The 48844-nt window shown below is 71.9% G+C and carries 40 protein-coding genes, 3 pseudogenes and 1 CRISPR repeat array; of the genes and pseudogenes, 21 read left to right on the top strand and 22 right to left on the bottom strand.

Annotated features, from left to right (window positions below):
• Positions 1-221: 221 nt before the first annotated feature.
• Positions 222-2309, bottom strand: coding sequence for a DUF4153 domain-containing protein (locus D455_RS35175; RefSeq protein ID WP_449289300.1), 2088 nt, complete (start codon positions 2307-2309; stop codon positions 222-224).
• A 731-nt stretch (positions 2310-3040) separates the two neighbouring features.
• On the opposite strand from D455_RS35175, the gene D455_RS0107220 reads away from it, so the two are divergent.
• Positions 3041-3235, top strand: coding sequence for a ferredoxin (locus D455_RS0107220; protein ID WP_017570077.1), 195 nt, complete (start codon positions 3041-3043; stop codon positions 3233-3235).
• Here D455_RS0107220 and D455_RS0107215 read toward each other — a convergent pair.
• Together D455_RS0107215 and D455_RS0107210 are read right to left on the bottom strand one after the other, a co-directional pair.
• Positions 3216-4508 carry an NAD(P)/FAD-dependent oxidoreductase gene (locus D455_RS0107215; RefSeq protein WP_026122404.1) on the bottom strand — a complete coding sequence of 431 codons (1293 nt, stop codon included), beginning with the start codon at positions 4506-4508 and terminating at the stop codon, positions 3216-3218. The genes D455_RS0107220 and D455_RS0107215 overlap by 20 nt on opposite strands.
• A 58-nt stretch (positions 4509-4566) precedes the next feature.
• Entirely contained in the window at positions 4567-5529 is a 963-nt protein-coding gene (locus D455_RS0107210) for an asparaginase (RefSeq protein WP_026122403.1), read from the bottom strand.
• Positions 5530-5811: 282 nt separating this feature from the next.
• On the opposite strand from D455_RS0107210, the gene D455_RS0107205 reads away from it, so the two are divergent.
• On the top strand, positions 5812-6858 hold the full coding sequence (locus D455_RS0107205) for a 3'-5' exonuclease (RefSeq protein WP_017570074.1): 1047 nt from the start codon (positions 5812-5814) through the stop codon (positions 6856-6858).
• A gap of 5 nt (positions 6859-6863) precedes the next feature.
• On the opposite strand, the gene D455_RS0107200 is transcribed toward D455_RS0107205, so the two are convergent.
• The 4 genes and pseudogenes from D455_RS0107200 to D455_RS0107190 all read right to left on the bottom strand — a co-directional run bounded on the left by D455_RS0107200 (position 6864) and on the right by D455_RS0107190 (position 8977).
• Entirely contained in the window at positions 6864-7142 is a 279-nt protein-coding gene (locus D455_RS0107200; RefSeq protein ID WP_026122402.1) for a hypothetical protein, read from the bottom strand.
• A gap of 200 nt (positions 7143-7342) precedes the next feature.
• Positions 7343-7966 carry a TetR/AcrR family transcriptional regulator gene (locus tag D455_RS0107195; protein ID WP_017570072.1) on the bottom strand — a complete coding sequence of 208 codons (624 nt, stop codon included), beginning with the start codon at positions 7964-7966 and terminating at the stop codon, positions 7343-7345.
• Between the two features lie 138 nt (positions 7967-8104).
• A pseudogene (locus tag D455_RS32575) lies at positions 8105-8242 on the bottom strand (DUF1048 domain-containing protein); the annotation flags it as partial.
• Between the two features lie 45 nt (positions 8243-8287).
• Positions 8288-8977 carry a biliverdin-producing heme oxygenase gene (locus tag D455_RS0107190; RefSeq protein WP_017570071.1) on the bottom strand — a complete coding sequence of 230 codons (690 nt, stop codon included), beginning with the start codon at positions 8975-8977 and terminating at the stop codon, positions 8288-8290.
• 618 nt (positions 8978-9595) lie between these two features.
• On the opposite strand from D455_RS0107190, the pseudogene D455_RS29580 reads away from it, so the two are divergent.
• The 5 genes and pseudogenes from D455_RS29580 to D455_RS0107155 all read left to right on the top strand — a co-directional run bounded on the left by D455_RS29580 (position 9596) and on the right by D455_RS0107155 (position 15103).
• Positions 9596-10860: pseudogene (locus D455_RS29580) on the top strand (PP2C family protein-serine/threonine phosphatase).
• A 23-nt stretch (positions 10861-10883) separates the two neighbouring features.
• Positions 10884-12869 (top strand): sensor histidine kinase, encoded by a 1986-nt coding sequence (locus D455_RS29575; protein ID WP_017570067.1) that lies wholly within the window; start codon positions 10884-10886, stop codon positions 12867-12869.
• Between the two features lie 27 nt (positions 12870-12896).
• Positions 12897-13331, top strand: a complete 435-nt coding sequence (locus tag D455_RS0107165) for a response regulator (RefSeq protein WP_026122399.1) — start codon at positions 12897-12899, stop codon at positions 13329-13331.
• 291 nt (positions 13332-13622) lie between these two features.
• Entirely contained in the window at positions 13623-14150 is a 528-nt protein-coding gene (locus tag D455_RS0107160; protein ID WP_017570065.1) for a low molecular weight protein-tyrosine-phosphatase, read from the top strand.
• Positions 14151-14155: 5 nt separating this feature from the next.
• Positions 14156-15103 (top strand): fructosamine kinase family protein, encoded by a 948-nt coding sequence (locus D455_RS0107155; RefSeq protein WP_017570064.1) that lies wholly within the window; start codon positions 14156-14158, stop codon positions 15101-15103.
• Positions 15104-15244: 141 nt separating this feature from the next.
• Here the strand turns inward: D455_RS0107155 and D455_RS0107150 are convergent, their stop codons facing one another.
• The 4 genes from D455_RS0107150 to D455_RS29570 all read right to left on the bottom strand — a co-directional run bounded on the left by D455_RS0107150 (position 15245) and on the right by D455_RS29570 (position 19508).
• Positions 15245-16198: a carbohydrate ABC transporter permease gene (locus tag D455_RS0107150; protein WP_017570063.1), complete on the bottom strand. Its 954-nt coding sequence runs from the start codon at positions 16196-16198 to the stop codon at positions 15245-15247.
• Complete coding sequence (locus D455_RS0107145) at positions 16195-17172, bottom strand: carbohydrate ABC transporter permease (protein ID WP_017570062.1); 978 nt, start codon at positions 17170-17172, stop codon at positions 16195-16197. Before D455_RS0107145 ends, D455_RS0107150 begins: the two co-directional genes overlap by 4 nt.
• A gap of 164 nt (positions 17173-17336) precedes the next feature.
• Positions 17337-18695 carry an ABC transporter substrate-binding protein gene (locus D455_RS0107140; protein ID WP_017570061.1) on the bottom strand — a complete coding sequence of 453 codons (1359 nt, stop codon included), beginning with the start codon at positions 18693-18695 and terminating at the stop codon, positions 17337-17339.
• Positions 18696-18956: 261 nt separating this feature from the next.
• On the bottom strand, positions 18957-19508 hold the full coding sequence (locus tag D455_RS29570) for a zinc-binding dehydrogenase (protein ID WP_017570060.1): 552 nt from the start codon (positions 19506-19508) through the stop codon (positions 18957-18959).
• Between the two features lie 254 nt (positions 19509-19762).
• Here D455_RS29570 and D455_RS35170 point away from each other — a divergent pair, with 254 nt between their 5' ends.
• The 3 genes from D455_RS35170 to D455_RS0107120 all read left to right on the top strand — a co-directional run bounded on the left by D455_RS35170 (position 19763) and on the right by D455_RS0107120 (position 22529).
• Positions 19763-19978 carry a hypothetical protein gene (locus D455_RS35170; RefSeq protein ID WP_241480189.1) on the top strand — a complete coding sequence of 72 codons (216 nt, stop codon included), beginning with the start codon at positions 19763-19765 and terminating at the stop codon, positions 19976-19978.
• Positions 19979-19988: 10 nt separating this feature from the next.
• Positions 19989-21080 carry a Gfo/Idh/MocA family protein gene (locus tag D455_RS0107125; protein WP_017570058.1) on the top strand — a complete coding sequence of 364 codons (1092 nt, stop codon included), beginning with the start codon at positions 19989-19991 and terminating at the stop codon, positions 21078-21080.
• 84 nt (positions 21081-21164) lie between these two features.
• Positions 21165-22529, top strand: a complete 1365-nt coding sequence (locus D455_RS0107120) for a four-carbon acid sugar kinase family protein (protein ID WP_017570057.1) — start codon at positions 21165-21167, stop codon at positions 22527-22529.
• Positions 22530-22776: 247 nt separating this feature from the next.
• Here the strand turns inward: D455_RS0107120 and D455_RS0107115 are convergent, their stop codons facing one another.
• Both D455_RS0107115 and D455_RS29560 read right to left on the bottom strand, forming a co-directional pair.
• Positions 22777-23019, bottom strand: a complete 243-nt coding sequence (locus D455_RS0107115) for a DUF397 domain-containing protein (RefSeq protein ID WP_017570056.1) — start codon at positions 23017-23019, stop codon at positions 22777-22779.
• Positions 23016-23693, bottom strand: a complete 678-nt coding sequence (locus tag D455_RS29560; protein ID WP_241480192.1) for a DUF5753 domain-containing protein — start codon at positions 23691-23693, stop codon at positions 23016-23018. The genes D455_RS0107115 and D455_RS29560 overlap by 4 nt, the downstream gene beginning before the upstream one ends.
• Positions 23694-23798: 105 nt before the next feature.
• Here D455_RS29560 and D455_RS0107105 point away from each other — a divergent pair, with 105 nt between their 5' ends.
• From D455_RS0107105 to D455_RS0107095, 4 genes are all read left to right on the top strand, one after another.
• Positions 23799-24362, top strand: a complete 564-nt coding sequence (locus tag D455_RS0107105; RefSeq protein ID WP_026122398.1) for an ATP-binding protein — start codon at positions 23799-23801, stop codon at positions 24360-24362.
• A gap of 115 nt (positions 24363-24477) precedes the next feature.
• Positions 24478-24828, top strand: a complete 351-nt coding sequence (locus D455_RS32570; protein WP_083922158.1) for a hypothetical protein — start codon at positions 24478-24480, stop codon at positions 24826-24828.
• Positions 24829-24977: 149 nt separating this feature from the next.
• Positions 24978-25800: a CRISPR direct-repeat array (repeat unit 29 nt; unit sequence GTGCTCCCCGCGCACGCGGGGATGGTCCC).
• A 160-nt stretch (positions 25801-25960) separates the two neighbouring features.
• Entirely contained in the window at positions 25961-26929 is a 969-nt protein-coding gene (locus D455_RS0107100) for an MBL fold metallo-hydrolase (RefSeq protein ID WP_017570053.1), read from the top strand.
• A gap of 223 nt (positions 26930-27152) precedes the next feature.
• On the top strand, positions 27153-27584 hold the full coding sequence (locus D455_RS0107095) for a PPOX class F420-dependent oxidoreductase (RefSeq protein ID WP_017570052.1): 432 nt from the start codon (positions 27153-27155) through the stop codon (positions 27582-27584).
• 62 nt (positions 27585-27646) lie between these two features.
• Here the strand turns inward: D455_RS0107095 and D455_RS0107090 are convergent, their stop codons facing one another.
• The 5 genes from D455_RS0107090 to D455_RS0107070 form a co-directional block, all read right to left on the bottom strand.
• Complete coding sequence (locus tag D455_RS0107090) at positions 27647-28546, bottom strand: alpha/beta fold hydrolase (protein ID WP_026122397.1); 900 nt, start codon at positions 28544-28546, stop codon at positions 27647-27649.
• A gap of 63 nt (positions 28547-28609) precedes the next feature.
• Complete coding sequence (locus D455_RS0107085; protein ID WP_017570050.1) at positions 28610-28972, bottom strand: DUF4873 domain-containing protein; 363 nt, start codon at positions 28970-28972, stop codon at positions 28610-28612.
• A 19-nt stretch (positions 28973-28991) separates the two neighbouring features.
• Positions 28992-30527, bottom strand: coding sequence for a flavin-containing monooxygenase (locus D455_RS0107080; protein ID WP_017570049.1), 1536 nt, complete (start codon positions 30525-30527; stop codon positions 28992-28994).
• A gap of 361 nt (positions 30528-30888) precedes the next feature.
• Positions 30889-31800 (bottom strand): AurF N-oxygenase family protein, encoded by a 912-nt coding sequence (locus D455_RS0107075; protein WP_017570048.1) that lies wholly within the window; start codon positions 31798-31800, stop codon positions 30889-30891.
• Between the two features lie 12 nt (positions 31801-31812).
• Positions 31813-32661: an SDR family NAD(P)-dependent oxidoreductase gene (locus D455_RS0107070; RefSeq protein ID WP_017570047.1), complete on the bottom strand. Its 849-nt coding sequence runs from the start codon at positions 32659-32661 to the stop codon at positions 31813-31815.
• 116 nt (positions 32662-32777) lie between these two features.
• On the opposite strand from D455_RS0107070, the gene D455_RS0107065 reads away from it, so the two are divergent.
• Entirely contained in the window at positions 32778-33578 is an 801-nt protein-coding gene (locus D455_RS0107065) for a MerR family transcriptional regulator (protein WP_017570046.1), read from the top strand.
• 574 nt (positions 33579-34152) lie between these two features.
• Here D455_RS0107065 and D455_RS0107060 read toward each other — a convergent pair.
• Positions 34153-36132, bottom strand: coding sequence for a GMC oxidoreductase (locus D455_RS0107060; protein ID WP_017570045.1), 1980 nt, complete (start codon positions 36130-36132; stop codon positions 34153-34155).
• Positions 36133-36346: 214 nt separating this feature from the next.
• Between D455_RS0107060 and D455_RS0107055 the strand changes: the two genes are divergently transcribed.
• Both D455_RS0107055 and D455_RS0107050 read left to right on the top strand, forming a co-directional pair.
• Positions 36347-36994, top strand: coding sequence for a DUF6230 family protein (locus tag D455_RS0107055; protein ID WP_017570044.1), 648 nt, complete (start codon positions 36347-36349; stop codon positions 36992-36994).
• Positions 36995-36998: 4 nt separating this feature from the next.
• Positions 36999-38525 carry a DUF6114 domain-containing protein gene (locus D455_RS0107050; protein ID WP_017570043.1) on the top strand — a complete coding sequence of 509 codons (1527 nt, stop codon included), beginning with the start codon at positions 36999-37001 and terminating at the stop codon, positions 38523-38525.
• A 231-nt stretch (positions 38526-38756) separates the two neighbouring features.
• Here the strand turns inward: D455_RS0107050 and D455_RS0107045 are convergent, their stop codons facing one another.
• On the bottom strand, positions 38757-40583 hold the full coding sequence (locus tag D455_RS0107045; RefSeq protein ID WP_017570042.1) for a UvrD-helicase domain-containing protein: 1827 nt from the start codon (positions 40581-40583) through the stop codon (positions 38757-38759).
• Between the two features lie 856 nt (positions 40584-41439).
• Here D455_RS0107045 and D455_RS0107040 point away from each other — a divergent pair.
• From D455_RS0107040 to D455_RS35850, 3 genes and pseudogenes are all read left to right on the top strand, one after another.
• Positions 41440-42078 (top strand): DUF1707 SHOCT-like domain-containing protein, encoded by a 639-nt coding sequence (locus D455_RS0107040; RefSeq protein WP_017570041.1) that lies wholly within the window; start codon positions 41440-41442, stop codon positions 42076-42078.
• A 105-nt stretch (positions 42079-42183) separates the two neighbouring features.
• Positions 42184-42789, top strand: coding sequence for a SanA/YdcF family protein (locus tag D455_RS0107035; protein ID WP_017570040.1), 606 nt, complete (start codon positions 42184-42186; stop codon positions 42787-42789).
• A 229-nt stretch (positions 42790-43018) separates the two neighbouring features.
• Positions 43019-44441 (top strand): annotated as a pseudogene (locus D455_RS35850) (hypothetical protein).
• 313 nt (positions 44442-44754) lie between these two features.
• Here the strand turns inward: D455_RS35850 and D455_RS29550 are convergent.
• Positions 44755-45627, bottom strand: a complete 873-nt coding sequence (locus tag D455_RS29550) for a SanA/YdcF family protein (RefSeq protein ID WP_083922159.1) — start codon at positions 45625-45627, stop codon at positions 44755-44757.
• 130 nt (positions 45628-45757) lie between these two features.
• Between D455_RS29550 and D455_RS0107020 the strand changes: the two genes are divergently transcribed.
• Positions 45758-47326: a DUF885 family protein gene (locus D455_RS0107020; RefSeq protein WP_017570038.1), complete on the top strand. Its 1569-nt coding sequence runs from the start codon at positions 45758-45760 to the stop codon at positions 47324-47326.
• A 336-nt stretch (positions 47327-47662) separates the two neighbouring features.
• Here the strand turns inward: D455_RS0107020 and D455_RS29545 are convergent, their stop codons facing one another.
• Positions 47663-48661, bottom strand: coding sequence for an N-acetylmuramic acid 6-phosphate etherase (locus D455_RS29545; protein ID WP_040684623.1), 999 nt, complete (start codon positions 48659-48661; stop codon positions 47663-47665).
• Positions 48662-48844 lie beyond the last annotated feature (183 nt).

The following is a 48844-nucleotide window of genomic DNA, read 5'->3' as shown; positions in this document are numbered from 1 at the left end:
CTGGATGCTCTCGTGCCTGTCGGCGGAGCCGACACCCCGCGCGCGGCCCTCGCCCCCGCTGTGCAGTGCCTCGCGGGCTCGGCGGCACCGCGCAGCGGGGGTCCGACCGTCCCTCGCGGGACGTGGCGCGCGGCGCGGCCCGGTTTGGCCGTGCGGGCGTCACCGGCGCGGCGGGAGGCGGCCCGTGGGCCGCGGGCACGGAACGGTCCAAAGAACACGACCTAGTGGTGGAAGGCGTCGCGGTAGGAGCAGTCCAGCCCGGCCTGACCGCCGACCTCGAACAGGCTCAGCTCCGTCAGGCGCTGGCGCGCCTGGTGGCGGGACAGGTTCCACGAGGCGAAATCGTCGGAGGTCTCGACCAGGTCCTGGAACCCGACCAGCACGCAGTCGCGTTTCTCCTCCTCCAGCTCCATCAGCGCGGGGACCGCGTCGGCGGACAGACCCCGCAGGTACAGGGTGTCGATCGCGTTCACCTCCAGGTTCCGCTGGCTCTCGGCGATGCGCAGGTCCGGGTTGCCGTAGGCGAACACGGCCAGGGCCACCCCCGCGAAGGCGGCGGTGACGCGGGGCAGCCAGGCCGCGGACCGGCCCAGGGTGTTGCAGGCGCCCGCCACGAGCACCAGACCGAACAGCCCCGCGCTCCACACGATCCACGCCTCGGCGGTGGCCCGCAGACGGGACAGGCCGAAGGCGTCGATGTACAGCTGGAGGCGCATCATCGCCGAGGCGAGGATGACCAGGGTGAGGACGCACAGCGCTCCGAGCAGGGCGTTGCGCAGGACGCGGGTGGTGCGGGACGGCAGGACGCGGACGACCAGCCCGATGACGCACAGCACGAGCACGCTGACCACGAGCAGCTGGAAGAAGCCCTGGCGGGCGTACTGGGCGTAGGTGACTCCCGCGACGCGCTGGACGTAGTCGTCACCGCCGAACATGGCGACGGCCTGTACCGCGAGGAACGCGCTGAACAGGGCGATCAGGGCGACGAGCGGGATCGTCAGCACCCACACCGGCAGGGAGTTCGGGCGGGAGGAGGCCGGCGCGGGGCGGGGGACGCGCCTCGGCGCGTGGCGCCGGCGGGCGGTCAGCACCGCGGCGCCCGTGAGGAGGACGGCCGCCGCCATGGCGAAGAGGTTGCCGAAGAGGGTGAGTCCGATGTCGTCCGGGAACAGGTGGGAGAGCGTGTCGTCCAGGTAGCTGAGGAACACCGCGTCGGCCGTGGCGAACAGCAGGCCGAAGACGAGCAGCAGCGCGCCGGTGACCACCACGGTGAGCACGACCGGCCCGACCAGGTGCCGGGACCGTGCGCCGCGTAGCGGGGCGGTCAGGAACCGGGGCGTGGAGGGCAGGTTGCGGAACAGGGCGAGGGAACCGGTGAGGACGCCCACGGCGCCCCTCCGGGAGGCGGGGTTGCGCGCGGCGAAGGCCATCGAGGCGAAGAAGAAGGACGCGCCCAGGGTCCAGAAGAGCACCCAGCCCGCGTCGCGGAACAGTGCCGTGAACAGGAGGACGGCGGAGAGCACGCCGTAGGTCGCCGACCAGGTGTGGGAGTAGCGGTCGGGCCGGGGCTCGGGACCGGGGTCGGTGCTCCCGGTCGGCGGGGCCGCGGCGAAGCCCGCGTGGTGGGGGGCGGGGTGGGCGTGGGCGCCCCGGTGGCCGTCTGCGGGGTGTGCGCCGGTGGCCGGTCCGGCTGGCGCGGTGCCGGGCGTCTCCGGAGTCCCGGCGGCCGGGGGAGCCGTGGTGGCGCCGGAGGGCTCCACCGTCTTTGCGGCCTCACTGGTCGCGGGGGTTGCGTCGCCTTCACCAGTCTCGGAGGGCTTTGCGGTATCCGTGGGCTCACCGCTCGCGGGGACCTCCTCGACCTCACCGGTTTCGGAAGACTCCGTGGCCTCGGCAGCCTCGGTGATGCCGTTCCCAGGTGCCTCTGCCGTTTCGGAGGCCTCAGCGTCCTCGGGAGGCGCAGTCGTGTCCGGGGCACCAGCGCCCCTCGGTGTGGCGTTTCCGGCTTCCGTGTGTGCCGGTGCGGCTTCGGACTGAGCGGTGTCTCCCGTCGCGGAGGGCGCAGCGGTGTCCGTGGCCTCGTCAGTCGCGGTGACCTCGTCAGTCTCACCGGAAGGCTCCGTCGCACCCGTGGACCCGCTGCCCTCGCCACCACCGTCCTCGGCGGTGTTCCCGGGCGGCGACGACCGGTTCCCGGCCTCCGTACCGGCCGCGGGACCGCCTCCCGTCGTCGGCGCGGGCGTGACTCCCGGCTCACGGCCTTCGACGGTGCCGGAGGCCCGGGCGCTTCCGTCCCCCGGTCTCCCCATGGAGGGGGAGTCCTCCTCCACCCCGCTCTCGGGGATGGCGGGACGCACCACCAGGGCGGAGAGCGCGGTCAGTCCCGCGACCACACCGGTGATGACCAGGCCGAGTCCCGGCCGGTTCAGCGTGGCCAGCAGCGCGGCCACNNGCCACACGGGTGCCTGGGGCAGGGGCCCCCGTGGCCGGTACCGGTAGGCCGGGTCCTGGTACATCCGCTGGTACTGCTGCGCGTATGTCAGGTGCGTCTGGGGAGGGCCGTAGTACTGGTGGGCCGGGGGAGCACCGGGCATCCCCGGAGCACCAGGCGGACCGGTGGGACCAGCGGTGTCGGGGTGGCCATGCGGGCCTGGAGAGCCCACCTGGCCGGGCGGACCCGGCGGATCCGTCACGGATTCCGTCCCCCGGCCCACAGAACCCTGGGCGGTCTCGTTCTCGCTCACCGCATGCCCCTTTCCACGACGGCGTCAGACTTCCTGATGCTGTCGTGAGGTGGGACAGTCCACGAGCGCGGACGGTTCACACAGCGCCTGGATTATCGGTGGATACCGGGTGTTGGGGCGCATGACGGAAGCCGTCGCTCCGCGGGCGTTTCCGGCCGGTGCGGTGGCCGCGGAGGGCCGCGGAGGGCCGCGGGGGCCTGCCGTGCCGCCATGGCCGCCGCTCCCCGTGAACGGTCCCGGCCACCGCACTAGTGTCGGGAAGGACACACAGCCGTCCGCGCGAGGAGTCAACGACGATGCGAGTCAGGATCGACTACGACCAGTGCGAGAGCAACGCCCTGTGCATGGCCGCCGCCCCGGAGGTGTTCGAGGTCCGCGACGACGACTTCCTCCACCTGCTCACCGAGGAACCCGACACGGCCTCCCACGAGCACGTCCGCCAGGCCGAGCGCATGTGCCCCAAGAGGGCCATCACCGTGCTGGAGTCGTAGCCCCCGCGGCCTCCAGGGCCTGGTCCCACGTCGTCGGCTTCTCCAGCAGTCCCCGGTAGCGCATCGTCCTCGGCGTGGAACGCAGCCCCAGCACACCGGTGAGCATTCCGTCCCGGCCCAGGAAGGCCACGAACTTTCGGTTCTCCGGGGAGCCGTGCACGAAAGCGACCTGATCGGCGGGGGCGCCCTGCCCCAAGAGCTGGACCTTCATCTTGTATTGGTCGGACCAGAAGTAGGGCACCGGAGTGAAGGGCGTCCGCCCCTCCGCCCCCGCCAACAGGTTGTGCGCGGCGGCCTCGCCCTGCTCTCCCGCGTTGGTCCAGTGCTCCAGCCGGATCCGTCCGCCGTAGCGCGGGTGCGGCCAGTTCGCCAGGTCGCCGACCGCGTACACGTCCGGCACCGAGGTCGCGGAGTACTCGTCGCACGCCACCGATCCGTCGGCCAGCAGCTCCACCCCCGACCCGCGCAGCCACTCGGTGTTCAGGTGCACGCCGATCCCGGCGACCACCAGCGTGGCCTCCACGGCGGAGCCGTCGGCCAGGCGTACGCGTTCCACCCGCCCCCGGCCCTCGAACCCGGCCACGCCCACACCCAGGCGCACGTCCACGCCGTTCTCCCGGTGCAGCTCCGTCAGGACCTCGCCGATCCGGGGGTCGACGACCCGGGTCAGCGGCGTGGGAGCCGCCTCCACCAGGGTCACGTCCATGCCCACCGCGCGGGCGCTGGCCGCCACCTCGGCCCCGACGAAACCGGCACCGACCACCACCAGGCGGCCACCGGAGTCGAACTCGGCCCGCACCGCCTCGGCGTCGTCCAGGGTGCGCAGGACGTGCACGCCCGCCAGGTCGGTGTCGGGGCGGCGCGCCCGCGCGCCCGTGGCGATCACCAGACCGTCGTAGCGCACCCTTCCGCCTGCTCCGTCGACTCCGTCGGCACCGCCCGGGCCGGACACGCTCACCTCGCGGGCGGTGGTGTCCAGACCCACGGCCCGGGTGCCGGGACGGAAGTCCAGGTCGAGCGCGTCCACGGCCTCGTCCTCGCGCAACCGCAGCGCCCGGTGGCCCACCAGCCAGCCGGGGCCGCCGCCCGAGGGGTCCATGCCCACACCGGTCAGGACCTCCTTGGACAGCGGCGGACGCGAGTAGGGCCGGTGCGCCTCCTCGCCGAGGAGCGTCAGCCGCCCCTCGTACCCGCGTTCGCGCAGCGCCTCGGCCGTGTGCAGTCCGGCCATCCCGGCGCCGACGATGACGATGTCGTTGAGGGTGTCCCGCACGGTGGTGTCCCTTCCGGTGGTGGTCCCCGGGGTGCGGTGGTCCCCCGGGGAGAGTGCGTCAGAGCGGGCGGACCTCGCCGACGGGGGCGCCACCTCCGTGGACGTCGACGCGCAACCGGTCCTGGACGGGGGAGACGTCCACGCCGATGGTCCGCAGCGCGTCGAGTGCGACCAGGGTACGCGCGCGCTGCTCGGCGTCTCCGTCGCTGATCTTGACGGCGACGGTCTCGCCGGTGGCGGCGCTGAGCACCAGGACGCCGTCCGCGCCGATCTTGGAGACCAGACCGGGCATCCGCGTCATGAGGTCGGTGTCGATCCGGTCCGTGCCCGCCACGTACAGGGGGTGGGCGCTCATCGCGTCGACGACGGCCCGCTCCGGTCCGCCCTCGGGCGCGGTGCGCATCCGCCACAGACCGCGGGCCAGTCCGGCCAGGGAGACCGCCATCTGGGGCGCCCCGCAGCCGTCCACGGCGGTGTGCGCGACCGGCTCCTCGCACAGTTCCTCGATGGTCTCGCGGACGAGCACCTGGAAGGGGTGCTCCGGGTCGAGGTAGTCCTTGGTGCTCCACCCCTGGACGACGCAGGCGGCGAGCATGCCCGCGTGCTTGCCGGAGCAGTTCATCAGCACCCGCTCGGGCTCGCGTCCGGCGCGGACGAACTCCTTGTACGCCTCCTTGCCGCCGGGCGCGCTCGGCGGACAGCCCAGGTCGTCGGCGGTGAGCCCGGAGGCGGCGAGGACGCGCTCGGTCTCGGCGGTGTGGACGTCCTCACCGGAGTGGCTGCCCGCGGCGATGGCCAGGGCGGAACCCTCCAGGGACGCGCCCGCGCGCAGCATCGCCAGCGCCTGGAAGGGCTTGGCGGAGGAACGCGGGAACATGGGCTGGTGCACGGGACCGCGCGCGTAGGAGATCCGACCGTCCGCGGCCAGCCCGACGACGGCTCCGTAGTGGACGCTCTCCAGCATCCCGGACCGGGTGACCTCCGCCAGGGGGACGTACTCGGGCAGCGGGCTCTGGGGCATGCGGTTCTCCTCGCCGTTGAGGTCGGGGCGGACGTACGTGGGCGTGTCCATGACGGACACGCGTAAGAACGTTACATAATCCACCTTTCTTCCGGTCGTCGCACGCCCGTGGACCACCGGCAACGCCTCCGGGCACCGGATCCCGCCAGAGGCCCGGGGGCCGGGAACGACGTCGGGCAGCGTGCGAGGGGTCCGCTGTCGGACGCGGGGAGTAAGGTCGGTGCCGGTATGCGGCAGGCGAGAAGGCCGGTTGACGCGGTGGACGAAGGAGTGGGGCACACGATGGGAACGCTGCGGATGGGCGCGCTGACCCGGCGCAGGGTCGGTATGCGGGCGGCGGACCTGGAGTACGCGGTGCTCGACATGGAGACCACCGGCCTCGAACCGCGTGAGGGCGCGCGCATCGTGGAGATCGCGGTGGTGCGCGTACGCGGTGACGGCAAGCTGGTCGAGGAGTTCAGCACCCTGGTCGACCCGCGCGCGCCGGTGGGCGGGCAGGAGTTCCACGGGATCGGCGAGGGCGACACCGTGGGCGCCCCGACCGCCGCCCAGGTGACGCCCAGGCTGACCGAACTGCTCTCCGGAGCGGTCGTGGTGGGCCACAACCTCGACTTCGAACAGCGCTTCCTCGCCGCGGAACTGGTGCCCGCCGGACTGCCCACGGGCCAGTCCGGCCTGTGCACGCTGCGTGCGCTGCGCTCCCAGGTGGAGCTGGACCGGTACTCGCTACCGAAGGCGTCCTACCGGCTCAGCGGCGACTGGCCGACCGGGCAGCACACGGCGCTGGGCGACGCCCGCGCCTGCGCCAAACTGCTCGCGGAGATGCTGGCCAACGCTCCCGGTGATCTGCGTTACGGCGGTCCCGCTCCCAGGAGTTTCACGGTCCCGGCGGACGGGACGCGGGAACCGGTCCGGTGGAAGCCGCGCACGTCCGCGCCGCCCGGCGGTCTCGCCCCGTTGAGCTCCTGGCGGGCACGGTGGCGACCCCAGGAGCTGGATCCGCTGCTGTGCGGCGGTGTCTTCGGGGACACGGACCGGGCGATCGCGGAGATGGCCGCGCACCGTGACACCCGTTTCCGCGAGCGGTTGGCCGCGGTCGCCGCCGTGACGGGCGGGATCGCGGCCACGGCCGCGGGCGGGCTGCTGGTGCGCATGGCGGGCGAACGCGGCGGTGAGGGCCTGCGCGACCTGGTCGACCGCGGGCTCCGGTCCGGCCGGGGACTTCCGGCCGGGCGGAACGGCGGGGACGGTTCCCCGCGCCGGAGGCTGGGCCGGATGGGCCGGACCGGCGGAGCCGTGTTCGGGCACCGGGCCGGGTTCGGAGACTGAGCAGGTCAAAGACCGGACAGGTTGAGGAAGAACGCCACGATCAGGGCGCTGCCGCCGAGCGTGGTGAGTAGCGCCTGCCCCTGTTCGGTGAGCTTGGCCGACACCAGTCGCACACGTGGGCGGACCCCGGAGTGCTGGGCGGTGGCCACGGAACCACCGCGGCCGGCACGGGCGCCGTGGCCGGTGCGGGCCGTCGGAAACCGTCCGGGGACGTAGCTGGGCACCTTGTTGAACAGGGCGACCGCGACCAGGACGGCGCCGAGGAGGATCAGCACGAGGGACACGTCGGAGAGGGCCTCACAGTCGGTCGAAGGGGTGGCCGCCCGGAGGGGCGGACGGAGCACCGATTCTGACCGATGTCGCCGTACCGTTGCGACTTGGTATCGCCTGGCCAACGTTGGGGCGCGGGTTACGGCCCAGCCCTTATGACCGTGTGCTTCCGTGTACCCACTCCGGGTTTTCGGCCTGGAGTTCGCGGACGTGTTTACGGAAGCACGGTGTCCACGGTTTCGGCCTCCACGCCCAGGGCCCGGAGCGCGAACCGGGTGACCAGGGCGTGGGTCTGGTCCAGGTCGATATCGCCGTTGACCAGGGGCAGGCGCTGGGAACCGACCATCGCCAGGGTGAGCCGGGCGACGTGTTCGGCGGGCAGGGGATCGAACTCGCCCGCGGTGGTGCCCTCCTCCAGGATCTCGGTCAGCAGGCGCTGCATGGGCGCCACGTGGGCGGCGAGCGCCTGGTAGGCGTCCGGGCCGAGGCTGGCCCCGAGCTCGGCGGCGGGCGGGTGCGGATGCGCCATGATGCCCTCCAGCTGGAGGCGGACGAACGCCGAGAGCCGCCGTGCCGCCGAGACCCCCGAGGGCAGTTCGCGCCTGTACCGCTCGACGAACGAGCTGTTGACCTGCTCGGTGAACGCCAGGAGCAGTGCGGGCTTGTCCGGGAAGTAGTTGTACAGGGCGGTGCGGGTGATCCCCGCGGAGTTGGCCACGTCGGTCATGGAGACGCGGTCGATCCCCTGGGTCCGGATCAGCTCGTCGACGGCCTCCATGATGCGCTCCCGTGTGCGGGCGCGGTGGGCGGCGATGGTCGGAGCCGTGATCTTGGGCATCTCCCTATGGTGTCACGCCGGGGAGCCGTGCGGGCCGGGTCCGGTGGCGCCCGGAGGCGTGGGCGGGCGCGCCCGTCGAACCGGTGGCGGTGCCCGTCGGGACGGTCCCGGCCCGCGTCCACCGGTTCGACCACGGGGTCACTTCCCGGCCGTGCCGGGTTCCCCGCTGACGGACTCCTGACGGATGTCCGCGTAGGTGGGCGAGTCCTTGATCAGGCCGTCGCAGAAGGCGGCGACATCGTCGCCGACGACTTCCAGGACTCCCCTGCCGGCCGCGGCGCCCTCCTCGGACGGGTCAGCCGTCCGGGTTCCGCGGTCGCCTCAGGCGGCGTCGGGCACGTACGCCCGGCCCAGGTCGGCGAACACCTCGGTGTTGAACTGGTAGGCCAGCCGGGTCTCGGCCACCAGGCGGGCCGCCGCGGTCTCGTCCAGGTCCAGCGAGTCGAGCCGTTCCCGGTACCCGGCGCGGAACCGGGGCAGGCTGCCCAGTCCGTCGAAGACGTAGAAGGAGACACCGGCCCCGTCGGTCAGGCCGTAGGTCCTCGCGGCCACGCGGCGGATGAACTGGCCGCCGGACACGTCACCCATGTAGCGGGTGTAGTGGTGGGCGACGAACCCCTCGGGGTGGTCGGCCATCTGCTCGATGCGCGCCGCGTAGGTGCGGGTGGCCGGGGTGGGGGAGACCCTCTCCCGCCAGTCGTCGCCGAGTAGGTGCTCCAGGTCGCGGACCAGGGCGGGGACCCGCTCCAGTTCCGGGTGGTGGAACCTTCCGACGACGGGGTTGTCCGCAAGGCGCCTGCCGACCTCCTCCAGCGCGACGTAGGCGAAGTAGTGCTGGGCGACCATCCCGGTGTACCCGGCGAGGGAGAGCGTGCCGTCCATGAGGGCCCGGGTGAACCCGTGGTCCTCGGCGGCCCGGTGGTCGCTCCAGGTCGCCGCGCGCAACCGCTCGGAGAACGTCTCGGGCGAATCGGGGGTGGCTGTCGCGGAGGCCTCGGCCGTTGCGCTCATCCGTGCTGTCCGCCTTCCGTGTCGCACGCTTGATGACATGATGTCATTTAGACGCGCGGCGCTGTCAAGGGGGATACGACACCCTGTCGCGAAAGCCTGGCCCGCAGGCCGCCCCCTCCCGTCCTCGCTCGCCTTCGGCTTCGGCCCCGGCCTTCCCGTTCCCGGTCCCATCCCGTACTCGGTCCCCTCCCGCCCCCGGTCTCACTCCGTCCCCGGTTCCGGTCCGTCCCCGATTCCGCGCCGAACCCTCTCCGGGGCTTCTCGGGTACGCTCGAAGGGACCCGGAGTGCCCCCCGTCACACCTTGCATGTGCCTGTGCATGCGCATATGCCCGTTCTCCCCCGAATACCGGGGCCCGTGCCGTACGGTCTCCACGGACGGGCGTCACGCCCTCACTCAGGGGGAACGCGGCGGCGTTTCCGTTTCCGGGGGTTGGATGTGTCTCGTCACGGCCGCTGGTCAACAGGTCGCTCGGGCGATTATCGTTTGGGTGGCGTGCGGTCCGAACCGCCAGGAAGACCCGAGGTGTCCCCCAGGGGTCACGCGGCGCGACAGAGCACCGACGGACCGGCAGACCAAGGGCGATGAGTGGATACCAGGAGAACAAGGCACGATCCCGTGACGGTGATCGGAGAGGAGGCGGCACAGGCCGCCTCCGCCAACGGCGCTGCCTCACACGGCAGGGCCTCCCTGGGCGACGACACGGTCCTGAGCGAGCAGGTGGAGGCTACCGTCGAATCGGTTGACGTCCTGCTGATCGAAGACGATCCAGGCGACGCCTTCCTCGCCGAGGAACTCCTCGACGAGACGGTCCTGACCACCCGGATCACCTGGGTCCCGACCCTCGCCGAGGCGCGCGAGCACCTCAGGGAGTTCCGCGGCTGCGTGCTGCTCGACCTCAACCTTCCCGACGCCCAGGGGCTGGACCTGCTCCGTGAGGTGCTGGAGAGCGCTCCCGCCGCGGCCGTCGTCGTCCTCACCGGACTCGACGACGAGCACGAGGGCGTCGCCGCCGTGGCCGCGGGAGCCCAGGACTACCTCGTCAAGGGACAGGTCGACGGCTCGCTGCTCGGCCGCAGCCTGCGCTACTCCCTCGAACGCCGCCGCGCCGACGAGAACGCCCGCCAGTTGCGCGAGGCCCGCATGAGCGCCCGCGAGAACATGCGCCTCGAACGCGGCCTGCTGCCCCAGGTCCTCCTCCAGCGCTCCCCCTCGAACACCGCGCCTACTACCGCCCGGGCCGCAAGCGCGCCCTGGTCGGCGGTGACTTCTACGACGCGGTCGAGAAGGACGGCACCACCCACGTCATCATCGGCGACGTCAGCGGGCACGGCCCCGACGAGGCCGCCCTCGGCGTCAGCCTGCGCATCGCCTGGCGCGCCCTCATCATGGGCGGCGTCGACGAGGAGAAGGTGCTGCCCAACCTGGAGGGCATCCTGGTCAGCGAGCGCGCCCAGGAGGAGATGTACGCGACGCTGTGCATGGCCAGCCTGGACACCGGCGACGACCGCGTCCGGCTCCGCGTCCTCGGCCACCCGCCGCCGATGGTCCTGCGTGACGGCGAGGTCGAGGAGACCCGGGTCACCCCGCAGCCGCCCCTGGGGGTCTTCCCGGTCGAGCAGACCGACACCGACACGGTCGTGCTGCCCGTCGGGGCGACCATGCTCTTCTACACCGACGGCCTCGTCGACGCCTACGACGGCGCCCCGCCCGCCCGACTGGAGGTCGCGGGCCTGCGCCGGATGGTCAGCGGCGTGCTGGAACAGGGAACCTCCCTGATCCACCTGCCCGAACGAGTGGTGGACGAGGCCGAGCGCAGCAACGGGGGACCACTCCAGGACGACGTGGCGATGCTGCTCATCACCCACGGAGAGGTGGAGTGAGACCGACCGGAAAGGGACCGGCCATGGAGACCAACGCATCCGGGCCGGACCCGGACACCGGTGTGGGCGGAGGAACGTCGACCGGTGACGCGTCCACCGGGGAAACGCCGGCCAGCGGCATGTCCATCGGCGACACGTCGACCGGGGGCACGCACTTCGTCAACGGCGCCGACCGCGAGCAGAAGCGCCCGTCCCGCGAGTCGTGGAGCCTGCGGCGGCGCGTCACGAGCCTGCTGACCGTGGTCGCCGTCGTCCTGGTCATCGCGGTGTCCGTCATCACCCTGGCGGCGTTCCGGGCCCGCGAGTCGCTGGTGCTCCAGGTCGACTCCCTGACCCCCGCCGTGAGCGCGGTCGAGCAGACCCACTCGGCCTACCTCACCCAGGACCACGCCCTGCGCGGCTACATCCTCACCCAGGACCGCGAGTTCCTCCAGCCCTACGTCGAGAGCCAGCTGACCCTGGCGGAGCACCATGCGGTCCTGGAGCAGCTGGCCGAGGACAACCCCGAGGTGGCCACCAACGTCGACGACCTGCTCGCCGCGGGCCGGGTGTGGACCGAGGAGTTCGCCGAGCCCGCCCTGGAACAGGTCAGCAGCGGACAGGAGGTCTCCCAGGAGGAGTTGCGGCGCGGCCGAATGCTGTTCCTGGACCTCAGCCGCATCAGCGACGCCACCACCCAGCAGCTGGAGTCGGAGATGCGGCAGGCCCGCGAGGGGCTGACCCTGGCCACCCAGCAGGTCGTGGCCCTGCTGGTCCTGGTCGGCCTGGTCGTGGTGTTCCTGTCGGTGTTCCTGTGGGTGATGCTGCAACAGTGGGTGCTGCGCCCCCTGGAGGAACTCGCCGGACACATGCGCCAGGTGTCGGAGGGCTACTTCGCGCACCGGATCTCCCTGCACGGCCCTCCGGAGATCGTCCGGCTCGGACACGACGTGGACGCCATGCGCGAGCGCATCGTGCGGGACCTGGAGGAGGTCGCCTCCGCGCGGCGCAAGCTCCAGGAACAGTCCGTCCTCATGGAGAACCAGACCGAGGAACTGCGCCGCTCCAACCTGGAGCTGGAGCAGTTCGCCTACGTCGCCTCCCACGACCTCCAGGAACCCCTGCGCAAGGTGGCCAGCTTCTGCCAGCTGCTCCAACGCCGCTACCAGGGCCAGCTGGACGAGCGCGCCGACTCCTACATCGACTTCGCGGTCGAGGGAGCCAAGCGCATGCAGACCCTCATCAACGACCTGCTGGCCTTCTCCCGGGTCGGCCGGACGAGGAACTTCGCGCCGGTCGCCCTGGACGACGCCCTGGACGACGCCCTGAACAACCTGTCCACCCGCCTGGAGGAGGCGGGCGCCGAGGTCACCTGGGATCCGATGCCGACCGTCCAGGGCGACCGCACCCTGCTCACCCAGGTGTTCTTCAACCTCGTGGGCAACGCCGTGAAGTTCCGCGGCGAGGAGGAACCCCGTGTCCACCTCAGCGTCGAACGGCGCGAGGACGAGTGGGTGTTCTGCTGCGCCGACAACGGGATCGGAATCGAACCGCAGTACGCGGAGCGCATCTTCGTGATCTTCCAGCGGTTGCATACCAGGGACAAGTACACGGGGACCGGTATCGGTCTGGCGATGTGCAAGAAGATCGTGGAGTTCCACGGGGGACGGATCTGGCTGGGCACCGACGCGGACGCGGCCGAGGAGACCGGAACCTCGGCGGACGGCGACTCCGACCGGACCGGAACCCGCATATGCTGGTCCTTGCCCGCCGACACCGCGGAGGACGAGGATTCGGCTCCTGACAGGGAAACCGCCGGAACCCCTCTCGTCGATAACGGAGTCGAGGGCACCGAGGACGCCGAGACCGACCCCGCGGAATCGGCTCCGACGGCCGCACGACAGTCCACGGGTACGGATGTCCCGGAGGAGGACGGCGCCGGACCGGATGACGGTTCCGGCGACACCCGTCCCGCTCCGCCCGACACCGGTGGCGGTACGGTTCCCCCCGGTCACGGGGCGGGACCCTGAGCAGGGGTCTGAAGCTTGAGCGAGGTCATGTTGGTGCATCCCATCGAGGTGCTGCTGGTCGAGGACGATCCCGGTGACGTCCTGATGACCAAGGAGGCGTTCGAGGAACACAAGCTGGGCAACCGCCTGCACGTGGTCTCCGACGGCGTCGAGGCGCTGCGCTTCCTGCGTCGCGAGGGTGAGTTCGCCGACGCGCCCCGCCCCCACCTGATCCTGCTCGACCTCAACCTGCCCCGCAAGGACGGCCGGGAGGTGCTGGAGGAGGTCAAGAACGACGAGGACCTCGCGCACATCCCCGTCGTGGTGCTCACCACCTCGGAGGCGGAGGAGGACGTGCTGCGCAGTTACCGTCTGCACGCCAACGCCTACGTGCCCAAGCCGGTGGACTTCGAGCAGTTCATCCGGGTGGTCCGGCAGATCGACGACTTCTTCGTCAGCGTGGTGCGCCTGCCCAAGGGCTGACCGGCCACGCCCCCCGGGGCCAGGCGCGGTTCTCCACGGTTCCTCACAGGGGCTACCTCGCCGCTCCTGACCGCGGTTTCATGGAAACAGGAGGGCCACACCCACCCTCCCGCCTCGTGCTGCCCCGGCCCCGGACCCGGGGTTCGCGCGGGCTCCGCACCGTGCCCCGGGGCCGCCACCCCCGTCCCGGCACGGTCGTCCCCGCCAACCCGCCCGCCATCCCCGTCCGCCAGCGCGAACGCGCGGGGCGGGAGCACGTGGGCACGTCGGTTTTTCGTTACGGTAAGAGGCATGAGCTTGCCGGAACCCCGTGATCCCGCCGGTCCCTACCGCATCAGTGTGGTGTGCCTGGGCAACATCTGCCGCTCGCCCATGGCCGAGAAGATCCTCACCGCCGACCTCGAACGCGCCGGGATGAGCGACCTGGTGGAGGTGGACAGCTACGGTACGGGCGACTGGCACGTCGGCGGCGGCATGGACCCGCGCGCGGCCTCCACCCTGCGCGTGCACGGCTACCTCACCCACCACACCGCACGCCAGTTCGCCCACGACGTCCTGGCCACCCGCGACCTCGTCCTCGCCATGGACCTGGACAACGTCGACGAGCTGCGGCGCGTCATCGACGAGTACGGCGAACGGTACGGGTTCGACATGTCCCGCCTGCGCCTCTTCCGCTCCTTCGCGCCCGACGTCAGCGCCAACCCGGAGGTCCCCGACCCCTACTACGGCGGCGACGACGGGTTCACCGCCGTCCTGAACATGGTGGAGGCCGCCGCCAAGGGCCTCACCGGCGAACTCGTCACCCGGTTGCGGCGGTAACGCCGGTGGAGGGGGAACCGATCGTGCGGGCCTTCGGAGGCGGGGACGACGGCGACGGACCCCGTGAGGGCCGCCGCAGGGATCCGGTCAGAGGAACCATGGCCGAGCGCCTCACCGTCCTGCTCGACCGCGACGTCAGGCGCGCCGCCCGCGCCGGAAGCAGCCACGACTGGGACATCCACTACGCCGAACTCACCGACGGCACCCGCCTGTTCGTCAAGGCCCTGCCGCGCACCGCCCCGCCCAGCGGGGTGCTCACCGCCGAGGCGCGCGGTCTGGACTGGCTGGGCCGGGCCTTCGGCTCGCCCGTCGTCGACGTCGTGGCCTGGGACGACCGTATCCTCGTCCTGCCGTGGGTGGAGCAGCACGAACCCACCGTCCGCGCCGCCGAACGCCTCGGCCGCCAGCTCGCCGGGATGCACCTCACCGGCGCCGACCACTTCGGCGCCGACTGGCCCGGGTACGTCGGCCCCCTGCCCATGGACAACACCCCCTCCCGCGACTGGCCGCGCTTCTACGCCGAGCAGCGGCTGCGCCCCTACCTGCGCCAGGCCCTGGACCAGGGGTCCCTCACCCCCGCCGACGGCCGCGTGGTGGAGAAGGTCGTCGACGCGGTCGCCGACCTGGCCGGGGACCCCGAGCCCCCCGCGCGCATCCACGGGGACCTGTGGAGCGGCAACGTGCTCTGGCGCGAACAGGACGCCGTGCTCATCGACCCGGCCGCCCAGGGCGGGCACCGGGAGGCCGACCTGGCCATGCTGGCGCTGTTCGGCCTGCCCCACCTGGAACGGGTCCGCGACGCCTACAACGAGGTGGCGCCGCTGGCCTCCGGATGGCGGTCGCGGGTAGCCCTGCACCAGCTGCACCCGCTGCTGGTCCACGTGTGCCTGTTCGGCGCCGCCTACCGGACCACGACCCTGGAGGCCGCACGCACCGCCCTGCGCGGCGGCTGACCGGGCGGAACCGGACCCCGGCCGTCCCCGGACTCCCACCGCCCGACGAACCGCACCCGTTCCGCCCTCCCCACCGACCCCGCTCTCCCCACCGACCCCGCCGCCCGTGTCCCGGCCTTCCGAAGGCCCTCCAGGGGCTCCTCAGCCCTTGACGCTGCCCGCGAGCAGACCGCGCACGAAGTAGCGCTGGAGCAGGAAGAACACGGCCAGCGGCACGATCATCGACACGAACGCCCCCGCGGTGAGCCGGTGCCAGTCCTCACCGCGCGTCCCGGCCATCTCGGCGAGCCGGACGGTCAGCGGCGCGGTCGCGCTGTCGCCGCCGGTGAAGATCAGCGCCACCAGCAGGTCGTTCCACACCCACAGGAACTGGAAGATCCCCAGGGACACCAGCGCCGGGGCGCTCAGCGGCAGCACGATCCGCGTGAAGATCTTTCCGTGCCCGGCGCCGTCCACCCTGGCCGCCTCGAACAGCGACGGCGGCAGCTGCGAGACGAAGTTGTGCAGCAGGAAGATGCCCAGCGGCAGCCCGAAGACCGTGTGCGCCACCCACACGTTGGTGAACGCCATGGCCCCCGTCAGCTCCCACGCGGGCAGGACCTGGACCCCGCCGAGCGACACCCCCTGCGAGAAGAAGCGCAGCAGCGGCACCAGCGACATCTGCAACGGCACGATCTGGAGCGCGAAGATCCCCAGGAAGAGCCAGTCCCGGCCGCGGAAGTCGATCCAGGCCAGCGCGTACGCCGCGAGCGCCGCCACCCCCAGCACGAACACCGTGGAGGGCAGCGTGATCACCAGCGAGTTGACGAAGTAGCTGACCAGCTGCTCGTCGCTGCCGAACAGCACGTCCTGGTAGTTGGCCAGGGTCACCTCGGGCGCGGAGAAGAACGTCCACCACCCGGTGGTGCGGATCTGCTCCGCGGGCCGGAACGAGGAGATGAACAGCCCGGCGGTGGGCACCGTCCACAGCATCGCGATCACGAGCGCCGCGATGCTGGCCGCCGAACCGCCCAGTCGGCGGCGGACACGACCGGGCGCGCCCGTGCCCGTGCTCGGGGCGTCGGTGTCGGCGACGTTCGGGGTCGTCGTGGTCACGCGAGCTCCTTCGCCTTGCGGTTACGGCGGATCTGCACGACCACCAGCGGGATGACCAGCACGAACAGGAACACCGCCAGGGCGGACCCCTGGCCGGTCTGTCCCTGCTGGAACGCCTGGCTGTACATCTCGTTGGCGATCACGCTGGTGCCGTAGTTGCCCGCGGTCATGGTGCGGACGATGTCGAAGACCTTCAGCGTCTGCACGGTGATGGTGATGAGCACGACCAGCACGGTCGGCCACACCGAGGGCAGGGTGATCCGGCTGAACAGCTGCCAGGCACCGGCGCCGTCGATGCGCGCCGCCTCGGTCATCTCCGACGGGATCGCCTTGATCGCCGCGGACAGCACGACCATCGCGAAACCGGCCTGCACCCAGATCAGCACGAGGATCAGCAGGAAGGTGTTGAGCGGCTGGTTGAGCAACCACAGCTGCGGTTCCCCGCCCAGCCACACCACGATCTGGTTGAACAGTCCGTACTGCTGCTGACCGGCGGGCCGGTAGGCGAAGACGAACCGCCAGATGATGCTGGCGCCGACGAACGAGATCGCCATCGGCATGAACACCAGTGACTTGGCCACCGACTCGAACCGGGACCGGTCGATGAGGACCGCGTAGAGCAGCCCGATGGCGGTGGCCAGGGCGGGCGCGAACAGCACCCACAGCAGGGTGTTGCGCAGGACCAGCAGGATCTCCGGACGCTGGAACATCCAGACGTAGTTGGCCAGGCCCACGAACACCTCGCCGGAGCCGTCGTGGAAGGACAGCACGGTGGTGCGCACCACCGGATAGACCAGGCCTCCGAGGAGCAGGACCAGGGCCGGTGCGAGGAAGAGGAGGGCCTGCCAGCGGTCGCGCCGGGTGCGCGGTGTGTCCATCAGGACGAGCATCAGGCCGATGACGGCCAGGAAGGCGGCGATCCCGATGAGCATCCACACGATCTTGGGAAGCTCGTACAGGAACGAGTACTCCATGGGAACCCTTCTGTCGGTACCCGGAGGGGTGACGGGGTCCGGACGGTGGGGTCCGGACCCCGTGCGGGCGAGGGAGCGGGCGGGACGGGCTGCCGGAACGGACGGTCGGAACGGGCTGCCCCGGTCAGCGGCGGCCAGCGGCGGTCAGCCCTCACCGGCCCGGATCAGGGCCAGGCCGACTCGACGCTCGCCAGGACCTCCTCGGTGGAGGCGCCGGTCACCCAGTCGATGAGTCCGCCCCAGAACACGTCGGTGCCGACGGCGGAGGGCATGGAGTCGCTGGCGTCGAAGTGGAAGACCGTGTTCGGGTCGCTGAGCACCTCGGCGGTGAACCGGTCGGTGGGCTCGGGCAGGTTGGCCGGGTCCAGGTCGGCGTGGGCCGACACCCACGAGCCCAGGGAGGCCCGGGAGTTGGCGAAGTGTCCCGAGGACAGGTACTCGTGCACGGCCACGACCTCGGGGCGGTCGTCGAAGGCCACGGTGAACTCGCCACCGCCCATGATCGGCACCTCCGCGCCCTCCTCCAGCGGGGGCAGGACGAAGCCGTAGACGTCGCCGTCCTCGCCGATCTCCACGTCCTCGGCGAACTGGGCGCCGTAGAAGGAGCCCATCAGGTACATGGCGCAGCCACCGTCGAGCAGCGGCAGCCCGGCCTCCTGGAAGGAGGTGACGGCGATGCTCTCCACACCGCCGAACGTGCCGTTGACGTAGTCCTCGTTGCGGACGACGCCGTCGACCAGGTCGAAGGCCTCCTCGACCTCGGGGGCGTCGAACGGGATGTCGTGCGAGATCCAGTCGTGGTAGACGTCCGTGCCCGAGGTGCGCAGCAGGGCGTTCTCGATCCAGTCGGTGCCCGGCCAGCCGGTGGCCTCGCCGGACTCGAAGCCCACGCACCAGGGCTTGGCGCCCGAGGCGGCGATCGTGTCGCTGAGCTCGATCATCTCGTCCCAGGTCTGGGGGACCTCGTAGCCGTGCTCCGAGAAGTAGGACGGCGAGTACCAGACCATGGACTTCATGTTGGCGCCGAGCGGGGAGCCGTACAGTTCGCCGTCGACGGTGGCGTAGCCACGCCAGTCCTCGCCCCAGCCCGCCTCGACGTTCTCCCGGACACCGTCGGCGACGGGCACGGCGTGGCCGCCCTCGACGGTGCGCTGGATCAGACCCGGCTGGGGGATGAACGCGAGGTCGGGGGCGTTGCCGCCGTCCAGGCGGATGGGCAGCTGGGCCTCGAACTCACCGCTGCCCTCGTACTCGATGGTGATGCCGCTGCACGCGGCGAACTCGGCCCAGGCCTCCTCCAGGAGGTCCGCCTCCTCGTCGCGGATGGAGGCGTAGACGCTCACGGTGCCGCCGGTGTCGGCCCACTGCTCGTAGGGGGAGCAGTCCAGGTCGGAGGCGTCGATGGCGCCGCCGCCTCCCTCACCGCTGAGGTACCCGCAGCCGGAGGCCACGAGGACGAGGCTTCCGGCCGTCGCCGCCACCGCCAGGCGTCGGCGGCGGCCCTTGTGGTCTGTTCTCAGCATGGGGGACTCTCCCTCGTGTCGGAGGCCGCGGGCACCGGACGGTGTCCACGGATGGGCTCGGTGTGACCCAGGGCATGCCGGAATCTGATGGAAGCCGTTCCCGTGGAAAATGTCCACAGATATCGCAAGTTCTTTCGTAACGATGGGGAAACGTGCTGTTCAGAGCGCAGACGCCCCTCCGGAACCCGGGGAGGGGTGAGGGAGGGGCGCGGCGCGGGAACCCCGTCGTCAGGCGGGTCGCGGGCCGGAGCCCGCACGCCCTCACCCGGCGGTGAGTTCCAGAACGGCCTTGCCGCGCAGGCGGCGTTCGAGGAGGGCGGCCACGGCCTCGTCGGCCCCGGCCCACGGGCCGCGCCAGGCGATGCCCGGATCGAGGTCCCCGGAGGCGATCCGAGCGGCCAGCCAACCCAGGTCGTCGGCCGGGGGCGGGCCGTCCTGGAGGTGGAACGTGGTGATGGAGCGGCCGTGCCGCCCGTCGTCCACGAGGAACGCACCGAGCGGGAAGTGTTCGGGCTGTCCGGTCACGTGTCCGAGGGCCACCAGGGTCCCCCCGGCGTTCAACCGGTCGAAGGCCGAGACCATCTGGGGGCCTCCGACGCAGTCCACGACCCCGTCCACCAGGGAGTCGAGCTCCTCGGGCGTTGCCACCACCTCGTGGGCGCCCAGGCCGCGCAGTTCGGCGCCGCGGGCCCCGGGATCGCCGGTGCAGGCGGTCACGTGGGCACCGCCCATGCGGGCGAGCTGGACCGCGTACCGCCCCACGCCTCCGGTGGCCCCGGTGACCAGGATCCTCCTGCCGAGGAGGAAGCCCACCCTGCGCAGGGCGCGCAGCGCGCTGGTGGCCGCGACCGGGGCGGTGCTGAGGGCGCCGTGGTCCGCGCCCGCGGGGGCCGACCCGAGGAAGCCGGTGTCGACCGCGCGCAGCTCGGCCCAGCCTCGGACTGGCGAGGGCCACCCCGTCGATCAGCGCCCACAACCTCCGGTTCTGCGAACACACCGCGGTCCGAGCCCTGGACGTCCTGGGGATCGGCGAGAACGGCGACCCGCGTCCCCGACTCGCCGTGGACATGGTCGTCTCCGCGTCCCGGTACGCGCTGGACGGTTGGGCCGCCGCGCCCGGGAGCCCGGACGTTCCCGACCTGGTCGCGCGGTATCGGGGGGCCTTCGACGCCCTGCCCGGCGGCCTCACCGTGTCCGCCCCCGCCCGCCATCGGCCGTGTTCGGACGCCACGACGGAGCGTGCCGCCCGCCAGCGACGTGCCGAGGGGAACGGCACGCTCTAGATTGGTGGGCATGGCTGACGCACCCGAGGCACAGAGCACACCCGAACACGGCGGCCCCGAGCTGCACGTCGCCCTCATCGGCTACGGCAAGGGCGGTGAGGTCTTCCACGCACCGCTGATCGACGCGGTCCCCGGCCTGCGCCTGTCCGCGGTGGTGACGGGCAACCCCGAACGCCGCCGCGCCGCCGAGGAGCGCTACCCCGGTGTCACCGTGTACCCGAACGTCGCCGAACTGTGGGCCGACGCGGACCGCTACGAGATCGCGGTCGTCACCACGCCCAACGACACCCACGCCCCGCTGGCCCAGGCCGCGATGGAGGCGGGCATGGCCGTGGTGGTGGACAAGCCCTTCGCGCTCACCGCCGGACAGGCGCGCGAGCTCACCGACCTCGCGGACAAGCTGGGCCGGGTGCTCACGGTGTACCAGAACCGCCGCTGGGACGCCGACTTCCTCACCCTGTGGAACCTCATCGACGAGGGAACCCTCGGCCGGGTGCACCGGTTCGAGTCGCGCTTCGAGCGCTGGCGCCCGCGGGCCAAGGGCACCTGGCGCGAGACCGCCGGGGCCGAGACCGGGGGCGGGCTGCTCTACGACCTGGGGCCGCACCTGATCGACCAGGCGATCAACCTGTTCGGGCCGGTCACCTCCGTCTACGCCGAGATCGACACCCTGCGCGAGGGCGTCAACGCCGACGACGACGTCTTCCTCGCGCTCAACCACGCCCGGGGCACCCGCTCCCACCTGTGGATGAGCGCGCTCACCGCCCAGACCGGGCCGCGTTTCCGGGTGCTGGGGAGCGAGGGCGCCTTCACCAGCTTCGGGTTGGACGCCCAGGAGGCCCGGCTGAACGCGGGGGAGCGGGCCGACGCCGCCGACTGGGGCGTGGTCCCCGAGGAGGACTGGGGCGTGCTCGGAACGGACGGTGACACCCGGCGCGTGCCCAGTGAGCGCGGCGCCTACCCCGAGTTCTACGTGGGGGTGCGCGACGCGGTCGGCGAGGGCGAGCCGCTGCCGGTGAACCCGCACGAGGTGATCCACGGGCTGGAGGTCATCGAGGCCGCCCGGCGCAGCGCGCGCACGGGTTCGGTGGTCACTCTCTGACCCGGCGACTCCCGGACCGCCTCCGTGGCCCTATGTTGGAGGAGGTCGCCCCAGGTTTTCGTCGAACACCGAAGGAGAAGCGCCGTGGCCCAGGTCCTCGTGGTCGCAGACGACCTCACCGGTGCCAACGCCACCGGTGCCAGGTTCGCCCGCACCGGGATGCGCGTGGCCACGGTGACACCCGAGCACGTGAGCCGGGTGGTGGGGGACTACGACGTGGTCGTGGCCAACCTGGACAGCCGCCACGTGCCCGCCGAGCAGGCCGCGGACCTGGTCACGGACGTGGTGGAGGCTGTGTGGCCGGTGGGGCTGGTGGTCAAGCGGACCGACTCCACGCTGCGCGGCAACATCGGCGCCGAGCTGGAGGCCACCTACGACGCCGTCCGTGAGCGGGTGCCCGCCGGGACCCGCGTGCGGGTGCTGTGCGTTCCGGCGTTTCCCAGCTCGGGGCGCGTCACCGAGGACGGGGTGCAGCTGCTCAACGGGGTTCCGCTGGAGGACAGCGAACTCGCGGCGGATCCCCTGTGCCCGATGACCACCAGCGTCGTCGCCGACATCCTCGCCGCCCAGACCGACCTGCCCGTCAGACACGTGCCCGTGCGCCAGGTGACCCAGACGATGCTGACGGCCGAGCTGCTCGCCGGTGACGAGCCGATCGTGGTGTGCGACGCGAGCACCGAGCAGCACCTGAGCGACATCGCCGAGGCCGCCGCGGCCGCCCACCACAGCGACGGAACGGTGTGGGTGGCGGCCGATCCCGGGCCCACGGGGGCGCTGCTGGCCTACGCGCTGCGGTTGCGCGGGCAGGCGGGTTCGCGCGGGCCGCTCCTCGGGGTGGTGGGCAGCACCACGGAGCTGACCCGGCGCCAGGTGGCCACGGTGGCGCGGACGGGCGCGGTGCGGTTCGTGGACCTGGACGCGGTGGCGCTCGCCGAGGAGGCCGATGACGACCACGCGGACGGTGTCGCCCGGGAGCTGTCCGAGCAGCTCACGTCCTCCGGTTTTCCGGATCTGTGCCTGCTGCGGGTGGTGAACACCTCCGAGCAGGTGCGGGAGCTGCCCGCCCAGGTCCGCGCGGAGCTGCCCGGACGGATCGCCCGGTTGGTGGCGGACGTGATCAACGAGGTCGCCGACACCACGGGGGCGCACGCGTTGCCCAGTGGGCTCTACCTGACCGGCGGGGACCTGGTGGCGAGCCTGCTGGACGAGTTGGACGTGCACGCGTTTGACGTGGGCGGCGAGATCGTGCCGCTGGCGGTGCACGGGCACATCAGCGGGGGGCCGCTGGACGGAACCCCGGTGGTGGCCAAGGGGGGTCTGGTCGGGGACGACATCACCCTGGTCGAGTGCCTGACCAAGTTGAGGAGGGCGGTGCAGACGCGGTTGCACCAGGTGCACTCGGAGGTGTCCGAGCACGTGGTGCCCACGCTGTTGCGCGACACGGTCTGACCGGGAGCGGTCCCAGCGTGCGGCGGGGCCCTGGTGACGCAGTAGTGGTCACCGGGGCCCCGCTGTTGTTCGTGGAATGTCGGGGAGCTGCTGGGCGAATATGTCAGCCGGAACCGTTGCCGGTGTGACGCATGGGTCCTGACCTGCGCTGACCTTGTACTTATAGCGAGGTTGGAACGTCGAGACTCGCTATAAGTACAAGATCGCCGCGTACGCGGCGGGTTGAGGGGGCGTTTCGGTCGCAGCGTCAGCCGCGCGCGATGGCGAGGAAGGCGTCCCACTCGGCGGCGGGGAAGGGGAGGTGGCCCTTGGCCGGGTTCTTGGAGTCCCGGACGGCCGCTCCGCAAGGCAGGTCGGCGACCTCCAGGCACTCCCCGTTGACGCCGCTGTGGCTGCTCTTCCGAAAGCTCGTGGGGATGTGGGCAACTTCCACACAGTTGGGCTCCTGGCCGCTGTAGCTACTCTTGTGGAAAACCAGCTCGTTGCTCATCCGTCGCTCTCTAGGGATGTGAGCACGTCGGCGATGAACCGTGCGCTCTGTGTGGTGCTCAGGGCAGTGCCCTGGATGTCGCCAAATGTGGCGCTGTATCGGGCGACATCCTTGGGCTGCTCGAAGAATACTGAATCGACCACAGTGCCTACGTGGATGATCGGTAGGTCCAACTGCTCAGGGAACTCCAGGATGCTGAACGGGGCCACCAGTGCCGCATGGGAACCTGCGGAGAAGGGGAGTACCTGCACATCGACGTTGGGCATCTTCGCCATGTGCAGCAGATGCTTCATCTGCTCAGCCATGATCGATGGGTTACCGATCATGCGACGTAGCGCCGCCTCGTCCATGACCACGCGCAGGTGCACGGGATTGAAACGGGTCAGGATCTCCCGCCGTGCCATGCGGGCTTCCACCCGATGAGCGATGTCCTTGGCGTCGGTGTAGCGCCCTCCTTGGAAGAGAGCTTCGGCATACGCCGGAGTCTGTAGCAACCCTGGGATCACAAGTCCTTCGAAGCTGCGGATGACGGACGCTTCGGCTTCGAAGTCAGGTAGTGCCTGATCCCCGAAAACCTCCTTGTATGAGGACCACCAACCACGCTTCTTGGCATCCTTCGCCAGCGCGTGCAGGGCTTGCCGTTGGGGTGGGTCCTCGATGTCTCTGTTGGTCAGGCTACGCCGTGCCCCTTCCCTGTACTGGGGAAACGCGAAGGTCCTACTCCTGCGGGCACGCCGAACCCCCGTCGTCACTCCACTCACGCAAGGAGTCTGTTCGTCATGCCCGCAACCGCGCCCATGCCCGTCCTGCCCGAGGTGACCGTGTCCCTCTCGGAGCTGGTTCCGCCGCGCTACCGCCACTACTTCACCGGCCGGGCCGACCGTGCCCACTACCGCACCCGCCGCTACGACTTCGGTGGCTCAATCCAGTACATGCCGCTGGTGCGCGCGTTCCTGGACACCTGCGCCGCCGACCGCGACCGCGACTACCGCTACCTGTTCACCCTCCTCGGCAGCGAGCTCGCGAACAACGCGCTGGAACACTCGCGGTCCGGTCAGCCCTTCGGGGGCTACACCCTCACCTGTCGGCGCACCCGTACCGGACTGCGCCTGACCTGCCGTGACGAAGGGGCGCGTGACGGTCGCACGGTCGGCCTCGGTCAGCGCTGCCACCTGAAGGCCAACCCCAACGGGTTGGACCTGTCGGCCGAGTCCGGGCGCGGACTGGCCATGGTCAACGCGTTGGCCACCTCGTGGGGTGACAACGGCATCCCCGACTACCGGCAGGTGTGGTTCTTCCTGGCCTACGACCTGACCGACAACCTCTGGAACACCGCCGCCTAAAGCGCGGCTCATCGCGCCACAGACGTGAAACGGGCCCAGGAGAGCGCGGCAACGCTCTTCCCGGGCCCTCCAATCCCAAAATCCACACACTGCGATATGTAAGGAAACAGGATCGATGACGCATCCTATCCCTGACCCGCGTCCCTCCAGTGACCCGCTGTACCGAGTTCCGCCTCCGTTGCCCCGGCGCCGCCCGCTCGTCGGTCCATTCTGCCCGACCTGCGAGCACCCCTCCTGCCGCAGGCGCCGCGCTCAGCTGTTGCCCCGGCTCGGCGGTCACCTGGCTGAGTACCAGCGCGAACACGCTCTTGCTGCTGCTTTCCAGCGCCGCAATCCGCGCCTGGTGATCTGGTACGGGGAGAACACTGGTTCGTACTGGGTGGCTTCCTCCACTGGCCTGGCCGAGGTGCCCGACATCGGAACCCTTGCCCGCCTCCTGGATCCGGCACCCGTCCCGGTCGGCTGATCCACTACCGGTAGGGGCGCGGTGTGTGCCTCTACCGGTACTCTGCGGCCATGGTCTTCTGGAGGCTGAGCGTGCTGTCCGGTTTGTCTGTTTCTCAGGAAGTTGGAGAAAAGGCTGCTTGCCGCTGGTAAGTTCGCAGGTCGTTGACTGTGCTCCCCGCGCACGCGGGGATGGTCCCGCTCTTCACTCGTTTGGGTGGCCAACCATCCCGTGCTCCCCGCGCACGCGGGGATGGTCCCCCCGGCACCCGCGCCCTGGCCGACCGGCTGACGTGCTCCCCGCGCACGCGGGGATGGTCCCTCTGTTGCCCTGTGTTCCTAGGCGCTCCTCTCGTGCTCCCCGCGCACGCGGGGATGGTCCCCCGAACGGGAACGCGGTGAACATGTCGACCTGGTGCTCCCCGCGCACGCGGGGATGGTCCCGCGCCCCGTAGGTCCTCCCACGGGGCGCGTTCGTGCTCCCCGCGCACGCGGGGATGGTCCCTCGGCGCGCCTTGGTGATGGCCACGGCCCCTCGTGCTCCCCGCGCACGCGGGGATGGTCCCCAGGGCTGAATACCGCTGAGGTTGTCCAGTGCGTGCTCCCCGCGCACGCGGGGATGGTCCCGGCCTTCACAGTCGGGCTCTCGGGCAGCTCTCGTGCTCCCCGCGCACGCGGGGATGGTCCCTGACCGGCTTTTTCATCTCGGTTTCAGGGGCCGTGCTCCCCGCGCACGCGGGGATGGTCCCCTGGCCCGGTAGTCGTCGCTCATCATGTCCTTGTGCTCCCCGCGCACGCGGGGATGGTCCCGACACCAACAAGCTCTGGCACGAAACCTCCCGGGTGCTCCCCGCGCACGCGGGGATGGTCCCCGCGCCGGGGAGCGACTTGGGGGGAGAGGACTGTGCTCCCCGCGCACGCGGGGATGGTCCCTGCCGCCCCCACGAACGGCGCCTGTTCCGCCTGTGCTCCCCGCGCACGCGGGGATGGTCCGGCCGCAGCCAAACCCGTTGCAGTAAGGGCGATCCGTTCTGAAAAGCCCGCCCCTGGCGCGAACCCGGTGCGGGCGGCAGGTATCCCACCCCTTTGGCATCACACGCCATACGGAGTGCACCCGCCTCCCGAAGCACCACGGAAACGAACAGGAGACCCTCATGGAGCTCTCTCCCAACCACTCCCCCCTGTCACGGCGCGGCTTCGCCCACCTCGCCGTACTCGGGCTGGCCGCCGGGGCCGGTGTGCTCGGCTCCACTCCTGCCGCCGCCGCCAGCGACGGGCAGGTCTACTACGACCGCGCCAACCGTCTGGCTGGCCAGGACCCGGTCCTGCGGGCGATCGCCTCAGCTCTGCACCCCGACGTCGAGTTCCCCGGGGAACTTCCCGCCCCGCCCCCCACCAGGCTCTTCGACGACCTGGCCGTCCTCAGCGTGGGCTTCGTCCACGCCATGGCCCTGTTCACCTACGAGGGGATCGTCCTCTTCGACGCCCTGCGCTCACCCCAGGACGGCCGGGACTACATCGAGCCCGGGCTGCGCGAACTGGGCGCCGACCCCGGCGACATCCGCTACATCGTGGTCACCCACGGCCACTACGACCACTTCGGCGCGGCCCAGTACCTGGCCGACCGCCACGGCGCGCGCGTGATGATGTCCCCGGCCGACTGGGACCTCATCGAACGCACCAACCCTGACAACGCCCCTGACCGCGACCTGGAGATCGCCGACGGCCAGTGCCTCACCCTGGGCAACACGAGCATCGCCCTGCACCACACCCCGGGCCACACCTCCGGCACCGTGTCGCCCATCTTCCCCGTGCACGCGGGCTCCCGACGCCACAAGGCCATGCTCTGGGGCGGCAGCAACCCGCCCGAGACCCCCGGTGAGCTGCGCGACTACATCGAGTCCATCGCCGCCTTCCGCTGGCACATGCGCAGGGCCGATGTGGACGTGGAACTGTCCAACCACCCCAACGACTATGGCCTCCAGCGCATCCAGCAGCTCCGGGACGACCCGGACGGCCCCAACCCCTTCCTTCTCGGGCGCGCCCGCGCCGACCGCTACATGGAGGTGATGGACCTGATGCTGCGCGGCCGCCTCGCCGACGCCCAGTCCGTCCAGGGCTGATTCCGCACCGAACGCGCCGCGCGCGTGGACGGTTCCAGTGCCGTACTCCCGCGGTTCGTCAGGGCCCCGGGCGACCGGGCGGTGGAAGATGGACACGGCGGCAGCGGCCACGCGGCGATGACCGGACGGTTCCGCGAATCCCCGGAAGCGCGGCCACGAACGGTCGCTGGCCCTGCCGCGTCACCATGAACAGCCAGCATCCGGCCGAGAGGTGGACCCGAACATGACCGACACGTCGTTCAACCCACGCGCGCTGCTCGCGGAGAGCAGGCTCGGTGTCCTCGCGACGATCAAGTCGGACGGCCGCCCCCAACTCTCCCCCGTCATGCCCTTCTACGACCGGGAGGCCGAGGTCCTCCACGTCTCGATGACGGAGGGCCGGGCCAAGACGGCGAACCTGCGCCGGGACCCGCGAGCCGCCCTGGAGGTCACCAGCCCCGACGGCTGGGCCTGGGCCACCGCCGAGGGCACCGCGGTGCTCACCGGCCCGGGGACCGACCCCCACGGCCCCGAGGTCGAGGCCCTGGTGCGCTACTACCGTCTCGCCTCCGGGGAGCACCCGGACTGGGACGAGTACCGGTCGGTGATGGTGTCCGACCGCAGGGTGCTCATGACGATGACGGTCGACCACGTGTACGGCGCCAGGATCCGCTGACCGGGAGCCCCACACACGCGTACGCCCCCGGCCGTCCCACCGGGGGCGTACGCGTCGGCGGGTCAGGCGGCCTGCGCCTGGGCACCCAGGTGGGTGGCGGCGAGCGCCCCCAGACGGTCCGCCAGCACCTTCGGGTACTCCAGCGGCCCCATGTGACCGGCCCCGGGGATCTCCCGCACCTCCCGGCAGTCCTTCAGCAGTGAGGCGATGTGGTGCGCGTGCCAGGGCGGGGTCAGTTTGTCGTCGGTGCCCACCAGCACCACGGTGGGCACCGAGATCCGCCGCGCGGTCTCCTCCGCCTCCAGCGCGCTGATCACACCGCCCCACGCACCCCGGGTCACGCCGTTGCACGCGTGCACCATCCGCATGCACAGCCGCACCATGCGAGGGTCCGACTCCTTGCCCATCACCATCCACCTCAACACCGCGGTGGTGGCGGCGTTGCGCGGACCCAGGGGCAGCGGGGCCTTCAGGAAGATCTTCGCGCCGAGCGTGCCCAGGGGCCCGGGCAGCGGCACGGCGGTCGACCGCCCGGGCAGCTGCGTGCACCCGGTGTTGGTCAGCAGCACCGCGGCGGTCCTCTCCTGGAACACCGGGTGCGCACCGGCCGCCATAACAGTCATCCCGCCCATGCTGTGCCCGGCCACCACGGCCTTCCGACCCTCGGGCACGGTCGCCTCCAGGACCGCGCACAGGTCCTCGGCCAGCTTCTCGGCGCCGTAGCCCGCGCGGGTCATCGGAGCCGGGGTCCGCCCGTGGCCGCGCTGGTCGTAGAGCACCACCCGCAGGGACGGGTCGAGCTCGCGCACCACCGGCCCCCACGAGGCCAGCGACGTCGCCCAGCAGTGGGCGAGGACCACGGTCGGCCCGTCCTCCGGGCCGCGCACCTCGACGTGCAGCTGCGTACCGTCGGCGGAGCGCACCTGGAGCTCTCGGGCCTGACTCACGTGTCGGGTTGCCATCGGGGATACCTCTCACTCAGGGGGAAGGGGGCGCCGGGGGAGCGGGGGCTTTCGCGGGCGGACTCAGTCGTCGTCGATCTCGACGCGGGGGACGGCGAAGGGGGGAGAACCCGCGCCGTTGACCGGATGGCCGCCCCACAGGTTGGGCTCGTCCAGCGTTCCGGTGCCCTCGAACCCGTCGGGGGTGCGCACCACGACGGTACGCACGCCCTTCTGGAAGGCCTCGGTCACCTCCGGGCTGGGGGACAGCCGCCCCCGCCACCGGTAGTCGCCGGTCAGCGGGGAGAAGTGGCCCGCCAGGTGGGCGTCGATCCGCACGGCGGCGCCCCCGTCCTTCTCCCGGTCGCCGTCGGAGCCGTCGCCACCGGGCAGCACGACCGTCACCGTGCCCCGGTACTCCTCTTCCTCGTCACCGAACCCGCTCATCGCTTCCTCACCTTCCTCCTCACCGGGCCGCGGACACGCGCTCGGCGGAACGGCGGGAACCGCGCTTGCGAGCACGGTCGACCCGCAGGTCGTAGTTGTGGGGGTCGAACCAGCGCGTACGCAGCGCGAAGTTCCACGTGAAGGTCGGCCACAGGGTGGTGTTGCGGCCCTGCTCGTTGAGGTACCAGCTGTCGCAGCCGCCGGTCACCCACACCGTGCCCTCCATGGCCCTGGCGACCATCTCGTTGTAGGCGTGCTGCGCCTGCGGGAGCACGTCCATGCGGTCCAGGCCGTTCCTGCACAGGTACTTGAGCGCCTGCATCGTGTACCGGATCTGGGCCTCGATCATGAACACCTGCGAGGTGTGCCCCAGGCCGGTGTTCGGACCCGCCAGCACGAAGGCGTTGGGGAACCCGGACACGGTCGTGCCCCGGAAGGCCTGCACGTTCGTCCCCCAGTGCTCGGAGAGCGAGCGCCCCTCGGAGTTGAAGATCCGCTGGGCCACCGGCGGGTCGGTCACGTGGAACCCGGTGCCGAAGATGATCGTGTCGACCTCGTGCTCGGTCTCGCGGCCCGACGCGTCGCGGGTGACCACGGCGTTCGGGCGGACCTCCACGATGCCGTCGGTGATCACGTCCACGTTGGGCTGGGCCAGCGCCGGATAGTAGTCGTTGGACATCAGGATGCGCTTGCAGCCCGCACGGAAGCTCGGGGTGAGCTTGGCCCGAAGTTCGGGGTCCTTCACGCTGCGGTGGATGTTGGCCCGGCCCAGCCTCTCCACGACCGAGAGCAGCCTGGGGTTCTTGGCGAAGCCGAGGATGTACGACTCCCGGCCCCAGTAGATGCTCTTGCGGGCGATCTGCTGGGCGAGCGGGATGTTGCGGTACAGCCAGCTCTCCGCCCTGGTGATGTCGCGGTCGTGCCGGAACATCACCCACGGGGCGGTGCGCTGGAACAGCGCGAGCTTCCCCACCCGGGGCTGGATCTTCGGCACGAACTGGATCGCGGACGCCCCCGTGCCGATCACCGCGACCCTGCGACCGGTGAGGTCGTGGTCGTGGTCCCAGGTCGCCGAGTGGAACATCGTCCCCTCGAACGTGTCCAGGCCCTTGATGTCGGGGTAGGAGGGGTCGGCGAGCGGACCCGCCGCGCTGACCAGGAACTGGGCGGTGACGGTTCCCCTGCTGGTCTCGATCCGCCACCGGTTGCCGTCCGGCTCCCAGTGCGCGGCCCGCACGTCGTGGCCCCGGCGGAGGTGCCGGTCCACGCCGTGCTCGCCGGCGACCCGCTTCATGTAGTCGAAGATCTCCGGCTGCGGGGAGAAGGTGCGGCTCCAGTGCGGGTTGAGCGCGAAGGAGAACGAGTACAGGTGCGAGGGCACGTCGCAGGCCGCACCCGGGTAGGAGTTGTCACGCCAGGTGCCGCCGACCTCGTCGGCGCGCTCCAGAACCACGAAGTCCTTCAGACCGGCCTGCTTGAGGCGGACGGCCATCCCGATCCCGGCGAAGCCGGATCCGATGACGGCCACCCGGAAGTGGGGTGGTGCTTCGGTCACGTCTTGGTCCCTTCGTGCGAACCGGTCCGGGGCTGGCCGCCGCGCGGACCGGCGGGTGTGTCCCCCGGGAGCGTGGCGCGTTTCGCCCCCGGGGGAGTTGCCACCCCGTAGGGCGCGGCGCGTTCGCCCTACGGGGAGAGGGCTCCCGGGAACGTGGCGCGTTCCGTCCCCGGGAGTTCTGACCACCGTCGGAGGACGTGGCGCGTTTCGTCCTCCGACGGTGGGGTCTGGGGCCACCGGCCGCCGCACTCGGCGGGTCGCGGTGTTCGGTGGCGGGGCCGGGCGGGCGTGCGCCCGGCCCGCGGTCGCCGTCGCGGCCCGAACGCGGACCGGTCGCGGGGTCAGTCGAGCGGTCGCGGGATCAGCCGAGCAGTCCGGCCTTCTTCCAGAAGTAGCGGCCGAGACCGGTGATGGCACCGGCGGTGTCCAGGGTGCCCACCACCTTGCGGGCGGCCCAGGTCTTGGTGCCGATCCAGTGGGGGTTGTTCTGGGCGACCCGGTAGGCCTCGCGGGGATCGAGCCCGACCTGGGCGTACACCTTGGGGTTGATCAGCCGGGTGGCCGAGTAGTAGGTGACCAGGCCCAGGATGATCCGGCTGTAGGCCCTGTTGAGGGGACCGCGTTTGGCCCAGTCGCGCTGGAACTCCTCGCGGGCGTAGCGCATGTGCCGCGCCTCCTCCACCACGTGGATGCGCGAGACCGAGCGCACCAGCGGCAGGATCTGCTCGTCGGGCACCGCCTCGCGCTGGAGCTGGTCGAGGACCTCCTCGACGAACAGCGCCCCGGCGAAGATCAGCGGGCCGTGCGCGATGGTCTTGAAGAGGTTGCCGAGGTGGAAGGCGGCCGGGTCGAGCTTGTGCGTCGTCCAGCCGAGCTTGCCCACCATCTTCGCGAACATCACCGTGTGGCGGCACTCGTCGGCGATCTCGGTGTACGCGTACTGGACGTGGTTGGTGCTCGGGTCGTTGTGGTAGGCGTGGCGCACCAGCATCTGCATGAGGATGGTCTCGAACCAGATGCCGATGGTGGCGATGCTGGCGATCTCCAGCCGGGAGAGCTCCTTGCGCTGCTCCTCGGTGAGCCGCTCCCACAGGTAGGTGCCGTACAGCGAGACGCGCTCGGGGCGGATCGCCCACATGTCCTTGTCGACGGGGGCGTCCCAGTCGATCTCGACGAGCGGGTCGAAGGAGGCCTTGGCCGAGCCGCGCAGCAGGCGCTTGGCGATGTCCTCGCGGTCGGTGATCTTGGGCTTGGCGGTGATCTCTGCGGTCATCTGTCTTCCTCCTCAGGACGCGTTCGGCCCGGCCTGGGGGCTGCCGTGGCGCGTGTGGAGTCCCTGGGCGATCTCCGCGTCGCCGAAGGCGCCGTCCGACAGGAGCAGGCCGACCTGGAGCGACACGATCTGTTCTGTGGTGCCGGGGAAGTGCCGGAACAGGTGGAGTCCGGCGGTGCCGAGCGCGGTGGAGGCCACGTCGCGGCGGGCGTACCGGGCACNGCGGCCCCCCGCCATGACGGTGTCGCGCTCGCGCTCGGCGGGGACGAGGCCGTCGAGCGCGACACCGGTGGCCCGGGAGCTGTTGTGGATGGGTGTGTCGACGTAGCCGGGGTAGACGGTGGTGACGCCGACGTGGGTGCCGTACTCGGCGCGCAGGCAGTCGGCGTAGGCGGTCAGCGCCCGCTTGGACACCGTGTAGGCCCCGGCGAAGGGCAGTTGCAGGTTCGACAGCAGGGACGCGGTGATGATGACGCGCCCCCTGGTCTGGAGCAGCGCGGGCAGGGCCGCCGCGGTGACCCGCCAGGCGCCCAGCAGGTTGACCTCCAGCGCCTGGTGGACGTGGACGTCCGGGGTCTGGCCGATGTCCACGGCCGGTCCGACGCCCGCGAAGTGGATCAGCAGGTCCAGACGGCCGTCGAGCTGGTCCAGGGCCTCGGCGACGCCTGCGCGCACCTGCTCGTCGTCGGTGATGTCGCAGCCGACGACGCCGGGGGCGGGCTTGCGGTCGATGCCGACGACGTTCACGCCGAGGTGGCGGAGGACGGCCATCGTGGCGCTGCCGAACGCTCCGGACGCTCCGGTGACGATGGCGTTCTGGCCGGGCAGCCGCCGCAGGTGGCGCGGCAGGGGGGTCGTCATGTGATCTCCTCCACAGTTCTTGCCGGAACGTTACAACGAGCATTGTCACAATGCAATGGGGTGCGGCTGGAAATTTACTGACGAGTAGGGCTCCTGGGGGTCTCTAGGCTGGACCCATGGCCGAATACCGCATTGACGAACTCGCCCGGCTCGCCGACACGACGGTGCGCAACGTCCGGGTGTACCAGGACCGGGGCCTGCTCGCCCCTCCCCGCCGCGAGGGTCGCGTGGGTATCTACTCCGAGGCGCACCTGGCACGTCTGCGGCTGATCGGCCAGCTACTGCGGCGCGGATACACCTTCGCCAACATCGGCGAGATGTTCCGGGTCTGGGAGCGGGGCGGGGACCTCTCCGACATCCTCGGTTTCGAGTCGGCCATAGGGGATGCATGGAGCGACGAGATCGCCGACTACCTGACCCTCAGCGACCTGAAGGGGCTCTTCGGGCGCGGGGTGACGCCGCGTACCGTGAAGCGCTCCCTGGACCTGGGCGTGCTCGAACGCGACGGGCTGCGCTTCCGGGTCCCCAGCCCCCGGCTGCTGCACGCCGGCGTGGAGCTGGTGAAGCTGGGCATGAGCGTGGACTCGGTACTCGACATAGCCGAGAACCTGCGTGACAAGGTCGGTGACGTCGCCGAGCACATGGTCCGCCTAGTCGCCGACCACATCATCGCCGAGCACGCCCCCGGCACGGTGGTCAGGAGCGAGGAGACCGCCGAGATGGCCGAGCTGATACGCCGCGTGCGCCCGCTCGCGCAGCAGGCCGTGGACGCGGTCCTGGCGCAGGAGATGGCGGAGAAGCTCACCAACGTGATGGGGGAGCACTTCGCCCTGGCCATGGAGTACCTGGAGAAGGAGGGCGTGGCCAGAGGGCGGCACGGCTCGGCGGAGGCCGAGGGGCTGACGGGCCCGGCCTGAGCGGATGGCCCGTGTCTGCGGCCGCGGGACCCCCACGCGGTGTGCCCTCACGCGAGTGTGTCCACAGGCGGGCGTGTCCACAGGCGGAGGAAGGGCCTTGTGGGTGGGTGAGGGGCCGGGGACACTGGGATTCGGGGGCGACACACCCGCCCGGTGGCGACGCGCGGCGCCCCCGAAATCCAGCCTAGAACGGCTTTCCCCGCCCCACCAGCCGGTTCCTCGTCCCTGTGGACAACCGTTCTTCCCGGGGTTGACCGCACTCCCGGGTTGACCGCCTTCCCGGGGCCATCCCGCCCCCTGCGGCCATTCGCCCTCCCGGGGTTGACCGCGTTCCCGCCGACACCCCGCACCCTTACGGGCACCCGGACTCCTGCGGACACCCGGACTCCTGCGGGCGCCCGCCCTTCGGCGGTCGGGACCGCCCCCTGCGGGCGCCCGTGCCCTTGCGGGCGACTGCCCCGTCAGCCGCCTCGCACCGCTGCGGTCACCCGTGCCCTGACGGAGCCCGCGTTCCTGAGGGCGCAGGCGCCTTGCGGCCACCGGCGCCCCACGGGCAACGGGCCCATGGCGGCACTCACGCCCGGCCGTCGTCCCCGACAGCCTCCGCCACCTCGTCGACACCCGTCGCCTCCCCGGCACCGGTCCCGGCGGCCCCGGCACCGGCCCCGGCGGCCCCGGCTCCGTTCCCGGCCCCGGCCGCCTCTCCGGCCTCCGACGCGGTGTCGACCACCGTCAGCGGCAGCGAGGCGGTGAAGCGCAGCTCGGCGAAGGCACCGGCCGGAACCGCCGGGGACTCCGGGAACACCGGCCTGACACGCCGGTACCCGGCGCCCTGCTCCGGCCGGGTGTCCTCCTCACCCTTGTTCGGCCACATCGACATCGCCCGTTCGGCCTGCGCGGTGATGGTCAGTGACGGGTTCACGCCCAGGTTCGCCGTGACCGCGGACCCGTCCACCACGTGGATGCCCGGGTGGCCGTACAGCCGGTGGTAGGGGTCGATGACCCCGCTCTCGGCGCTGTCGCCGATCGGGCAGCCGCCCAGGAAGTGCGCGGTCATCGGGATGTTGAACACGTCGCCCCACGTGCCCCCCGGGAAGCCGTCGATCCGCTCGGCCAGTCTGCTGGCCGCCTCCTGTCCCGCGGGGATCCACGTCGGGTTCGGTTCGCCGTGGCCCTGTCGGGAGGTCAGCTTCTTCCCGCCGCCGAACAGCCCCCGCCGCACCGACGTCGTCAGCGAGTTGTCCAGGGACTGCATCACCAGACCGATGATGGTCCGTTCCGACCAGCGCCGGTTGGAGAAACTGCGCGCGAACACGTACGGGTGGCGCGCCGCCAGCCCCAGGAACCGCAGCCAGCGCGGGATCCTTCCGCCGCCGGGCACCTGTATGGCGGTGAGCAGCCCCATCGCGTTGGAGCCCTTGCCGTAGCGGACCGGTTCGATGTGGGTGTTCTCGTCCGGGTGGATCGAGGACGTGATGGCCACGCCCCGCGTCAGGTCCTCCGGTGGCGGAACCCGGCGGCTCATCGCGCCCACGAGCGCCTCGGAGTTGGTCCGGGTGAGCGTGCCGAGCCTCGGAGACAGGCGGGGCAGCATCCCGGAGTCGCGCATGCGGTGCAGCAGCGTCTGGGTGTTGTAGGTCCCGGCGGCCACCACGACCTGGCGGGCGGTGAACGTGCGGGCGTTCGACCGCCGTCGGGGCGCGTCGGTCCGGAGGGTGTCGGCGGCGAAGCCCCCTCCCGGCAGTTCGCGCAGACGTTCGACGGTGGTCAGGGGATGCACCTCGGCGCCGTCGCGCTCGGCGAAGTACAGGTAGTTCTCGGTCAGCGTGTTCTTGGCGCCGTGTCGGCAGCCGGTCATGCACTCCCCGCACTCCGTGCAGGCACGGCGGTCGGGGCCCGCGCCGCCGAAGTAGGGGTCGCCCACCGACGCGCCGGGCTCGGCCCGGCTGCCGTCGCCGTCCTCACCGTCTCCGAAGCACACGCCCACGGGGGTGAGGCGGAAGGTGTCCCCGACCCCCATGTCCTCGGCGACCGCCTTCAGGTGCACGTCGGAGGGTGTGACCGTGGGGTTGGTGCGCACGCCGAGCATGCGGCGGGCCTGGTCGTAGAACGGTGCCAGCTCCGCCTTCCAGTCGGTGATGTGCCGCCACTGCGGGTCCTCGAAGAACGGGTCCATCGGGTGGTAGAGCGTGTTGGCGTAGTTGAGCGAACCGCCGCCGACACCGGCACCCGCCAGGATCATCACGTCGCGCAGCAGGTGGATGCGCTGGATGCCGTACATGCCGAGCCGGGGCGCCCACAGGAAGTTGCCGACGTCCCAGGAGGAGGACGGCAGCGTCTCGGGGCTGAAACGGCGTCCCGCCTCCAGGACACCGACGCGGTAACCCTTCTCCGTGAGGCGGAGGGCGCTCACCGAACCGCCGAACCCCGAGCCCACGACGAGGACGTCGTAGTCGAAGCGGTCGTCGTTCTCCTCGGTCGCGCGGGCGGGGCTGGAAGCGGGGGCGGAAGCGGTGGTGGTGGCGGTGGAATCTGTTCTGCGCTCTGGGGGCACGGCTGGTCTCTCTCCAGGTCAGTCGCGGTTTCTCGTGGTGCGCCGGACACGAGTCCGCAACATTGAATGCGCCATCTAGAAATGTGACATTAAGTATTGTAATGTTCGTCACTACCGCCGAGTAGGGTGTGTTCCATGTAACACGCGTGGCGTGCCTCGGCGCAAGTTTCGCTCCCCCTCGCCGCCCTCGCGCGGCGGAACACTGGAGGTACTCATGCCCAAGGCTTCCGGCGAGGCGCCCGAGGCGTCCCAGGATGTGCCTGAGCAGCACGAAGGCGGTGGCGGAACCGTCTGGCGCAGGTTCGCCCTCGTCGCCGTCCCGGGGTTCGCGGCCGCCGCGGTCCTCGGCGGTATGACCACGCAGGGGCTGCTCGCCGCCTCCTTCGCCGTGTCCGGCGACAGCTTCAAGATGTCCGCCGGCCAGCTCGTCGGTACCGGTTTCACCCAGTACGGGGACGTCGCCAACTCCGTCGACGGTTCCTCACGCCCGGTCGGCCTCTCCTCGGTCGGCAGCGCGGAACTGACCGACCTGTGCATGTCCTCCCTCTGGGACCTGCCCATCGGCCAGGCCACCCTCGTCATCACCGCGGGCGAGTCCGAGCCCGTCGAGGGCACCAACCTCGTCCTCGACATCGAGCAGCTCCAGGGCAACGCCGAGTTCAGCGCCATCGAGATCGGACGCGACGCCAGCACGTTGGACCAGGTCGAGGGAGGCCAGGGCCCCGCGGGCGGTTTCGGCCTCCAGTCCGAGAGCATCACCGTCACCGACATGGAGTTGACGACCCTGGCGGTCACCTCCGGTTCCCTCCACCTGTCCGGTCTGAGCCTGGCCGTCAAGCCCGGCGAACACGAGTGCTTCTGATCCCATGGCCCACGCACTCACCCTGTTCCGCGCGGGCTGGGGACGCTTCCGGAGCTGGCGGCGCCGCCGCCCGTTCTGGGGCGGCCTCCTCCTCGTCCTGGCCGGAGTCGAGCTGCTGGTCGCGCCGGCCGCGCAGAGCCTCATCATCCCGATCGACCTGCTCGTCTACTCCGGTATCGCCGGTGTGTCCGGCGTCCTCATCGCGACGCTGCTGATCGCCCTGGGCGTGCTGAGCTGGTTCCAGACCGCGCAGCACTTCTTCTTCGGGGTGGTCGGGCTCATGCTCGCCCTGGTGTCCTACGTGACCTCCAACTTCGGCGGGTTCGTCATCGGGATGCTGCTCGGCATCGTCGGCGGGGCGCTCGTGTTCGCGTGGGCGCCCACCCGGCAGCGGCGACCCCGGCGCGCGGGGTGTACACGGCGCACGTTGCGGCGCCGCAAGGAGGCCACGGACCGGAGCGACGCCTCCGAGGACGGGGCCGCCGGGGGATCCGGGGACTCCGAGGAGGGGACCGGGAGGAGGACCCCGGCCGTGTCCTCCGCCGAAGCCCGTACCGGAACCGCTTCCCCCCGGGGCGCCGGAGCCGCGGAACGCGGAGCCTCCGACGAGGTCGTCTCCGATCCCCGCTCGGGAACCCGGCCGCTGGCCGCTCTGGCCCTGCCCCTGGCGGTGGCCGTGACCCTGGCGAGCGCCTCCGCGCCCTCCGACTGGTGGGACTGGTTCCTGCCCTCGGACGACGAGGAGGAGCAGACCACCGACCAGCCCTCGCCGTCGCCGTCCCCCTCCGCCGAACCCACGGACGGTCCGAGCGGAGCACCGAGCGACACCCCGAGCGACACCCCGAGCGGCGAACCCACCGAGCCCGGCACCGAACCGGACGGGGGCACCGGCGGTGAGGACGGCGGGCGGGCGGAGGACGGGACGCCGGAGGGCACGGACGAGGAAGCGGAGGAGGAGACCGGGGAGGATCCGCAGGAGGGCGTTCCGGAGCAGTGCCGGATGCGCACGGGCGAGTCCGCCCTGACCGAGTCCGAGGAGGAGTTCCTGGACGCCGTCCGCGACTGCCAGGCCGCCCGGGAGGCGGGAGAGCTCCCCGACGTCCAGGTGGACGAGCGGTACGACTGCTTCACCGGTTCGGTCCGCACGTCCGGCCTGACCGCCGACCGGCTCACGATGAGCGGCGCGAGCTACGACGGCGTCGTGGAGTGCCCCACCGTCGACGGTCCCCGCAGGTACATCCGGCTGACCATGAGCAGGGCCGACTTCGTCGGTGCCGAACTGTGGTTCGAGGACGCCGGTACCCGGATGAGCCTCGGCCTGCCCACCATGGCCATGGACGGTTCCGTCCGGATGCACATCACCCGCATGCACGTGCGGATCCTGGGTATCCCGATCACCTTCACCCCGGACTTCCCGCCACCGCTGCTGCTCCCGTACATGATCGTCACCGACGTGGACGTGGACGACCCCATGGCCAGCACCGACGTCATGAACATCCCCGACCTCAACGGCCGGTACGGCGACCTCTGACCCCGCCACGGCACGACGACGGGGGCGCCACCACGGGGGCGTCCCCGCCGTGCCGTCCCCTCTCCTCGGGCACGCCGCGGCCGGGCACCGCCCGCGGCGGGTGCCGGAGAGCGACGACGGGATCGGTGCCACGTGCGGAGCGCCCCGGTTCGAGGGGCGAGGGGGAAGGCGCCGCGGCCGGGCACCGCCCGTGGCGGGCGGACGGGAAGTCCCCGCCCACCCGCACACCACCTACCAGGTGTCGCTGATCAGGCGGCTGGCCCGGCCCACGTGCGACACGTACAGCGCGTCGCGCGCCCGGGTGCAGGCCACGAACAGCAGCGTCCGCTCCTGCTGGAAGGCGTGCTCCAGCGCCACCTGGTCACCGTCGGCGGCCTCGATCGCGGCCTTGGGCGGCAGCAGGTGGTCACTGACGCCGACCAGGGCCACGCAACGGAACTCCTGGCCCTTGAGCCGGTGCATCGTCCCCACGCGCACGGCCTCGGTGCCGCCGCCGTCCTCCAGTTGGGCGGTGGGGACGCCCCGGGCCTCCAGCTCCTTGGCGATGCCGCGCACCACCCACTGGTTGCGCCCGGCCACCGCGATCTCCGCGGGGTTGACCCCCGCCTCCAGCCACACCCGCACCCAGTCGCCCAGCGCGGCGAGCTCCTCGGCGCGGTCGTCGCAGCCGCGCACCACCGGGGCGGGGCCGCGCAGGAGCGAGCGGTATCCGGCCAGGGTGTCGGCGTTGTCGTCCATGCCCAGGGTCGAGCGGCGGTTCAGGATCGGCATGCTCCAGTCCAGGATCTCCTGGGTCACCCGGTAGCTCACCCGCAGCCGCTGACCGCGTCCGCGCACGTTGATGCCGAGCGAGGCCAGCGACACCCGGTTGTCGGACACCCGCTGGTTCGGGTCGCCGACGATGAACAGGTCGTCCGGTCCCTCGGGAACGGCGGCGCGCAGCATCCGCCACTGCGTCGGGTGCAGGTCCTGGGCCTCGTCGATCACCGCGTGCCGGAACAGCGGTTCCCCGCGGCCGAGGAACCCGGCGGCCTCGGCGGCCAGCTGGGGGTAGGACCACAGCCCCTCGACCCGCATGGCACCGACGTAGCGCCGCACGGTCTCCCACACCTGCCGCCGGTGTTCGGGGGCCAGGTGCTGCACCCGGCCGCTGCGCTCGCAGCGGATGTACTGGGGCAGCAGTTCCAGGCCCTTGGCGAGGATGACCTGCTCCCACTCGTCCACCAGGAAGCGGCCGGAGAAGGGCAGGCCGTCGGCCAACGCCACCGCGCGCCAGCGCCGGGCCAGTTCGTCCTTGCCGACCAGGCGCGGCGCCATGCTGGTGTGCGCCTGCACCACCGAGTGGGCCAGGCTGTCGATGGTGGCCACGCGCACCCGCGCGCGGACACCGGGGTCGGGCAGGAGCTGGTCCATGCGCTCGGCGAGCGACTGCGCCAGCGCGCGGTTGTAGGTGGTCAGGAGGACCGACTCGCGGGTGTCCTCGGGGTGGGCGGCGGCGTCGCGCTCGGCCAGGTAGGCGGCCCGGTGCAGCGCGATCACGGTCTTACCGGTCCCCGGGCCGCCGGTGACCTGCGTGGAACCGTTGTAGTGGGCCTCGGTGATCCGGTGCTGGTCGGGGTGCAGGGTGAGCTGCCACTGGTCGAAGGGCGCCCTGAGGGCACCGGCGAGCTCGGGCGGGCCGCTGGGCGTGGGGTCGACCCCGTCGGGGGCCGCCCCGGTCGGCGGGTCGGGGCGCAGGCCGCGTGCGAAGCGCAGGGCCTCGTCGTGCGGACGCACGGTGATCAGGCGGTAGCGCGTGCCGTCGGCGTGGCGGCCGCTGAGGCCCTCGCCGGGCTGGTCGTGCTCTCCCGCGTCGGGGTCGGGGACGACGACGCCGGACCAGTCGGGGGCGATGCTGACGACCCGGACGCGCGGGTCGGCCGCGTCCGCGACGGACTCCAGGTCGGGCCGGTCGCCCGCCTGGTAGGCGCGCATCACGGCCAGGGTGTGGAGCTGGACGTCGGGCGTGAGGCGGGTGAAGTCGCTGAGAAACGTCGGGGCGATCGCAAGGGCGGACACGTCGTGGATTCCTCCGGTCTTCGACCAGGTGGTGTCTGTGGTGCTCGGGGCGGTCGGAGCGGATGGTCTCGCGCGGGGGAGCCGGTCGGACGGCTGTCGCGCTCATAGAAGGGATACTCGCGGCCGAATTCCGGCAAACGCCGCTCCAGGTGCGATTCCCGCCAGCTTCCGGGGCGTCGTGATCCTCTCTGTTCTTGCAGGTCAGAAGGGTCTTTGCGGACCTGCGTTCGAGAGGTGCGCCCACGTTTTTCGGGAAGCTCCGAGAGGGCCTCCGTGACCTGCGGTTCTCCATGAGGCCCGGGAGTCCGTAATAGGGGTTATGGCCTAGACCGAAACCCGGTTCCCGGTGCATGCGCCTACGGAAGGAACACCTGTTCCGAGGGGGATTCACGGGGGAGATGGGGCCGGTCCGAGCACACGACGAGAGGAGGACCGAAAAAGGCGGAGGCGAGGGGGCGAAAGTCCTCGCGGAGCGGGACGCTCGTCGCGGCCCCCGGTACACCGGGTGGCCGGTTCCGGACACGCTCTGTGCAGACGCGTGCCGACGCGAGATCGTGTATCCACGCGGGAGGACGAACCACGTGTGGCTCAGGACTCTGCCGGGGTCCGTCCTACCCCGGCAGAGTCCTCAACCACCCTAGAGAAGCGGTACCCAGTCCCCGACCTCCCCAAAGCGCGCGGAACCGCGAACCTCGGGCGACACACGCGGGGGAGGGGGCCGGACACGGACCGATGGCCGTCCCGTGCCGGGGCGGCCCCGGACACCGCTCACGGCGCCGGATTCCGCCCTGTGCTCCTCCTCCCCCATGCTCTACCGTGGGGGTGACAAAAGAGTGGGAAGGACCGGGCGAGCACAGTGGCCTCCAAGGACATGAGCCGGATGCGCGTCTCCGACGCGGAGAGGGACCAGGTGGCCGAGGTCCTGCGTGAGGCGGCGGCGGAGGGGCGGATCACCCTCGACGAGCTCGATGAACGGCTCGACGCCGCCTACGCCGCCAAGACCTACGCCGACCTCGAACCGATCACCGCCGACCTGCCCACGGGTCCGGGCGCGGCCACCGGTCCGGTCCCGGCGGTCGAGGACAACCGTCCCGCGGACCGCCGTGACGGCGATGACGCCCTCGTCATCCACTCCGGGGGCAACGTCGTCTCCCGCAAGGGCCAGTGGCGGGTGCCGCACCGCGTCGAGGCCCTGAACAAGTACGGCGCCACCCGGCTGGACTTCCGCGAGGCCGTCCTCACCACCGAGGTCGTCGAGGTCCACGTCGACGCCAACTGGGGTTCGGCCGACCTGATCCTCCCGGAGGGGGCCACCGCCGAGGTCGACGCGGACGCCTCCTGGTTCGGCACCCTGCGGATCAACGTCGACTCCGTGCGCGTGCCCGGACGTCCGCACTTCGTCGTCACCGGTTTCTGTCAGGGCGGCTCCCTGACGGTCCGGTACAAGGGCTTCTTCTCCTGGAGCGGCCTCGCGGGCCGCGGTCTCGGGGGCTGAGCCCGGGCGTCCGCCTTCGTCCGGATACCTCCGCTCCCGTCGTGCGCCATGATGGGTGCGGCGCGCGGCCCCGCGCGCCGCACGGACGACGGAAGGGCGGCAGGGGTGGGTTTGTGGATCGCGGCGGTCGGAGTGGGCGGGTGCGCCCTGGCGCTGGCCCCCTACGCCTGGACCCGCCTGGCGAGCGTCGGCCGCCGCAAGGGCGTCGGCACCGTCCCGCACCGGCCCGTGGCCGTGGTCCTGGGCGCCGCGGCGTGGGAGGACGGGCCCTCGCCGCTGCTCGCCCGCCGCCTGGACCTGGCCGCGCGCCTGTACGAGAGCGGTCGGGTCGACCGGATCCTCGTCTCAGGCGACAACCGTGAGGTGTCCCGCCACGAGACCGACACCATGACCGCGTACCTGCGCGAACAGGGCGTGCCCGCCGAAAGGATCGACGCCGACCCCCACGGCTACCGCACCTGGGACACCTGTGTCCGGGTACGCGACCTGTTCGGCGTGCGCGAGGCCACCATGGTCACCCAGTCCTTCCACCTGCCCCGCACCGTCGCCCTCGCCCGCGCGGCCGGGATCGACGCCGTCGGGGTCGGTGACCCCAGCATGGGTGCCCGCCGCCGCGCCACCGTGATCGGCTACGCGCGCGAGGTCGGCGCGGCGGTCAAGGCCCTGCGCGACGCCGTCCTGCGTCCGGCCCCCGCACGGGCCGAGCGCTGACCCAGCGCGCCGGGCTCGGGGCCCGGCCGGTCACGGGCGGTGGGTCGTCCAGGGGCGCTGGGTCGTCCACAGGTGAGGAACGTGTCTGGTGCCCCGACATCGCGCGGACCTGACGTGGGAATCGGGGGGATCCCGTCCCCGCCCGCTTCGTGGTGACCGCACACGTCCGGATCCGTGACCGTCCACAGGCCGGTTCGCGCGTACCGGATCAGGCGGGATAATCGTCACCATGAACGCGACCACCGACCCACACGACCGCGCGGAGAACGTGGACTGGGCGGCACTCGCCCCCGAGGGAGGCGCGCGCGTCCCCGAGCTCCTCGGCCAGGTCGCCGGGAGCGACAGCGCGCTCTCCGAACTCCACGACATCATCCACTTCCCCGCCCCGGGACACCTCGCGGCGCCCAAGGCGGTCGACTTCCTGGTCGACATCGCCTGCGCCGAGTCCACCCCGGCCACCGACCGATGGCGACCCCTCAGCCTCCTCCTGGAACTGGTGGTCGGGCACGCCGAGGACCGCTTCCCCGAACCGCGTGACCTGGACCAGTGGCGCGACGAGGTGGCGTGGGCGGCCTCCAACGACGCCGAGAAGGTCCGGGAGCAGTACCGGGACTGGATGGAGGAGGCCCCGGACGAACAGCACTACCACCGCATGCGCAACCGGCTCGCCGTGATGGAGCGGCCAGACGGCGCCGCGATCCTCCAGGCCGAGCTGGACACCTACGAGGCCGTCCGCGCCCGTGTCCCCGACCTGGTCACGCTGCTCAGCGGCGGCGCCAACCGCGGCGGCATGGACCGCGCGGGGGAGTGGGTGAGCTACCTGCTGGCCTTCCTGCCCGACGACGCCGAGCGGATCACCGCCGAGATCACGGGCGCCTCCCAGGTCCTGCTCGCCAAGGACCTGCGTCCGGCCCCGCCGCCGCCCACGAGCCTGCGCGACGCCATGAACACGATGGACGACGGTGAGCCGCTGCCCGCCGAGCTGTTCGCCCTGGGACTGCTGGCCAGCCCCGACGACGTCGACACCTCCGTCGGGCTCCTCCACCAGATGGCTGGCGGGAACCTGTACAACTCCTTCGCCGCCTCGGTGGCGATGCTGCTCATCCACGGAGAGAACACCCCGCGCGAGGCGCCGCGCCGCATCGGCCGGGGCGGTGGCACCTCCATGGGGTACCAGGGCCTGTTCAACGAGTCCTGGCCGCACTGCGGCGGGCACTCCCCACAGGTCCTGGGCTTCCTGGCGCTGGGCCGCGCCGGCGCCCGGGCCCGCCGCCTGCGCCTGGACATCCTCCCCGGCCTGATCAGGGACGAGGAGGACTCGCGCGCCCTGGTGACGGGCGCGGGCCTGGAACTCGTGCTCGGCCCCCGCAACGAGGAGCGCACCGCGGAGGAGCACGCACGGGCCGACTACGACGAGGAGACCCTCAAGGTCCTGTGGACCATCGCCGAGCTGCCCGCCTCCGCGTGGGAGGACGAGGAGTTCACGCGGACCCTGCGCGCGTGGTCGCTCCCGGACGACGCCGAGGAGTTCTGCGCGCTCGTGGGAGTGGAGCCCGAACCCGAGCCGGAGGAGAGCCCGGCTCCGGCNCCCCCCCGCCGCTCCCCAGCCCGGCGGGCTGCTCGGACGCCTCTTCGGCGGCGGACGCCAGTAGTACGCGGGGCGGCCGTCACGGTGGCGGGAGGGTGTCCACAGCCCCCACCGTCGGCCGCCCGTCCGGGGTTCCCCGGATACGGGGACCCGAGAAGTCGCCAGCACCGTGCCGCCCCCGCACGCCCACCGGCGTGTTTCCCGCAGGCGCCGCACCCCGTGTGCCCGCCGCCCCGCGCCGCGTTCCTCCCGCCGCCCCGCGCCGAGTTTCCGTCGCTCCGCGCCACGCCTCCACCGGCGTGCGCCTCCGCCGGATCCGCGTCCTTCGCGTCCCCGCGCCGCGTTCCTCACGCCCCGCGCCGTGCGTCGGCCGGGACTCAACCGCCCGCGGCGTCCGACCCGCGGTCCAGGGCCAGGGCGTCGTCCACACCGGTCTCGTAGTCGCCCAGGAACGTGGGGTCGGGCCGCAACACCACCGAGCCCAGCGCCGCCACCGCCGCCGGGACCTCCCGGAACCACCCGTACACGGTGGCGAAGGTACGCTCCCGCAGGCTGGAGTCGGCCACACCCACCGCGTCGATCCCCGCCGACCGGCACAGCCGCACGGCCCGGGGCAGGTGGAAGTCCTGGGTGACGACCGTGGCCTCCTCCACCCCGAAGGTCTGGCGGGCGCGCACGCACGACTCCCACGTGGAGAACCCGGCGTAGTCGCCGACGATGTGCTCCTCCGGAACCCCGGCCGCCTCCAGGTAGGCGCGCATCGTGTCGGTCTCGTTGTAGTGCTCGACGCTGTTGTCCCCGGTCACCAGGACGACGTCGACCCTTTCGGCGAAGTAGAGATCGGCGGCGGTGTCCAGGCGTCGGGCCAACAACAGGCTCGGCCGGCCGTCGGGGCGCACGCCCGCGCCCAGCACCAACGCCACCGGGCGCTCGGGAACGGTTCCGGCGGTGTACCGGTGGTCGGAGGTGGAGACGAGCACCCACAGGAACGGCGCGCAACCCGCCACCGTCGCGAACACGGTCAGCAGGGCCAGGTGCCGCAGCCACCTCGGGCGCCCGCCGCGGTTACCGGAGGCACCCGTCCTCCGGGCACGCCCGCGGCCCCCGGGCCTGGCACGGGAGCGGCGTCTTCCGTCGCCCCGGTCCGTGCCGCCGGAACCGCTGGCACGGCCGGAACCGGAGGGCGCGGGATCGTGGGGAACGGGGGTGTGGTCGGGGTTCTCGGGGGCGGCGTGGTCTGAGGTCGTCACGTCCGGGAAGACGTCCGTTTCCGGCGCGGAGTTCCGGCCGCGCACGGGTTCCCCGGTTTCCGTGTGAAACCACGGTCCCGTACCGGAAACCGGCTGTTCCGCGTCCCGGGACCAGGGCTAGAGTCGCCGCATGCCTTTCCAGTCACAGCACGACGACCTGCCCGCGCGGCTCAGGCACCTGGCCGACCTCATGCCGGGGAACATGCGTGAGGGCGCCGGTATGCACGAGTACGACGGCAGGGTCGCCGACATGTCGCCCGACGGGGTCCGGGACGCCCTGGCCCGCCTGGGCGGTGACCCCCTCGACGATCCGCATGACGAGGCCCACCTGACCGCCTTCGAGAACGCGCTCCGCTACGAGCTCGGCGAGCTCCAGCTCCACCGCTCCAACCCCCTCTACCACCTCGCGGAGCTCGACCTGTCGGGCTACGACCGGGAGTACGCGCCCCGGGCCGACCGCGACGCCGCGCGCGTCGCCCACCTGGCCGAGTGGCCGCGCGTGGTAGACAACGCGATCGCGGCCCTGGACCGGATGCCCGCGCCCGTCGCCGAGGCCCTCCTCGGCGCCGTCCGGGGAGCGGCCGACGGTCTCCCCGGCGACCTGCCCGCCGACGTCCGGGAGGCGGCCCTCGCGGCCCATACGCGCCTTGTGGCCCACATCCGTCAGGCCGCCGAGCAGGGACCCCGGGACGCCGGACTCGGCGGCGCGGAACTCGGTCGCCTGATGGGCAGCGGCGAGGCCGTCGAGGTGGACATCGCCGACCTGGCCTCCCGCGCCGCAGCCGAGCGCGACCGCCTCCGGGCGCGTCTCGCCGAAGCCGCGGGGCGGCTCGCGCCCGGACGCGAGCCCATGGAGTTCGTCCGTGAGCTCACCCGCCAGCACCCCGGCACCGGCGGTGTCCTGGACGCCGCCCGCCGCTGGACGGAACTGGCGCTGGAGTTCACCGCCGAGCGCGGACTCGCGCCCCACAACGACGGAGAGTGCCGGGTGGACGTCTCCCCGCCCTCCCAGCGCTGGGCCACCGCGATGATGGCGTGGTCCGGGCCGTGGGAGGCCGACACGCCCTCCTTCTACTTCATCACCCCGCCCGACGCCTCCTGGACCAAGGAGGAGGCCGACGAGTGGCTGGAGATGTTCAGCCACACCACCCTGCCCGCCGTGAGCGTGCACGAGGTCGCTCCCGGCCACTTCTCCCACGGCCGCGCCCTGCGCCGGGCGCCCGGGCCGGTGCGCCGGGCACTGCACTCCATGACCTTCGCCGAGGGCTGGGCGCACTACGTGGAGGAGTTGTGCGTGGAGGAGGGCTTCGGCGCCTACGCGGCCGAACGCCTGGGCGATCCCAAGTGGACCGCCGACCACTACGAGACCGGTGTGTGGGTGGAGGCGCTCATCCGCGTCACCCGGCTCTCCGTGGCCATCGGCATGCACAGCGGCACCATGACCGTGGAGGAGGCGGCCGCACGGTTCGCCGAGGACACGCCGCTCCAGGGGCCCGCGGCCCTGGCCGAGGCGCGCCGGGCCACCTTCGACCCCACCTACGGCCGCTACACCTGGGGCAAGCTGGAGATCCTGCGGCTGAGGGAGCGGGCGCGCGAGCGCTGGGGCGACGGGTTCTCCCTCGACCGGTTCCACCGGGCCCTGCTCGACCTGGGATCCCCGCCGCTCGGCCTCATCGACACCGCCCTCGAACGCGGCTGACGCGGGCGGGGATCGTTCCACAGCCGCGGACCGGGGCTGGCGGGGCGGGCGGCGGTACGGGACACTCGAATACGGGGGTGTTGAGCTCCGCCCACGGCGGCGCGCGGCGCCCCCGAAACCGAGCCTACGCCGCCCGCCCCGCACCGTGCCAGATCGTCCTCGTACCTGTGGAGAACGAGGCGCGGGCCAGGGCGGAGGGAGTGCGGACCAGCTGATCCGGAGGTCCCGGCGCAGGGGCGGTCCGGGAACCCGTCGAGGGCTCCCGCCCCGCTCCGCACCGCTCGCTTCGCCACAGCCACGCCCCGCCCGCTCCGCCACCGCCCCGTCCGGCCCTGCCTACTCCGGCTCCTCCGGCTTCTCCGGCTCCTCCGGCGCCACGGGGCCGGGCACGCCCAGCTCGCCGAGCGCGGCGCGGACCCGGCCCCGTGCCGCGCCCAGGGCCCGCGCCGCCTCGGCCGCGTCCACGTCGGCCAGCAGCGAGACCAGCGCGACCCGGGTGTCGCCGTCCGCCGCGGTCAGCGCCGCCGCGCACGCGCTCTCGCCCAGCCCGGTGGCCTGCGTCAGGATGGTCACCACCCGGCCGCGCAGCTTGCCGTTGGTGGCGTCCACCCCCACCATGAGGTTCGAGTACGTCCGCCCCATCCGCACCATCACCGCGGTGGAGAACGCGTTCAACGCCAGCTTCTGCGCCGTGCCCGCCTTCATCCGGGTGGATCCGGCGATCACCTCCGCGCCCGTGGACACGCCCACGTGCACGTCCACGCTCCCCGCCAGCGGCGCCCGCGGGTTCGCGCTGATCAGCACCGTCGCGGCCGAGCGCTCCCGGGCCGCCTCCAGCGCCCCGCCCACGTACGGGGTGCGCCCGCTGGCCGCCAGTCCCACGGCCAGGGACCCCGGGGCGATCCCCTCCGCGTCCGCCCGGCCCGAGGCCCAGTCGTCCTCGATCCCCTCCACGGCCCGCGCCAGCGCCTCCCCGCCGCCCGCGTGGTGGGCGACCACCCACTCGGCGGGCACACCGTAGGTCGGCGGGAGCTCGGCGGCGTCCTGCGCGGCGATCCGCCCCGACGTCCCCGCGCCGAAGTAGTGGATGGCCGCCCCGCTCTCCAGGGCGGCCACCCCCAACTCGACGGCCCGCGCCAGCTCCGGCAGGACCGCGCCCACCGCGGCGGGAACCGTGGCGTCCTCGGCGTTGATCCGCCGCAGCACGTCCAGTGCCGGAAGCAGGTCGATGTCGTGGGTACCCGAGTTACGGGCCTCGGTGGGCGCGCGCACGATCACGGCCGCACCGTCGTCCCGCCCGTCACCGTGCACAGCGCTCTCCTGTTCGGTCCGCACCCGTGTCCGTTCCTTTCGGTCAGTCCGACCGGCCGCACCCGACCCCACCGCCGGACGGAAACCGGACGGAGGAGCCGAGACGCACCAGGTCAGCCGTCGTTTCCGTCCGTCCTCTCGCCGCGGGGCGTGTCGCCCCTGCGGCGTCTGCGGTCGTCGTTGATCCGCAGCCCCCGCACCGCCTCG

Origin of the sequence: Nocardiopsis halotolerans DSM 44410 (genome assembly GCF_000341065.1) — a bacterium.
GTDB classification, from domain to species: domain Bacteria; phylum Actinomycetota; class Actinomycetes; order Streptosporangiales; family Streptosporangiaceae; genus Nocardiopsis; species Nocardiopsis halotolerans.
Note: the sequence above shows the minus strand (reverse complement) of the source record. Positions and strands in the feature narration are given on the sequence as shown.

Excerpts from the sequence above, each read along its gene's own strand:
- D455_RS35175 (WP_449289300.1), bottom strand. The coding sequence starts at position 2,309 with ATGGGGAGACCGGGGGACGGAAGCGCCCGGGCCTCCGGCACCGTCGAA.
- D455_RS0107220 (WP_017570077.1), top strand. The coding sequence starts at position 3,041 with ATGCGAGTCAGGATCGACTACGACCAGTGCGAGAGCAACGCCCTGTGC.
- D455_RS0107210 (WP_026122403.1), bottom strand. The coding sequence starts at position 5,529 with ATGCCCCAGAGCCCGCTGCCCGAGTACGTCCCCCTGGCGGAGGTCACC.
- D455_RS0107205 (WP_017570074.1), top strand. The coding sequence starts at position 5,812 with ATGGGAACGCTGCGGATGGGCGCGCTGACCCGGCGCAGGGTCGGTATG.
- D455_RS0107195 (WP_017570072.1), bottom strand. The coding sequence starts at position 7,966 with ATGCCCAAGATCACGGCTCCGACCATCGCCGCCCACCGCGCCCGCACA.
- D455_RS0107190 (WP_017570071.1), bottom strand. The coding sequence starts at position 8,977 with ATGAGCGCAACGGCCGAGGCCTCCGCGACAGCCACCCCCGATTCGCCC.
- D455_RS29575 (WP_017570067.1), top strand. The coding sequence starts at position 10,884 with ATGGAGACCAACGCATCCGGGCCGGACCCGGACACCGGTGTGGGCGGA.
- D455_RS0107165 (WP_026122399.1), top strand. The coding sequence starts at position 12,897 with ATGTTGGTGCATCCCATCGAGGTGCTGCTGGTCGAGGACGATCCCGGT.
- D455_RS0107160 (WP_017570065.1), top strand. The coding sequence starts at position 13,623 with ATGAGCTTGCCGGAACCCCGTGATCCCGCCGGTCCCTACCGCATCAGT.
- D455_RS0107145 (WP_017570062.1), bottom strand. The coding sequence starts at position 17,172 with ATGGAGTACTCGTTCCTGTACGAGCTTCCCAAGATCGTGTGGATGCTC.
- D455_RS0107140 (WP_017570061.1), bottom strand. The coding sequence starts at position 18,695 with ATGCTGAGAACAGACCACAAGGGCCGCCGCCGACGCCTGGCGGTGGCG.
- D455_RS35170 (WP_241480189.1), top strand. The coding sequence starts at position 19,763 with ATGGTCGTCTCCGCGTCCCGGTACGCGCTGGACGGTTGGGCCGCCGCG.
- D455_RS0107125 (WP_017570058.1), top strand. The coding sequence starts at position 19,989 with ATGGCTGACGCACCCGAGGCACAGAGCACACCCGAACACGGCGGCCCC.
- D455_RS0107115 (WP_017570056.1), bottom strand. The coding sequence starts at position 23,019 with ATGAGCAACGAGCTGGTTTTCCACAAGAGTAGCTACAGCGGCCAGGAG.
- D455_RS0107105 (WP_026122398.1), top strand. The coding sequence starts at position 23,799 with ATGCCCGCAACCGCGCCCATGCCCGTCCTGCCCGAGGTGACCGTGTCC.
- D455_RS32570 (WP_083922158.1), top strand. The coding sequence starts at position 24,478 with ATGACGCATCCTATCCCTGACCCGCGTCCCTCCAGTGACCCGCTGTAC.
- D455_RS0107100 (WP_017570053.1), top strand. The coding sequence starts at position 25,961 with ATGGAGCTCTCTCCCAACCACTCCCCCCTGTCACGGCGCGGCTTCGCC.
- D455_RS0107095 (WP_017570052.1), top strand. The coding sequence starts at position 27,153 with ATGACCGACACGTCGTTCAACCCACGCGCGCTGCTCGCGGAGAGCAGG.
- D455_RS0107090 (WP_026122397.1), bottom strand. The coding sequence starts at position 28,546 with ATGGCAACCCGACACGTGAGTCAGGCCCGAGAGCTCCAGGTGCGCTCC.
- D455_RS0107085 (WP_017570050.1), bottom strand. The coding sequence starts at position 28,972 with ATGAGCGGGTTCGGTGACGAGGAAGAGGAGTACCGGGGCACGGTGACG.
- D455_RS0107075 (WP_017570048.1), bottom strand. The coding sequence starts at position 31,800 with ATGACCGCAGAGATCACCGCCAAGCCCAAGATCACCGACCGCGAGGAC.
- D455_RS0107065 (WP_017570046.1), top strand. The coding sequence starts at position 32,778 with ATGGCCGAATACCGCATTGACGAACTCGCCCGGCTCGCCGACACGACG.
- D455_RS0107055 (WP_017570044.1), top strand. The coding sequence starts at position 36,347 with ATGCCCAAGGCTTCCGGCGAGGCGCCCGAGGCGTCCCAGGATGTGCCT.
- D455_RS0107050 (WP_017570043.1), top strand. The coding sequence starts at position 36,999 with ATGGCCCACGCACTCACCCTGTTCCGCGCGGGCTGGGGACGCTTCCGG.
- D455_RS0107020 (WP_017570038.1), top strand. The coding sequence starts at position 45,758 with ATGCCTTTCCAGTCACAGCACGACGACCTGCCCGCGCGGCTCAGGCAC.